The organism is Streptomyces sp. NPDC046931 (genome assembly GCF_040644655.1).
GTDB lineage: Bacteria > Actinomycetota > Actinomycetes > Streptomycetales > Streptomycetaceae > Streptomyces.
In genome coordinates this window covers 113,781-169,087 of sequence record NZ_JBEYWX010000014.1, presented here as the reverse complement: position 1 = coordinate 169,087, position 55,307 = coordinate 113,781, and the positions used below count along the sequence as shown (strand labels likewise).

Here is a 55,307-nt window from a genome sequence, read left to right as displayed (position 1 = left end):
GAAGAGGTGGAGCATCGCCAGGTCGGTCTCCCGGTGACCGCCGTGAGCCGCCGGGTCGATGAGCCATACCCGCCCGTCGGCGCCCCACAGGACATTGCCGTTCCACAGGTCGCCGTGCAGCCGGGCGGGCGGCTCGGCGGGACCGGCCAGTTCGGGCAGCCGCTCGCAGACCTCTTCGAACACCCTCGCCTCGGCGGGCCGCAGGGTGCCGTTGTCGACGGCACCCCTCAGGTAGGGCAGCACCCGGTGCTCCACGTACCAGTCCGGCCAGTCGGTGCCGGGGACGTTGCGCAGGGGCGCCAGACCGATGAACGCGTCCTCGGGGCCGCCGGGCGGCGGCGCGCCGAATGCGGGCGCCCCGGCGGCGTGCAGTGCCGCGAGGCCGCGGCCGAATCGGAGGGCCACATGGGCGTTCGGCCGGCCGGGCGGAACACGGTCGGTCACCAGACGGTGCGTGTCGTGGCCGTGCACGGAGGGGACAGGGACCGCACCGGCTTCCGCGAGCCAGCGCAGCCCCGCCGCCTCGGCCAGCAGCGCGTCCGGGTCGTCGCCGCGCTTGACCATCACCACCAGGTCCCCGCTCAGAGTGACCTCGGTGAGCGACCCGGACACCGGGCGTTCACCGGTCACCGGGAGTCCGGTGAAGCGGGTCGCGGCGGCACCCTCCGTGGTCAGCACGCCTCGCCTCCTTCAGGATCTGCCGGACACAATCCCGGACCGCCGCCCTACGGCACCGGGCGGCCGTGGTGCAGCCCCGGAGGGCCGTGGGGCAACGCCCGGACGCTACCGTACGCCCCGGTCCCCGCCCCGACCTCGACCCGGAGACCAAAAGGGGAGTGGGCTCGGGCGGGCGGGGAACTCGTCAGCGTTGTGTGCGCGAGGGTTCTGCTGACCGGGTGGTTCAGCTTCCTGGACGGTGAGGCCACCGCGGGGGACGTATTGGCCCTGCGGCGGGTCGAGGAGGTGCTGCGTCGCGAGGGCATCGACTACGACGTGGCATGGAGCGCGGGTTTCCGGCCCTCGGCGCTGCACCTGGACGAGGTGCGGCCGCCCGCGTACACCCACTTGGTCTTCGTCTGCGGCCCGTTGCACGGCCCCCGGGTGGAGGAGCTGCACCGGCAGTTCGCGCACTGTGTGCGTATCGCTGTCGGGACCTCCGTCCTCGACCCCCAGGATCCCGCGGTCAGCGGGTTCCACCGGGTGCTGGCGAGGGACGCTCCGGCCGCCGAGCCGGAGCCGGACCTCGCCGCCCACGCCCCCGCCGAACCGGCGACGCCCGTCGTCGGGGTGATCCTCACGTCCGGGCGGCACGAGTACGGGGAGAGGCGACGGCACGGCGAGGCCGCAGAGGAACTCACGGGGTGGCTGATGGAGAAGGACTGCGCCTGCCTCGAGTTGGAGACCCGGCTCGACAGCCGTGACTGGCGGCTGTGCGCCACCCCCGGCCAGGTGCAGTCCGTGCTGGCGCGGATGGACCTGGTGGTCACCGATCGGCTGCACGGGTTGGTGCTGGCGCTGCGCGGCGGGGTGCCCGCGCTGGCCGTGGACCCTGTGGAAGGCGGTGCGAAACTCACCGCCCAGGCCGAGGCCTGCGGCTGGCCCGCGCTGGTGCCGGTCGACCGTCTCAGCACCCGGCGGTTGGACCACTGGTGGAACTGGTGCCTGACCTCCGGCCGGGTGGCTGCCCGGCAGGTACGCCGCGAATTCCTGGAGGACCCGGAGTCGGACAGCGCCGCCGGGCTGGTCGCGGCCCTGTCCGAGCGGCCGGAGACGGCCGTGGCCCGTGGTGGGCCGGGGGGCGGGGGACGGCGCCTTCGCCGGGAGGCGGCCGCTGAGGGCGGGTCCGCGAGGCCCGACGCACGGTGAGTGGGGGCGTGGTCGGGTGGACGCCCCTGTGGCGCAGGCGCAGCCCTCGTCGGAGCATGAAAGGGACCCACCGGGGCGCTCGGCGTCTTTCCCGGGGCCCGGCCGAGCGCGGGCGCACAGGAGCCGGCGCCGTGTGCAGGCAATCCTCATCGGCGGAAGGAAGAGCGCGCTCATGACGCCGACCACGTTCTCCGCACCGTCCGGGGCGCGGCCGGACCGGGGCCGTGCCCCGGCGACGCTCGAACCCCGGGCCGGCGGTGGTGCCGGGCCGGCCGGTGGTCCCGTATGACGCGCTGCTCCCTCCCGGAGGAGCCCATGCCCGGGCCCGCCGGCTGCGCTCCTCCCGCACCCGAGGGGAACCCCTGCCGGGTCACCGTCGCGATGATCACCCGCGATCGCCTCCGGAGCGTGCTGCGCACCTTGGACCGGCTTGCCGCGCTGCCCGAGCGGCCCCCGGTCATCGTCGTGGACAACGGCTCCGCCGAGGCGACCGTGGCCGCGGTGCGCGCCCATCCGCTGGGCGCGCGGGTCCTGACCCCCGGGGGGAACCTGGGCGCGGTCGGCCGCAACCTCGCGGTGCGGCACGCCACCACCCCGTACGTCGCGTTCAGCGACGACGACTCCTGGTGGGCCCCGGGTGCCCTGGAGACCGCCGCGGACCTGTTCGACGCGCACCCGAGGCTGGGTCTGCTGGCGGCGCGCACCCTGGTCGGCCCGGACGGTGCCGAGGATCCGCTGAACTCCGTACTCGCGAACTCGCCGCTGCCGACCGCCGCCGACCTGCCCGGCCGCTCCGTGCTGGGCTTCCTCGCCTGCGCGTCGGTGGTCCGCCGCCGGGCGTTCCTCGACGCCGGCGGCTATCACCGCGTGCTGTTCTTCGGGGGCGAGGAGACGCTGCTCGCCTACGACTTGGCGGCCCGCGGCTGGGGGGTCGTCCATGTGCCCTCGGTGACGGCCCATCACCATCCCGAGCCCGGCGGCCGGCCCGGCCGCTCGGCGGTCCAGCGGCGCAACGCGGTGCTCACCGCGTGGCTGCGGCGGCCCGTCACGGTGGCCCTGCGCCACACCGCCGGCCTGATCGCGGCGGCGGCCCGCGGCGAGCGCGGCGCCGGTGCGGCCCTGCGCGGCACCGTCGCCCGGCTCCCCGCCGCCCTCAAGGACCGGGAACCGCTGCCCGAACGCATCGAGCACGCGGCCCGCCTCCTGGACCGGGCGGCCCCGTGACCACCGGCGACAACGACCACGACGGCAACCGACGAGCAAGGACCGGCGGAGGGCACATGAACCCCGTCGCCCCGCAGCGACGCGCCTCGCCCGCCCGCGAGGACGGTGTACGCCCCGGGCGGGCACGGGAAACCCGGGCCGGTCACGGCGACGCGCGCGCGGACCCCCGTACGACCGTCGTGGTGATCACCCGTGACCGCACACCGTGCCCCGCGACCGGGCGTCGCTGCGGGCGTTCGGACGGGCGCTGGCGGGACTTCCCTGGGTGCTCCGGCAGCGCGATCCCGTACCGGCCGAGCTCGAGGCCCGGTTGACGGCCCTGGAACGGGCGCGGCGCCACTCCCCGGCTCGCAGGTACGTCGGCTGAGAGAGCGTCAGCGTCTGCGCCCCCGCCCGCACGGCGGCCGGGGGCGGAACCGTGCTTCAGCAGTGCGGCGGCCGGGGAACCAATCCCCGGCCGCCGCTTCTTCCCGCTCCTCGGGTCACTCGTTCTCGAAGACGGCCTTGCTCACCTCGGCCGGATTCTGGAACTTCTTCTTGCCCAGGTGGGAGATGCGCTCCGTGATCTCCTTGGGCGCTGGTTCTTCTGGGCGACCTTCTCGAGTTGCCGCGTGTCGGCCGGGTACTCCGCGCCGGACAGCGCTTTCTGCAGATCAGTGGGGCTGACACCCGCCATGGCTCCTCCAGGGCGGTAGACGGTTCGTGTTCCGGTTGAGCCGGCGCCGACAGCAGCGCCGGCAGGGCGAGTGCCCGTGCCCCGGCGGGACGATGCGGAGCGACTCAATCCTGCTTTCCCCGGCCCGTGAGAGCGTCGCGGACCCGGTCTACGAGCCCGGCCCCGGGGGCGAGCAGCTTGTTGGCCGGCGGGGTGTCGGGCGCGGACGGGTGCGGTCGGGTCGGGGCCGTCTTCTTGGCCCGCCGGATCTTATCGCCCAGATCGTCCAGCGCCTCCGCGGAAGCCGCCTGCTTGAGCTTGGGGAAGAGGTTCTCCTCCTCGTCGGCCACATGCGCGCGGATCTCGCTCATGAGCATGCTGATCAACCGGTCGAATTCGGGATCGTCGGCCTCGTGGCCCTCCAGATCCTTCATGATCCGCTCCGCCTTGGAGTGGTCCTCGATCTCCTTGTCGGCGATGGCGTCCCCGCCGGGCACGTACTTGCGCACCGCCGGGTAGAGATAGGCCTCCTCGGCCACCGAGTGGCGCACGAGCTCCATGGTGACCTGATCTGCGTAGATCTTGCGGTTCTTGTCCCCGGGCGGCAGCGCCTCGATACGGCCGAAGAGCTCCTCCACCTCCCGGTGATCCGTCACGAGCTCGTTGACGACGTTTCCTCCGTGTCCCATGTTCCGCACCTCCACTGCGATACGACGGCCCCTGCGACCGGGCCGACCCAGCACGCCGGGTGCCCCGGTCGGCGGCCGACTAACGGGTCACCCCGGTCAAGGCCCTCGTACGGCCGATGCCGGCGGCCGGGGACCTGCGGTGCCGCCCGCGGGTCTCAGGAGCCGCGCCGGTCCTCGGTGGGGGCCGGGCGGCGCTGGAACAGGGAGTACAGCCACAGCAGGGACGGGACGAGCAGCACCGCGCCGACCGCCAGGGCGCCGAGGCTCGTGCCGAGCACGGAGGACTCGGAGGCGCTGGCGGCGACGGTGACCGACGGGGGCAGCATGGCCGGGTACTGGGCGACTCCCCAGCTCCACAGGACGGCGGCGACGGCGGACGCCGCCGTGACCCGCACGAACGTCATCTCGGCGCGCAGCAGCAGCACCAGACTCACCGCGCCCAGCACGGCGGACACCAGGACCACGGGCAGCGCCCGGTGCGTGAGGCCGTGGAACAGCTGCGGGGCGTCCGCGTGCAGAATCGCGATGCCGGCCAGGGCCACCATCCCGGTCACCACCCCCGTGGCCAGGGCCCGGCGCCGGAAGTAGGCCGCCAGGTGCGCCTCACCGGACCGTGCGGCGTCCCCGCTGAGATACACGGCCGCCAGATAGGCGCAGGTGAGGATCGCCAGCACACCGCCGAGCGCGGACGTCGGATTGAGCCAGCCGGTGATCAGGTTCCCCTTCGCCAGACCCGGCGGGACGCGCCCGGAGGCCACCGCTCCGGCGACCGAGCCGAGGAAGTAGGGCGTGACCACCGACGAGACGGCGAAGCAGCCGCCGAACAGCCGCTGCTGCCACACCTCGGTGCTGACCTTGCGGAAGGCGAACGCGGCGCCGCGCGCGATGATCCCGAGGGCGGTCAGCGTCAGCGGGATGTACAGCGTGGACATCACGGCCGCGAACACAGGGGAGAAGCCCGTCCACAGCAGGACCACGACGAAGATCAGCCACACGTGGTTGGCCTCCCAGACCGGGCCGATGCTGTGCTCGATGAGCCGACGGGGCGCTCTGCCGCGCTCGCTCCCACCGGCGAGAAGGTCCCACAGACCCGCCCCGAAGTCGGCGCCGCCGAAGAGGGCGTAGCAGGTCAAACCGACCCACATGACGGCCAGTGTCGCGTTGGCCAGCATCAGCGTCCCCCTGTCTCGGTGGTGCCGGCGGAGCCGGTGGGGCGGATGGACCCGGTGGGGCGGATGGACCCGGTGGGGCGGGCGGATTCGGGGGAGCTGGCGGACCCGGTGGGTGAGCGGTCAGACAACGGGGTACTCCTCCACGTCGCTCTCCTGGGGCGCGACGGGGACGGGCCGGTCCCGCGTCAGCCGCCGGAGCACGTACACCGTGCCGATCGTCATCAGCACATAGACGGCGACGACCAGCCACAGGCCGATCGCCAGCCCCGGAGCGACGTTCACGGCATCGCGAACGCGCAGCAGGCCCCACACCACCCACGGCTGACGTCCCTCCTCGGTCACCGTCCAGCCGCACTCGAGGGCCACGACCGCCGCGGGACCGGTGAGGGCCCCGAGCGCGAGGAAGACCCGCAGCGGGCGGCCCATGCCCTCCAGCCAAGGGGCGCGGCGGCGCCTGTGGTGCAGCGCGAGCACGAGCAGCCATACGCCGACGGCGAGCAGGAACATGCCGCAGCCGACCATCAGGTCGAAGGCGAGGTGAACCCCCGTGACCGGGGGCCGGTCGCCGGGCGGCACCTGTTCGAGTCCCTGGATCACCGTGTCCGGGCTGAATCCGACCAGCAGCGACAGCCCGTTGGGAATCTCCAGCCCGTACCGCAGTCCGTTCTTGCCGGCGATGCCGCCCAGGGTCAGCGGGACGTGGCTTCCGGTGCGGTAGACCCCTTCCATCGCGGCGAGTTTCACCGGCTGGTACTGGGCGACGAAGCGGGCGGCCCAGTCACCGACGACCAGCTGGACGGGGGTGATGACGGCGCCCAGGGCCAGGGGAACCGTGAAGCCGATTCGGTGATAGCGGTCCCGGCGGCCACGCAGCAGCGCGACCGCGTACACGCTGCTGGTCAGGAAACACGCCACCATCAGCGCTGCGAGGATCATGTGCGTGGTCTGTGGCGGTGTCGCCGGGTTCAGCATGGCCGCCCACGGGTCCACGTGAACGACCCTGCCGCCGCGCACCGTGAAGCCCCGGGGCTGGTTCATCCAGGCGTTCGCGGAGACGACGAAGAAGGCCGACGCCACCCCGGCGACGACGATGGGCACGCCCGTGAGCAGGTGCAGGCGGTGCGCCAGCCGGTCCCACGCGTACAGGTAGATCCCGAGGAAGATCGCCTCGATGAAGAAGGCGATGCCTTCCAGGGCGAACGGCAGCCCGATCACCTGACCGTAGATGCCCATCAGGCCCGGCCACAGCAGGCCCAGCTCGAAACTGAGGATCGTGCCGGACACCGCGCCGACGGCGAAGAGCACTCCCATGGCCCGGGCCCACCGGCGGGCCAGCAGCCGGTACGAGGGGTCCTGGGTGTGCCCGCCCCACCACTCCATGATCAGGGTCAGCAGCGGCAGTCCGACACCGAGGCAGGCCAGCACGATGTGCCAGGCCAGGGAGAACCCCATCTGGGCCCGGGCGGCGTCCAGGTCGCCCGGGCCGGCGCCGGCGGCGCTCAGTGCGCGCGGCAGCACGGTGACCGGTTCCATCGGACACTTCCTCTCTCCACCCGGTGCCACCGACCGACGGCGGCCCTGACACGGTTGCCCGTCTCGCGGCCCGAAGCGGGCGCGCCGCGCGTGACCTGTCGGTTTTCCCCGCAAACGGAGCATCACCGGAGGCAGCCGGCCCGCCGGGCCGGCTGCCTCACGGGAGGCGGCGAAGGAAGGGGGCCGGGAGCGGGTGGGGCGCAGGTGGCGTGGGTACTCGACAGTCCCGTGTCCATCCGCGGACGCACCGCGGAGAAAGGGGTGAGGCGCGATGAGCGATGTACGGAGCGCCGGCGCGACCGCCGCGCGCCGGGCCCGCCGGACCCGAACCGACCTGCTGGGCATCTACCTCAACGACCACCTGGCGGGCTCCACCGTCGGGATCCGCCGTTCCGCGTACCTGGCCAGGTCGTTGCGCGGCTCTCCGCTCGGCGCGCCGCTCGCGCCGATCGCGGCCGAGATCGCGGAGGACCGCGAGGCCCTGCTCGAGACCATGAGAAGGCTCGGGGTTCCGGCGCGCCGCTACAAGGTCTGGACGGCAGCCGCGCTGGAGCTGGCGGGGCGCCTGAAGCCCAACGGCCGTCTCGTCGGCCGCTCCCCGCTCACCTCACTGGTCGAACTGGAGCTGCTCCGGCTCGGAGTGGAGGGGAAGGCAGCCGGATGGCGGACGCTGCGCCGGGTCGCGGAGAGTGACGGACGCCTCGACCCGGCGCGGCTCGACGACCTCATCGCACGGGCCGAAAGGCAGCTGAGCACGCTGGAGGACCTGCGTATGCAGCAGTCGCAGGAGACGTTCCTGGCGACGTGAGACGCCCCGGAGGAGCCGGAGGAGACACGGATGAGCGAGAGCACGCCTTCGCAGGCGGAGGGCGAGCGGTTCCCGGACGAGATGGGCGACGCCGACCAGCCGCCGCGCACCACACCCTCGCAGGCGGAGGGCGAGGGCGACGAGGCCGAGGAGGAGGGCCTCGGCCCCGAGACGGACGACGCCGGGGAGTGAGGTTGACAACCGGTACCCGGGAACCGGAGGCCTGAGCCACGGCGGCCGGCCCTTGTGAGCAAGTGCACAGGCAGCGGCAAGTCCCCGATATCGTCGGGGACTTACCGCTGTCCGGGCGCCCCGGCCGAGAGCACTCGGTGGACGACTCGGCGGTCCGTTCCCCACGATGAAGAGGCCGTATTCGCCGGGGTTCCGTGAGGGACTCCGGGCAGAGCACGGCCACCGCAAGATCTGGTGGAGCGACCGCGCAGCGTAGCCCGGTTCACCGAGCTCCCGCCGATTCCTCTCTGTGAGTCCTCCGGGACCGTATCCGAGTCATCACTGTGCCTTCTTTCCCTGCCGTTTCCGTACCCCGCCCTGCCTCCGCCCCCGTCCCGCCGCCGACCGAGTCCACCTCCCCGTGGCGTTCCCTGCGCTACCGCAGCATGCGCTGGTGGTCCCTGGCGAACTTCGTGTCGAACGCCGGCACCTGGATGCAGCTCACCGTGCAGAACCTGCTGGTGCTGCAGATCACCGGGTCCGCCGCCGCCACGGGACTGTCGATCTCCGTGCAGGCCGCTCCCGCCCTGCTGGTGAGCCTTCTGGGCGGTGCCGCCGTCGACCGCTGGCCCCGGAAGGTCACCGCCACGGTCAGCCAGGTGCTCCTCGGCACCGTCGCCTTCGTGACGGCCGTCCTGGTCGCCTTCGGCCGGCTCGACCTGCCGGCGCTGCTGGCGCTGGCCGCCGTCACTGGTCTCGTCGCCACCGTCGACGCTCCCGCGTGTGCCCTGCTGGGCAATGACCTGGTCCGACCGGAGGATGTGCCCTCCGCCATCGGGGTGGGCTCCCTGGTGCACAGCGCGGGCCGGCTGACCGGTACGGCGCTCGCCGGTGTGGCGGTCGCGTTCTTCGGAACGGCCGCCGCCTATGGCGCCAACGGGCTGTCCTTCCTGTTCGTGGCGTCGGTCATCCCGTTCCTGCGTCCGGTCCCCGGCGCCGGCCGGTCCGCCGAGCGCCGCCCACGCGCGATCCCCGCGCAGCGCGGCAGCCAGGCGCCGGCCAAGGAGATGACCGTGCGCGAGGGACTGGGCTTCTTCATGCGCCGCCCCCGGCTCGTCGCCCTCGCCGGTATCACCGGCCTCAGCGCGGTGTTCGGGCGGAACTACGGCCTGACCCTCGCCGTGCTCGTGACCGGGCCGCTCGCCGGCGGTGCCGGAGCGTTCGGCACGGTGTCCACGGTCCTCGCCGTGGGAGGCATCATCGGTGCGTTCCTCGGCGCCCGGCTGCGCCGGCCGTCCGTTCGACTCGTGTGCACCCTGGCGGCCGCCGGCGGTCTGCTGCAGGTCGTGGCCGGGCTGTCGCCGTCGCTGGCCGTCCTGCTGGTGCTGGTGCTGCCCATGGCCGTGGTGGAGACCGTCTCCGACACCGCGGGGACGACCGTGCTGCAGACCGACCCGCCTCCCCATCTGCGCGGACGTGTCCTCGGCGTGTGGGGCACCATCAGCACGGCCTGGGGCCTCGGCGGCCCGCCCGCGCTCGGCCTGCTGATGCAGGTGGCCGGTGCGCGGGGCGCCCTGGTGGCCGGCGGGTTGATCATCGCCGGTGCCGTCACCGCGGGCTTCGCCCTGCGCCGCCGCCGCACCGTATCGCCGGTGCTCGTGCGCACCGAGGCGCGCGAGGCCGTCCCGGCGCAGCCGGAGCTGAGCCAGGCCGCCTGATCTCGCCTTGTTCAGCGGCGCGGGGGCGCGCGCTTCCGCGTCCCCGCCGCGGGGCGGGGGCGCGGAAGCGGCCGGTGCGGGATGCCCCGGCCCCGCGCCGTGTGTCATCAGCCGGGGGTGCGTAGGCCCCGTGTGAGGGCAGCGGCTTCCGTGTCGGTTTCGGGGTGCGCGCACTGGGTGCCCGCGATCGTGGCTTGCGGGCGTTTGAGCAGCTCGCCGATCGCGGAGACGACCTCGCCGACGGTGATCGTGAGCAGCCGTTCGTCCGGCACCCGCCCGTGCGCGTCCCCCGGGTGGGCCGAGCCGTCGCCCGCCGGATGCCACAGCACCCGATGACGGGCGTCGACGGGCGGCCCCCACAGCCGAGGGGCGACCGGGCCGAACAGCACCACCGACGCGGTGCCCAGCGCCGTGGCCAGATGGGCGAGCCCCGTGTCCCCGACCACGACACAGCGGGCACCCGCGACCAGGGCGGCCAGCCGGTCGAACGGCACGTCCTGCGCGCCTCCCAGCACCGCCGCCGGCGGCAGTCCGGCCTCCGCCGCCACGAACCGTGCGAGCGAACCCTCCCCGGCGCCCGCGGTCACGACGACCTCGTGACCCCGGCGGCGCACCTCCCCCGCCACGGCCGCGAACCGCTCCTTCGGCCAGCACCGGGCGGCGGCGTCGGCACCCGGGTGCACGATGACGGCGCCCGGCGCGGGAGAGGGGACCGAAGGCGCCGGGATCTGCACCTCCGCCGGATCGGCCGCGATGCCGTACCAGTCCAGCAGCCGGCACCACCGCTCCCGTTCGTGTTCGTCCTCCCGCCACCGGGGGCCGGGGATGCCGGGCGTCCCCGGATGGGCGTAGGCGAGGATCCGCCCGGGCCGCAGCCGCTGGAGGAGCAGATGGCTCGGTGGCCCGTTGCCGTGCAGGTCCACGGCGAGATCGGGAGGCGGTCCGGTCCACGCCAGGTCCGTGGGCACCGCCCGGCCCGCCGCCGACGCCGGCAGCAGCCGGTCCACGAGGCCCGTCGCGGCGGCCGCCTCGGTGAGCCGCTCGGGCGCGGCGAGCACTATCTCGTGCCGGGGCAGATGCCGGCGCAGCGCCCTGAGGGCGGGCACCACGGTCAGCAGATCCCCCAGCCCGAGCGCCCGCAGCACCAGCGCCCGAGGCCGGCCCGGCCCCGGCGGTGTCCTGTGCCGAGCCGGGGCGTTCACGGAGGTGAGCCCGGGGGTACGGCGGCCTGCGCCGCCCGCAGCGCCAGGCGGGTGGTGGAGCGGCCGTCGAGGTAGGGCAGGACGACCGCCTGCCCGCCCCACGCCCGCAGCGCCTCGGCCTCGGGCAGCTCCTGTACGGAGTAGTCGCCGCCCTTGACCCACACATCGGGCCGCAGCCGCCCCAGCAGTGTCTCCGGCGTGTCCTCCTCGAAGACGGCGACGGCGTCCACGCTGCCGAGCGCCTCCAGCACCCGGACCCGGTCCGCCACGGGGTTGATCGGGCGCCCCGGGCCCTTGAGGCGGGCGAGGGAGGCGTCGGAGTTGAGACAGACGATGAGGCAGTCGCCGATGCGCCGTGCGCTCTCCAGCAGGCCGACGTGCCCGGCGTGCAGCAGATCGAAGCAGCCGCCGGTGGCCACCACCGTGCCTCCTCGCGCCCGCACGCGCTCCGCGAGGGTGAAGGCGTCGGTCCGTGGCGTGTCCATGTGCGGCGCGGGCGCCGTCCGCCACAGCGCCGGGTTTCCGGCACCGCCCGCCGCCACGAACGCGGCGGCCTCGGCGACGGCCCGCTGCACCGCCTCCTCCGGCAGCGCCCCGTCGGCAAGCGCCGCCGCCGCCGTCGCGGCGAAGCAGTCGCCGGCGCCGCATGGATCCCCCTGGGCCCGGTAGGGCGCCGGGACCAGCATCGGTGTACCGGTGCCCGGCCTGGCCAGCAGCGCGCCGCGCTCGCCCAGAGTCACGGCCACGCCGGCCGTCTGCCAGCGCTCGGCGAGTTCCGCCCCCCGCTCGGCGTACGCACGCAGCGATTCCCCCTCGCCCGGGCACAGGGCGCGGGCCTCGGCGGCGTTCGGGGTGACCAGCCGGGCCCGCGGCACGGGCGCGTCGCCCCGGGGGTGGGGGTCCCACACCAGGGGTGTGCGGGCGGCGACGGCCGCGAGATGCCCCCGCACCGCGCTCGCCGTGCGTCGGCCGTAGTCGGCGACGAGCACTGCATGGGCCTGGGCCAGCGCGTCCCGCACCGCGCCGTCCGGTTCGCCGGGTGTGCCGCCGCCCCGGTCGATCCGCACCAGGGGCCGGCCGCTCGCCAGCACCCGGGTCTTCACCGGCAGGCTCCCCTTCAGGGGTATCTCCACCAGCCGGACCCGGCCGCGCAGCGCACGGCGTACGGCCTCGCTCGCGGAGTCGTCGCCGAGCGCGCTGACCAGGATCACATCCCGGCCGTCCCGGGCGGCCAGCGCGGCGGCCAGCCCCGCTCCGCCGGGATGGCGCCGGTCCTCGGTGACATCGACCACGGGCGCGGGGGCGTCCGGGGACAGACGGCTGGCGACGCCCTCGATGTCCTCGTCGAGCAGCACGTCCCCCACCACCACGAGCGGCCCCGGCCCCTTCACGACGCCCTCCGGTGGGCTCCCACCGTACGGTGCGCCGCCTGGTGCCCCGCGCCCCCCGCGGGCCCGGCGAGTGCCGCGTCGAAGCCCTCGCACAGCAGGTGCACGGCGACGAGGTGGGCCTCCTGGACGGTCGCCGTGGTGTCGGCGGCGATGCACAGCGCATCGTCCGCCGCCTCCGCCAGCGGATTCGGGCCCGGCCCGGTCAGCGCCCAGACGCGCAGCCCGCCCGCCCGGCCCGCCATGGCGGCGGTGATCAGATTGGCGCTGCGGCCGGAGGTGGACAGCAGCACGAGCACGTCCCCGGGCCGGCCGTGGGCCGTCACCTGCCGTGAGTACACGTGGTCGAATCCGTAGTCGTTGCCGATGGCGGTCACGCTGGAGGTCTCCGCGTGCAGGGAGATGGCCGAGAAGGCCGGCCGCTCCCTGCGGTACCGGCCCACGAGCTCGGCGGTCAGATGCTGGGCCTGGGCGGCGCTGCCGCCGTTGCCCGCCGCCAGCAGCCGGCCGCCGGCGGGGAGGACGGCCGCGAGCCGGACGCCCCAGTCCGCGATCCGGTGCAGTTCGTCCCGGCGCAACCGGACGAGCGCCCGCTCCAGTGACCGGCAGTGCAGCTGTGCGGCATCGAGTGCAGGGGTTTCCGTTGGTTCCGTCATGCTGATCGGGCGTACCGCGTCGCAGTCGACGGCGGCCGGACCCGCACCTCCTTCGGACGTCGGTGCTGCGCGGTCGGTCGGGAAGGCTGTTCGTGGGCCGGGCGCTCGGCCCGGGCGGGCAGGGGCCGTGTCAGACCACCCCCGTGACCGCGGGCTGGGCGTCCAGGACGGCGCAGTACGCCGTCTCGGTGGCCGCGGCGACCCGGCCCCAGCCGTACCGGCGCAGCACGCGACGCCGGCCCGCCGCACCGCACGCCTGACGGGCCCCGGGGTCGGCGAGCAGCTCGCCGACGGCCCGGGCGAGTGCGTCCGGGTCGCGGGGCGGCACCAGCCGCCCGGTGCTCGGGTCCGCGACCGTGTCCAGCTGGCCGCCCACCGCGCTGGCGACGACCGGCCTGCCGCACGCCATCGCCTCCAGCGGCACGATCCCGAACGGCTCGTAGTCCGCGGGGCACACCACCACGTCCGCCCCCCGCAGCAGCGCCGGAACCTCGTGGGTTGGCACCCCGCCGATGAAGCGGACCCGGCCGGCGACACCGGCGTCCGCGGCGACACGGCGCAGCCGGCGCACCTCCGGATCGTCGTCGAGCCGGTCCGCCGGAGGACCCCCGACGACGACGAGCTCGGTGCCGGGGAGCAGGGTCAGCGCTTCGATGGAGACCGCCGCGCCCTTGCGCGGAACCAGGCGGCCCAGCTGGAGCAGCCGATGCCGGGCGGTACCGGGTGCGGCGCCCGGCCCGCGCGGGGTGAACAGTTCGGTGTCGACCCCGCACGGCACGACGGTGATCCTGCCGCCGGGGATGCCCATGCGGCCCAGTTCGACGACCTCGTCCCTGCAGGTCGCGATGACGCGGTCGCAGCCCAGGCCGACCTCCGTCTCGTAGGCGATGCGCTCCGGGGGGCTGGTGTCCGCCAGCTGCTGATGCCGTCGCTTCACGGTTCCGAGCGCGTGGTAGGTGTGCAGCAGGGGCAACCCCAGCTCGCGCACGGCCCGCAGGGAGGCGATCCCGGACATCCAGAAGTGCGAGTGCACCACATCGGGGGGACTCACCCGCCAGGTCCTGGCGAGGTGGCGTCCGAACTCGCCCATGTGGGGCAGGAGTTCGTCCTTGGGTATGGGCTCGGGCGGCCCCGCCGGGACATGGCGCACCTCGACCCCGTCGCGCAGCGCCACCCGGTCCGGCAGGTCGGGGTCGTCGCGGCGGGTGTAGACGGTCACCCGGTGGCCCCGGTCGGCGAGTGCGCCGGCGAGATGGGCGACGTGGACGTTCTGCCCGCCGGCGTCGACCCCACCGAGGGTGGCCAGCGGGCTCGCGTGTTCCGAGACGAGTGCGACCGAGAGGGAGCCGGGCCCCTCCGGGTGGAAGGTGGCGGCGGCGAGGGGGCGGAGGGACGAGGTCATGAGCGGGCCTCCGTCATCACGCGTTCCCAGTCGGCGAGGAAACGCTTGAGCCCGTACCGTCCGAGGGCCGCCTGCCGGGCGCGTTTGCCGTCGGCGGCCGCGGCTTCCGGTTCGTGCAGATAGTGCCGGGCGGTTCGGGCCAGGACGTCGGGGCGGGTCGACAGGGTGCCGGCGCCGGGCGGCACTGCCTCGACCACCTCCGTGGTGGCCAGCGCCACCACGGGCATCCCCAGGTGCATGGCCTCGAGCAGTGACAAGCCGAGGGACGTCCAGCGCACCGGATGCAGATAGAACCGGCGCTCCGCCATGGCCCGGTGCAGCTCCGCCTGCGGCAGATCGGCGCTGCGGCACCGCTCCCCGGGCAGGCCGAGACGGGTGGCCAGGCCCTCGGTGCCCATGCCGAACACGTCCAGCGGGACGGCCTCGGCGAGGGCGGGCAGCAGGTCCGTACCGGTGTGACGGCCGCGCCGCACCGGCTCGTTGACGACGACGGCGGCGCGGGCCAGCCGGCCGGTGTACTGGTGACCGGGGTCCACGACGCCGTGTTCGATCACCTCGGTGCGGGTGCCGCCGGAGTCCCAGAACAGCCGGTTGAAGTGGGTGACATGAATCAGCGTCAGGTCCGACCGGTCGGCGAACGGATGCCGGGTGAGGGGGACGTCCCCGTCCGGGGCATTGTGTTCGAGGTAGACGGCGGGCACGTCACGACCGGGACGGCGTCCGCCGAGCCAGCGCTCGGCCAGCTCCGGCTCGTGGGGCCGCTGCAACAGGACCAAGTCGACTTCGGCGTCCCGTAGTTCCTCCGGCCTCACCTCCCGCACCGAGGCGGGCCAGGAGAACGTACGGGCCCGCCCGAGCCCGTCCGGGTCGCGGCCTGGCGTCACGGGAACGAGGTAGGTGTGGGGGCCCTGGACGAACGCGGTCGTCCAGGAGCCGTGCACATGCCACAACAGGATGTTCATACGGTCGCTCCTCGTTCCGTTTCGGACCCGTCGCCCGGGCCGGGCACATCCCCCGGCCCCGACGGCACATCCACATCGGGATTCGCCCGGTTCGTCTTTCGGGTGCGGTCCGAGTGGGGGGTTCCGGCCGGCCGGTTCCCCTGGAGTGCGGCCACGGCGGCGAGTACCTCTGCGTCGCTCACCCCGTCGAGACACGGATGACCCGGCACACCGCACCGGCGTGCCCTGCTGCCCGCGCACTCCGCCTCCTGGTCCCCGAGCAGCACATGGGGTACGCCGTACGGACCCCACCGCTCGGCGGGTACGACCGGCGCGAACACCGAGACCACCGGTGTCCCGACCGCGGCGGCCAGATGCGCGGGGCCGGTGTTGCCCACCACCGCCACCCGCGCACCGGCCAGGACACCCGCGAGGTGGCGCAGGTCGGTGGCACCGCCGAGGTCCAGCCCGTGCTCTCCCGCCACCTTGGCCGTCAGGTCCCGCTCCCCGGGCCCTCCCGTCACCACGACCCGGTGGCCCCCGGCGGCGAGGGCGGCCGCGGCCCGCGCCGCGCGTCCGGGGCTCCACGCCCGGGCCGGGACCGCCGCACCGGGGTGCACCACGACATACGGCCCGGACCCCGTCAGATGCGTGGTGTCCGGCGGAGTGCTCACACGCAACGCCCCGTCGTCGCCCGGCGGCAGTGCGAATCCGGCCTCCCGTGCCAGGTCCAGCGCCGCAAGAGCCTCGTGCCGGTGCGGCAGCCGACGGTGACGCAGATCCAGCAGGGCGCCCGGGTAGTCCTCGCTGTCGGCCGCCGTCCAGCCGACCCCGGCGAGCTTGAGCAGCAGCGCGATCGGCAGCGGGCTCTGGTGGTAGGAGACCAGCACCAGAGCCCGGTCGAAGCGGCCGGCGGTCAGTGCCTCCAGCACACGCCGTGTCGCCGTACGGGAGACCGGCGGCGGCTCGAGCCCGACCCAGGGGGCGTCGTACTCGAGCACCTCGGCCACGCCCGGCAGCAGCTTCCCCGCCTGGACCCCCCGCGGGCCGCACAGCAGGGCGGTGTACGAGGAACCGGCCACCACGGCACGCACGGCGGGCCCGGCCAGCAGCACGTCCCCGGCGCTGTCCAGGCGGACGACCAGGGTGCGGGGGAGCCCACGGGAGCCGGTCATCGTGTCCCACCCCCGCTCGGACCGAGACCGCCGGCGTCTTCCCCGGTCTCGCTCCTCCGGCTGGCCGCCTGCGCGCCCTCGGCCCCGTACGGCACGTACGGCACGGCACCCGCGGCGGCCACCGCAGATCCCGCCCCCGGGACGGGCCCCGGATCGGGATCCAGCACAAGGCGCACAGCGGCGAGCAGGTCGCGGGCCGTGACACCGGCGGCCTCGATCTCCGCGGGCAGGGTGACCGGCGTCGGAACCAGTACCCCACGGGCGCCCGCCGCGCGTGCGGCCGCCACGTCGGCTCCGATGTCACCGATGACGACGGTCCCCTCCACCGGGACACCGAGCCGTGCGCACACGGCCGTGACCAGGCCGGGAGCGGGCTTGCGGCACCCGCAGCCGTCGTCCGGCCCGTGCGGACAGACCGCCCAGACGTCGAACGGGCCGAGGAGTTGTTCCACCCGCAGCCGCACCGCCTCCACCTGGTGGCGCGTCAGCAGCCCCCGGGCCACGCCCGACTGGTTGCTCACGACCCCGACCGGGACGCCCCGGGCCCGCACGGCGTCCACGGCCTCGCGCGCCCTCGGCATCGGCTCGACCAGCGCCGGGTCACCGTTGTACGGCACATCGCGGACGAGCGTGCCGTCGCGGTCGAAGAGCACCGCGGCCGGGCGGGCTCCCGGGAGCACCGGAGCCTGCCGTGGCTCGCCGAACAGCCAGGGCCGGGTCACCGGACGCGCGAGGGGGGTCCGGTGCCGGGGCAGCGACGAAGATCCGGTCATCGGCGGACCCTCTCCCTCACCAGCCGGTGCCGCGCCCGCGGCGGCGCACTCGCCTCGTAGGTGACGAGCGCCGGCGTACGCCGGTGCGCGACCTGCCCGCGCAGCCAGTGCCAGACGGCGGCAGGCGGGATCGCCACGCTGGTCAGTGCCATGGTGGCGAGCTCGTCCCGGGTCCGGGGTCCCGGTGCGATCCGCGCGAGGGCGAACTCGGCGGTCCCGGCCAGCCAGGCCGCCGCACACACGGCGGCGGCCCGCGGCCGGCGCAGGACGGCGCAGGAGAGCGCCGCCGCGGCCGTCGCCGTCACCGCGAGGTGCCCGGGCAGGCGCCCGCGCGGCGCCCCGGCCCGGCTCCACCAGCCGGGGCCGTGCAGCCGCGTCATCAGCACGTCGTCCGCGTTGCCCGCCTGAAGGCGTACGGAGACCCAGCGGTCGGCGGGGCGCACCGGGTGCGTCGTGGTGCGGGCGCCGGCGCTCACCGTCCAGCCGGCGCCGATCACCCGCAGGGCCAGGTCCGCGTCCTCCCGAAAGGCACGCCGGAACCGTTCGTCGAAGCCGCCGACGGCTTCCAGGGCAGCGCGCCGGTACACCATGTCGGCTGTGATCCAGCGGGCGGTGGCGAGTCCGGCGGTGTTGCGCTCCCAGTCGGTGGGCCGCCGGTCCGGCGGGAGCGGCACGTCGATACGGGCGGTGATCGCGGCCGTGTCGTCCGTCGCCTCGGCCAGATCGAGGGCGAGGTCGTCGCCCCAGGTGGGGCCCGGCACCACATCGTCGTCGAGGAAGACGATCCAGGGCACGTCACCGGCCGCCCGCCATCCGTCGTTGCGGGCCGCCGCCGGTCCCCGGGCACGGCCCCGCACGACGCTGGTGACCCCGCGCAGGGGTGCCGGCACGTCGACCGTGAGCGGTGCGCCGCCGGTCCGGTGACGGTCGTCGACGAGAACCACCCGGACCGGCCGCGGGCCGCCGGCCTCGGCCAGCGCCCGCAGACAGGCGCTCAGGCTGGGGCGGCCGAGCGTCGGTGTCACGACGGCGTACGCGTCGTCGGCGTGGCCGGGGCCCAGCGCTCGCTGCCCGCGGCCGCCCATCACGCCTCCCTCTCGTCCGCGCCGCGGAAGAGAACGCCGCGCCGGACCGCGTACGGGCCGATGGCAAGGAGGTCGACGGGGGAGGAGCCGAAGCACTCCAGTGCGTCGCGGGGATCGTCCACCATCGGCCGGCCCGCGGTGTTGAGGCTGGTGTTGACCACCACCGGCAGCCCCGTGAGCCGCTCGAACTCGCCGAGCACCCGGGCCAGCAGCGGCTCCGTCGCCGGGTCCACGGTCTGGATGCGGGCCGTTCCGTCGACATGCACCACGGCCGGGATGCGGTCCCGCCACGCCTCGGCCACGTCATGGACGAACAGCATGTAGGGGCTGGGCAGCGGGCCGTCGAAGATCTCGGCGGCGCGGGCGGCCGCCACCATGGGTGCCACCGGCCGGAACTGCTCCCGGCCCTTGACGTCGTTGAGCCGTTCGAGATTGCCCGCGTGGCCGGGATGGGCCAGCAGCGAGCGGTGTCCGAGAGCCCGCGGCCCGTATTCGGAGCGGCCCTGGAACCAGGCGACGATCCCGTTGTCCGCGAGCGCCCGGGCCACGGTGGCGGCGATGTCCGGCGGCCGTTCGAACGGCACGGCCGCTGTCTTCAGCCACGCCCCGAGCTCCGCGTCCGACCAGTCCCGGCCCAGGTCGGTGCCGGTCATGGGCTCCGGGCCGTCGCCCTGGCCGGCCGCCAGCAGCAGCGCGCCGCCCAGTGCCGTCCCCGCGTCACCGGCCGCGGGCTGCACCCACACCCGGGCGAAGGGCCCCTCACGGGCGATACGGGAGTTGGCGACACAGTTGAGGGCGACGCCTCCGGCGAGCGTGAGCACCCGGTGGCGCGTCTTCCCGTGCAGCCAGCGCACGAGGTCCAGCAGTGTCTCCTCCAGCACCGCCTGGGCGCTGGCGGCCACGTCCGCGTGATCCTGGGTCCACGGCTCCTCGGCCCCGCGCCGCGGGCACAGTTCGGGCCAGGGAACCGCGGTGGCCCGGAACCCGCCGTCGCCCGTGGGATACACATGCCGGCGCAGCTCCTCCAGCATGCGCGGCCTGCCGTGGGAGGCGAGGGCCATCACCTTGAACTCGTCGGAGGACCGCAGGAACCCCAGATGGTCGGTGAGTTCCTCGTAGACGAGCCCGAGCGAATGGGGCAGTTCCTGCGCGTACAGGGGTTCGAGCCGGTCTCCGGAGCGGCGAGCGGCGAGGTGGGAGGCGCGCTCCCCGCGGCCGTCCAGGACCAGTACGGACGAGTCCTCGGCGCCCGGCGCGGCGAAGGCGCCGGAGGCGGCATGGGCCATGTGGTGGGGTACGAAGCGGACGATGCCGGGATCCAGGGCCGGCAGCGCGGCCTGGAGAAAACGGGGCGCCTCGCGGGCGTAGGTCTGCCGGAGGTGGTCCCAGGGGTCGTCGAGTCCCATCGCCTCGGCCGGCCGGGCCAGCTGGGGATCGTAGGAGTAGGCGACGGCGTCGAGGTCCTGGGGGCGCAGGCCGGCCCGGCGCAGACACCAGGCGGCGGCCTTCTCGGGGAGCTCCCAGGCGGAGAACGGCAGCGGCCGCTTCCCGTGCTTGCGCCGCGAGAACCGCTCCTCCTCGGCGGCGGCGACGGTCCGGCCGTCGATCACCAGGGCGGCGGCGGGGTCGTGGAAGAGAGCGTTGATTCCGAGGATGCGCATAGGGGGACCCCAGGTCTTTCGACGATGCCGTTGAAGCGGTGCGGAAATCGGGTGTGGGCGGGGTCGCAGGGGTGGGCGGATTCGGTACCGGGCCGGGGCGGGGAGCGCCGGCCCGGGCCCGGGCCGGGTGACGGGTCCGGGCTGGTCCCGGTGCGGCCGGAGCCGGGCGGCAGCCGCCCGGCACCCGGAGGGCGCCGGTGCCGGCCGGCGACCGGACGCTTGCGCCGGGTCAGCGACCGGTGGCGGCACGGAACCAGTCGATCGTGCGGCGCAGGCCCTCCTCGGCGTTCACCTGCGGTTCCCAGCCGAGCTTGTCGCGGGCCAGCGTGATGTCCGGGCAGCGCACGGCCGGGTCGTCCGTCGGCCGTTCCACGAAGCGGATCTCCGACCGGGACCCGGTGAGCTCGATGACGAGGCGGGCGAGGTCGAGCATGGTGATCTCGGCGGGGTTGCCGATGTTGACAGGGCCGCGCATACCGTGCGCCGCCGCAGCGAGGATGCCCCGGACGGTGTCGTCGACGTAGCACAGTGACCGGGTCTGGCGTCCGTCGCCGGTGACCGTGAGGGGATCCCCGTCCAGGGCCTGGCGGATGAAGGTCGGAACGGCCCGGCCGTCGTGGCCGCGCATCCGCGGACCGTAGGTGTTGAACAGCCGCACGATGCCGGTGTCGGTGCCCTTGGCCTCTGCGTGAGCGGTGGTGAGGGCCTCACCGAACCGCTTGGCCTCGTCGTAGACGCTCCGCGGGCCGACCGGGTTCACATGGCCCCAGTACCGCTCGTCCTGGGGGTTCTGCTGGGGATCGCCGTAGACCTCGGAGGTCGAGGCGAGGAGGAACCGGGCTCCGCTGCGCCGGGCCAGCTCCAGCGCGTGCCGCGTGCCGAGGCTTCCGGTCTCCATGGTGTGCAGGGGCAGCCGCAGGTAGTCGGCGGGGGACGCAGGCGAGGCGAAGTGGAGTACGAGATCGGGCGGCCGCCCGACGTCGAGCCCCTCCGCCACATTGGCCTGCATCAGGGTGAATCCCGGGTGGTCGAGCAAGGGGGAGACATTCTCGCGCCGCCCGGTGCTGAGGTCGTCCACACAGGTGACCGCGGCGCCCGAATCCAGCAGCGCTGCGCACAGATGCGAGCCGAGGAAGCCCGCGCCGCCGGTGACGACGGCGTGTGCCCACTTCCGTGAGAGAGCGTTGGCCATTGCTGTCTCCTCCCTGTGGGGCGACCGCGCATCGGTCCCCTGCTGCCGACGCCGGCTCACTGGTGTCGTGGAAGGCTGTCCGGTACCACGATCAGCGTCCGTCGGCCGGGCGCCGGTGGCTCGGTGGTGTACGGCATCCGGGTGATTCACGCAGAGTGAGGAGTCTTCTCGGGAGGCGACGTCAGCCCTCGGCCTTCTGCGCCGTCAGGCTCCAGGCGTACTGGAGCATGTCCGCCATGGTGATCGCGCTCAGGCCCGCACATGCCAGCCGCGTGGCCCGTGGCGCGGAGGCGTAGCAGCAGACCAGGGTCCCGGCCACCCAGGCGGAGGTGCAGAACGGACAGGACACCAGCTCGCCCACGGCCCGGCGCACGCCGCTGCCACGCGGCTGGTCCAGCACCTCGTCGGCCGTGCCCTCGGACTCCCGGCGGGTGAACGGCGCCCGCACGAAACTGGTGACCTTGTCCTTGGTGAGCAGGCGGGACGCCCTGAACGTCGCCGTTCCCAGGAGGGCAACGTCCCAGGGCGGTACCTGCGCGGGCAGTCGCACCCCGCGGCGCCGTGACGCCAGGGCGAACAACGCGACTCCCGATGCGAAGACCGTGGCGAGCAGCGCGTAACCCCCGAGTGGCACATCACCCGTGTCGTCGTAGCGCGACTCCTCCACGCTCATGCGACTACCTCCTGCGCCCCCGAGTCCCCGGGCGCCCCACGTGCAAACACGCGGCCTCGGCGCCCGCGCAGGACAGGCCCGGCCGGCGGCAGCCCCAGGACCGGGCGTGCGGGCCGCCCGATCACCAGGGGACGGGCGGTGTGCGGCGCAGCCTGTCCCCGGTGTCCGGCGCCTCGTCCCGGATGCTCTGCACCACGTGGCTCAACCGCACCACACCCCATACGACGAGCCCGACCCCGATGGCCTCCGGCAGGAACCACCAGCCGGTGCGGATACGCTCGTCGAACAGCGTGATGCCGAGCAAAAGACTCACGGTGGCGTCCCCGATGGTGAGCGCCGGCTGGGACGCGGCGAGCGAGCCTGCCTGAAGCGCGTTCTCCAGCAGCAGGACGGCGCAGACGCCGGTCAGCGCGAAACCGTAGGTCTGCCAGGAGGTGAGGAACGCGGGCAGACCGCCCGCCGCGAACCTGCCCGTCGCGGACTTCAGCAACGCGGCGGTCAGAGCGTTGCCGATGGCCGAGGCCGTGGCCAGCACGGCCGCCCGGAACAGCGGCGGGCGCCCGGGCCGGCCCAGGGCGACCGCTGCCGCCATGCAACCCAGGCAGAGCACCAGAGCCGGGAACCAGCGGTCCATGGGCGCCTGGTCCCGGACGCCGGAAGGGGCGGCGGACCCGAGGACCAGCGCGAGGCCGCTCACCACACAGGTGATCGCCCACCAGCCCGTGTTCGGCAGGCGCCGGTCCATCAGGGGAGCGGCGATCAGCAGGGCGAAGGGCAGTTCCAGGACGAACAGGGGTTGCACCAGCGCGATCGGCCCGTTCACCAGGGCCAGCGCCTGGAACAGTGCCGCGCCGACGACCCCGCCGACGCCGAGCAGCCAGGCGGGCCGGTGGGCGAGCTCCAGTATCAGCCGCAGGCCGCCGCCGCGTGCCACCGTGGACGCCGCCTTGCGCTGGAACGCGGTGCCCATCGCGTTACTGGCGGCCCCGAGGACCGCGAACAGCACGGCGAGAACGATCACCTCTCCAGGATGCCCCGGTACCGTGGCCTCCGGCCTCCGGGCTGCGGCATCGGGGCACGGAGAACCGGCCCCCGCCGAAGCCGAGTGAGGACGTCAGACCGGGATACCCGGCGAGACATGACACGGCTGCCGAAACGGGGACCCAAGGATCACGAGAGGCTTCACGGCCGCGAGTCGGCCGGGCCGGACCCGGCGCGCGACGCCGGCCCGGCGCACGACCCGGCGCACGACTCGGAGCCGGCGCCCGAGTCCGGCCCGGACCCCACGGCCGCGCCGCCCGGACCCGGCCCGGAGGTCGAACGCAGGGCCCCGGACGCGCCCACCGAGCTGACCGGACGGTCGTGGTGGGCGGTGCTCAGGGGCACCCTGCGCGAGTTCCGCAACGACGAGTTGGCCGACCGGGCCGCGGCCCTCACGTACTACGGGGTGCTGTCGCTCTTCCCGGCGCTGCTGGTGCTGGTGTCCCTGCTGGGTATCGCCGGCAGGTCGACGACCCACGTACTGCTGGACAACCTCAAACGGTTCGCGCCCGGCTCGGCTCGGGACATCGTCACAAGGGCCGTGGAGCAGCTCCAGGGTCACAGCGGCACCGGGTCCGTGATGGCGGTGGCGGGCCTGGTCCTGGCGGTGTGGTCGGCTTCCGGCTACATCGCCGCCTTCATCCGCACCGCCAACGCCGTCTACGACATACCCGAGGGCCGGCCGATCTGGAAAGTGCTCCCCATCCGCGTCGCCGTCACCGTGGTGCTCATGGTGCTGGCCGTGGTCAGCGCGCTGATGGTGGTCTTCACCGGCGGGCTCGCCCGCCAGGCAGGCAGCGCGCTGGGCATCGGGCACACGGCGCTCACGGTGTGGTCGATCGCCAAGTGGCCCGTCCTCGCCGTACTGGTGACGCTCATGATCGCGATCCTCTACTGGGCCGCGCCGAACGCCAAGGTCCCCGGCTTCCGCTGGATCACCCTTGGCAGCCTCCTGGCCCTCGTGATCTGGCTGGCCGCTTCCGGCGGATTCGCGGTATACGTCACCCACTTCGCCGCCTACAACAAGACCTACGGCACCATGGCGGGCGTCATCGTCTTCCTGGTCTGGTTGTGGATCAGCAATCTGGCGATCCTGCTGGGCCTGGAGTTCGACGCCGAGACCGCGCGGCAGCGGGCGATCGCCGGCGGCCTTCCCCCCGACCGGGAGCCGTACACCGAGCCGCGCGACACCCGCGCGTGGGACGAGGAGGAGCGACGCCGCCTGGAGTGACTCCGCCCGGAGTGAGAGAACCCGGTGACCCGGCGGACGGGTCGCCGGACGCCGGGGCCGGCCGCGAAGCCGTCCCCGTCACAGGCTCTCCGCGTGGTCGGGCACGTAGGTCTGGAGATCGCGCGGTGGGCGCCGGTAGCCGGTCGAGGGCGGCCGTTCCGGCAGCTCGAGCACCGGCGGCAGCACATCGCGGTACGGCACCGAGGCCAGCAGATGGGCGATCATGTTCAGCCGTGCCCTGCGTTTGTCGTCGCTCTCGACGACGTACCACGGGGCCTCCGGGATGTCCGTGTGCGCCATCATCTCGTCCTTGGCCCTGGAGTACGCCTCCCAGTGGGTGATCGACTCCAGGTCCATCGGCGAGAGCTTCCAGCGCCGTACGGGATCCTCCAGGCGGCGATGGAAACGCTCCTGCTGGACGGCGTCGCTCACCGAGAACCAGTACTTGCGCAGCAGGATCCCGTCTTCCACCAGCATCCGCTCGAAGATGGGGCACTGGCGCAGGAAGAGCTGATGCTCCTCCTTCGTGCAGAAGCCCATGACGTGCTCGACGCCGGCCCGGTTGTACCAGCTGCGGTCGAAGAGCACGATCTCCCCGGCCGCCGGCAGATGCTCGACATAGCGCTGGAAGTACCACTGGGTGCGTTCACGCTCGGTCGGCTTGGGAAGTGCGGCGATCCGCGCCACTCGGGGGTTGAGGTGTTCCGTGACCCGCTTGATGGTGCCGCCCTTGCCTGCCGCGTCGCGCCCCTCGAAGATCACGACCAGCCGGGTGCCCTCCGTCCGCACCCATTCCTGGAGCTTCACCAACTCCGTCTGCAACCGCAGCAGTTCCTGTTCGTATGTCTTGCGCGGCAGCTTTGCGGTCTGCTCGCCGGCCATGCCGCCTCCCGAGGTCGGTGATGTGCATCCCCGCCCGGCCGATGGCCGAGCCTGGCGTGGCGCACATCAGGACGCCACCGTACTGACCGGCCCCGTACCCCGCACGCGTACGGTGCACGCCCTTCCCCGCCGTGCCCGGGCGGCCGGCCCCGGCGGGTCATGCGGCGGGTTGCCCGAGAAGGTGTCCCCGCCGTCGCCCGCCGGCACCGTGGCACAGTGGCCGTATGTGTGGCCGTTACGTCTCCAGCCGCGCCCCCGAGGATCTGGTCCGGCTCTTCCACGTCACCGACTGGCGCCCCGAGGAGGCCCTGGCGCCGAGCTGGAACGTCGCCCCGACCGACGATGTGTGGGCCGTCCTCGAGCGTGCCCCGCGCACCGCGGGCGCCGAGGAGCCGGTGCGGCGGCAGCTTCGGCCGCTGCGGTGGGGTCTGGTGCCGTCCTGGGCCAGGGACGTGAAGACCGGCGCGCGGATGATCAACGCACGGATGGAGACCGTGCACGAGAGGCCGGCCTTCCGCCGCGCCTTCGTCAGGCACCGCTGCCTGCTGCCGGCCGACGGTTTCTACGAGTGGCAGCAGACGCGGGCCCGGGACACGGGCAGGATCCGCAAGCAGCCGTACTTCGTCCATCCCGAGGACGGCCGGGTCATGGCGCTCGCCGGGCTCTACGCGTACTGGCGCGACCCGGCCGTCCCGCACGACGACGACCCCGCCGCCTGGCTGACGACCTGCACCATCATCACCACCGAGGCCACCGACGTGGCTGGCCGGATCCACCCGCGCATGCCGCTGGCCATCGCCCCGGACCACTACGACGCCTGGCTCGACCCCCGCCACCAGGACCCCGACGGTCTCCGTGCCCTGCTCACCCCGCCCGCGGACGGCCGGCTCGACGCCCGTCCGGTCTCCACGGCGGTCAACGACGTGCGCAGCAACGGCCCCGGGCTCCTGGACGAAACCGCCCCCTGAGGCCCTTTGAGCACCCGCTAGAGCACCCGTGCTACGACGTCTTGGAGCGGACGATGACGACAGGACACGGCGCGTGATGCGAGACCTGCTGACTGACCGAGCCCAGCAGGGCGCGGGTGAAGCCGCTGTGCCCCTTGCTGCCCACCACCAGCGCCTCCGCTCCTTCGGCGGCCTCGATGAGTACGTCGGTGGGGTTGCCTCGCGCCAGGTGGGCCCGCACCGAGGCGGCCCTCTCGTCCCCGAGCACCTCCCGCAGCTCCTGGGCCTGTCTGTCCCGGGCGCTCTCCACATCCAGGTCGGTGTCCATGGACGGGGCGAACCAGCCGTAGGGCACCTCCCACGCGGTCACCGCCTCCACCGAACCACCGATCAGCGCCGCGTACCTGACCGCCCAGCGCAGTGCCTCGAAGGAGGAGGACGATCCGTCGACACCCACGACGACGCGCGGAGCGGCCGGGTTCTGCTCCATGACGTTCCGCCTCTCGTCCGCGTACTGCCGCGACCGACTTCCCACTCGTTGTCCACTCGCTTTCCACCTCACGCTGCGGGATCGACCGGTCGTCCGCCAGGAGAGTGCGCCCGGGCGCGTGACCCGGCCGCCGACGCGGCGGGCCGCTCCGCAGCGGCCCCTCCTCGGGCCCGGGCCATGGCCACCCGGGATCACCAGTGCTAGAAAGGTCCCATGGCGGACCGATTCGCCCGGTTTCGACGCGTGTCGCTGCGGTCACTGATAGGCAAGAGCCCGCGAAGCGTCGCCGGGCAGGTCTTCGTGCTGCAGGTGGCGCTGGTCGTCCTGCTCGTGGCCTGTGCCGTGTTCGCCCTTGTGCTCCAGTCGGAGCGGGACACCAGCTCCGAGGCCAAGCGCCGTTCCGTGGCCGTGGCACAGACCTTCGCCCATTCCCCGGGGCTCCTCGCGGCGCTCCGGACACCCGACCCGTCGAAAGTGCTCCAGCCCATGACCGAGACGGCGCGCAAGACAGCCGGCGTCGACTTCATCGTGGTCATGAACACCAAGGGCATCCGCTACACCCACCCTCTGCCGAGCAAGATCGGAAAGCGGTTCGTGGGCACGATCGAGCCCTCGCTGGAGGGCAAGGTGTACATCGAGAGCGTGCACGGCCCGCTCGGGCACGAGGTCCAGGCCACGGTCCCCGTCAACGACCCCGCCGGAAAGGTGGTGGCCCTGGTTTCCGCGGGCCTCAAGGTCAAGAACGTGGTCAGCGAGGTGGACCGCCAGCTGCCGATCATCTTCGGGGCCGGAGCCGGGGCGCTCGCCGTGGCCACCGGCGGGACGGCGTTGATGAGCAGACGGCTGCAACGGCAGACCCACAGCCTCGCCCCGGACGAGATGACCCGGATGTACGAGCACCACGACGCGGTGCTGCACTCCGTACGCGAAGGTGTCCTCATCCTCGGTGAGGACGGGCGGCTGCTGCTGGCCAACGACGAGGCCCGACGGCTGCTGGAACTGCCCCCGGACGCCGAGGGCAGCAATGTGTCGGACCTGTCGGGCCTCGACCCGGAGACGGTCGCGCTGCTCGCCTCCGGACGGGAGGCCACGGACGAGGTGCACTTCGCCGGCGAGCGGCTGCTCGCGGTCAACCAGCGGCCCACGGACCGCGGGGGAGGCCCCAAGGGGACCGTGGTCACGCTGCGCGACACGACCGAGCTTCAGGCGCTGTCGGGCAGGGCGGAGGTCGCACGTGAGCGGCTGAAGCTTCTGTACGACGCCGGGCTGTGCGTGGGCACCACCCTCGACGTGGTCCGCACCGCCGACGAGCTGGCCCGGGTCGCCGTCCCCCGCTTCGCCGACTTCGTCAGCGTGGACCTCGCCGACGCCGTGCTGCACGGGGAGGAACCGGGCGGCGCGGCCACGGCCATGCGGCGCGTCGCCGTGCACGGCGCGCGCGACGACCATCCGCTGTACGAGAAGGGCCGGCTGATCGACTTCCTGCCCTCCACACCCCAGGCCCGTGGCTTCGGCAGCGGCCGCTCGGTGCTGGTGACGGATCTGTCGACCGCCACGGGCTGGCACGCGCAGGACCCCGCACGGACCAAGGAGATCCTGGACTACGGCATCCACTCCCTCATCGCCGCGCCGATCCAGGCCCGGGGGGTCGTGCTCGGCATGGCCAACTTCTGGCGCTCCAAGCAGCACGACGCGTTCGACGACGAGGAGCTGTCGCTGGCCGAGGAGCTGGTCGCCCGTGCCGCGGTCAGCATCGACAACGCCCGCCGGTACACCCGTGAGCACGCCCTCGCGGTCACGCTCCAGCGCAGCCTGCTGCCTAGGGCCCTGCCCGAGCAGACCGCCCTCGAGGTCGGCTACCGCTACCTTCCCGCCCAGTCCGGTGTGAGCGGTGACTGGTTCGACGTGATCCCCCTGTCGGGGAGCCGGGTCGCGCTGGCCGTCGGGGACGTGGTCGGCCATGGCCTGCACGCCGCCGCCACGATGGGCCGGCTGCGTACGGCGGTGCACAACTTCTCCACCCTGGACCTGCCGCCGGACGAACTGCTGGGCCATCTGGACGATCTGGTCGGGCGCATCGACCAGGACGAAGCGGGCACGGAGAGCGCCGCGGGCGTGGTGGGTGCCACCTGCCTCTACGCGATCTACGATCCCGTCACGCGCCGCTGTGCCATGGCGCGCGCGGGTCACCTGGCGCCCGCGCTGGTCCACCCCGACGGGAGCGTCACCTTCGCGGACCTGCCCGCCGGGCCGCCGCTCGGCCTGGGCGGCATGCCGTTCCAGACGGCCGAGGTGGACGTTGCGGCGGGGACCCAGCTCGTCCTGTACACCGACGGCCTCATCGAGGACCGGACCCGCGACCTGGACGTGGGCATGGAACTGCTGCGCGACGCGCTGGCGGGCCACCCCGCACGGCCGCCTGAGGACAGCTGCCAGGCGGTCCTGGAGCAGCTGCTGCCGGACCGGCCCAAGGACGACGTCGCGCTGCTCATCGCCCGTACCCAGCCGCTGTCGCCCGACCGGGTCGCCGACTGGGACGTGCCGCTCGACCCGGCCGCCGTCGCGCGGATGCGGGAGGCCGTGACCGAAAAGCTCGACGAGTGGGGCCTGTCAGAGCTCGGCTTCGTCATGGAACTCGTCCTGAGCGAGCTGATCACGAATGCGATCCGTTACGGCTCCGAGCCGATCCATGTACGGCTGATCCGTGACCGCACGCTGATCTGCGAGGTGGCCGACGGCAGCAGCACCTCTCCGCATCTGCGGTACGCCGCGACGACCGACGAGGGTGGCCGGGGCCTGTTCCTGGTCTCGCAGATGACCGAGCGCTGGGGCACCCGGTACACGCCGCAGGGCAAGGTGATCTGGGCCGAGCAGGCGCTGCCGCGCACCGTCGGGGAGCCCGGAGCACACCACGGCGTCGGGGCCCTCCCCGACGGGGACGCCTCTCGGGCGCCGGACTCCCGGGACGAGGCGTAGGCACCGCTCGGGTCAGGCGTCCGTGGTGGCGCAGGCTCCTCTCCCGGCTCGGAGTGCAGCGTCTGCTCGGTCCGGATGGTCTTGCCCCGGTCGGTGTGGCGGGTGCCCCAGCGGTGCGTGAGCTGGGCGACGAGCAGGAGTCCACGGCCCCCCTCGCCGGTGGCGCGCGCGTGGCGCAGGTGCGGGGCCGCGCTGCTGCCGTCGGTTACCTCGCAGATCAGGGAGCTGTCCCGGATCAGCCGCACCTGGATCGTGCCCCGTGCGTACCGGATGGCGTTGGTGACCAGCTCACTGATCACCACTTCGGTCGTGAACGACAGAGCGGACAGCCCCCAGGAGGCGGGCTGGCGGTCGACCAGGGTGCGGGCGGTGGCCACGATCGCGGGGTCCCTGGGGAAGGTCCGTGACGCTATCTGGTCCGCGCTCAGGACGTATGTGCGGGCCAGCACCAGCACGCCGTCCCCGGCGGGCCGGCCCGCCGGCTCGGAGTAGATCACCGCGTCGCACGCCTCCTGCACGCTGGAGTGCGACTGGCTGAGCATGCACTGAAGCCGTGCGACGCCGTCGGGCGTGCACTCGCCGACGAGTCCGTTGCTGTTGAGGGCGATGAGGATCCCTTCGGCAGCTCCGACTCCCAGGTGTCGAACGGGGGACCGCCGTTGCCCAGGAGAGGACCGAGGGGTGCCTCCACCGGCTCCGCATGTCCGTCGGGATGGATGAGAATCGGTGGCGAATGCCCGGCGCAGGCCACGTCGACCCGGCGGCTCGCCGGGTCGTAGATGACGTAGGCGCAGCCGGCGGTGGAGGGCTGACCCTCCCCGGGATCGCCGACCGCGTCCGGCCCGCCCTCGTCGACCAGGCGCACCATCAGATCGTCCAGGCGGGCCAGCATCTCATCGGGCGTCAGGTCCAGGGCCGCAAGGCTGTGGGTGGCGGCGCGCAGCCGGCCCATGGTGGCGACGGCGCGCAGGCCCCGGCCCGCCACGTCCCCGACCGTCAGCGCACCTCCTGGCTCCACTCGGTGATCACGCCATCGGTGTCCAGGAAGACCCTCGCCCGCGGTGTCACGCCACCGCCGCCCGGCACCTCGTCCGGAGTGGTCATCGCACCTCTCCATTCGCCCGGTGGTCGGGGCCGTCTGCCGGTGCTCCCGTCGCCGGGAATGCCGGACGACCGGTATGTCCTTCAGCCTGCCGGGCACCTGCGCCGCCCGCTCGGCGGCACACGTTCGGGGCCCGGTGAGGCCCGGCCGGTGACGCGTCTCACCCATATAGTTCATTGTTCAACTACATGGTTGGTGCCTAGCCTGAACCGTGCCGGAACAACCGGCAGGCGTCGGCGTCCACCGTGCTGGAACGCCCGGCGGTGCAAGGAGGAAAGACCATGAACAAGCTCGTGCGGCGCATCATCACCGCGAGTGCTTCCGCGGTGTTCGCCGGCGGCGCTCTCTTCGCCACCGGCGGCCCCGCCACGGCGGCCACCCCCCACTCGGCCGGGCACACCCCCGCCCCGGCCGTCGTGGTCCAGGACGGCCGCGGCGACGCCGCCGGGAATGCGACGGTGAACGGTCGCGTCGACCCGTGGATCACGGACCAGCTGGCGACGTTCGAGCACTGGGCCGGGCACCGGCCGGGGACGTACGACGCCTGGATCATGGACCAGCTGGCCCTGCTCGCCGCTCCTGGTGCCGCCGGCCAGCCCACTCTGCGCTGATCTCGGGCCCCGACGCCGTACCGATCCGGAGGTGGTGGGGCCCAGCGGTGGTGAGAGCAGGGCGTGCCCCTAGGACGGCTGCTGGATCTGCGGGATCCGCGATCCGGCCCGGCGTTCCTGCTCGTCCCTTCGGCACCGGTCGCCGCCGTGTGCGCCGTCCATGTGCCGGCTCCGCCGGAGATCCGTCTGGGCCCGCTCCCGGCCGTGGCACCCCGCCGTCACCACGGCGTTCGCCGGGCCGCGGCCGACGACCGCGATCGGCCTCCCGGCCGTAGGGGACCCAGAGGCTTCTGCGCTGTGGCGCGGGGCGGCCCCCTTCCCGCCACTTCCTGCGAGCTCGGGCGCCCTGGAGATCGCCTCCCTCTGTTTCGCCGCCCAGGACGAGGCCGCCCTGGGCGGCGATCTCTGCGCGGCCGCCCACACTTTCACCACCCTCTGCTGATCACCGACATGCGGAGCAAGGGACTCCCCGCGATCAGCCAGGCCGCGCTGATGCTCGGGGCCTTTCGCGCCGCCTCCCCTCGCCGGCCGGCGCGAGCGGGCTCGCCGTCCACCCCGACGGCGCCATGCGTCCGCCCGTCGGTGCCTGACCGCTTCGCCTCGCGCCTGCGTCCGCTACCTCGGTGCCCGTCGTTTCCTGCCGTGTCGATGAGGGTGGACCGGGTACTCAGAGGAGCACCGAAGCGGTCCGGGACCGGACAGCACCGGGCAGGGGGCTGCCCGGTGCGGCATATGGAGTGGTCATGACGCAGAACGGGGACGATGTGAAGCCTGCCCGGCAATCCGAGACACCGGAACTCCGTCTGGCGCCGGCACCGGCAAAGCGGCAGCCGGCGTGTCACCCGCAGCCGCCGCAGGGGACCCTGCCCCCCGATCACAGCCAGGCGATCCTCGAGGCGGCCAAGCGTGTGGGTGCCCTGCTGAAGCGGGAGGGGCACATGTTCGCACTGGCCGGAAGCGTGGCCGTCTACGCCCACGGCGGCAGCGAGAACCTTCAGCACGACGCGGACTTCTGTGTGCGGCCCGAGGATGCCGAAGCGGTGGCCGCCACGCTGCACGACGCCGGTCTGACGGTCTACAAGCCGCCGGAGGACTGGCTTGTGAAGGCCAAGTGCTTCGACCAGGACATCGACGTCATCTTCGAGCTGGCGCACCGGCCGGTCACCACGGACATGCTCGGCCGGGCGCAGGAACTCTCCGTCGCCTCGGTGCGGATGCCGGTGCTGTCGCCGACCGATCTGCTGTGGAGTCTGATCGCCGCCTTCTCCGAGCACCACTGCGACTTCGGAGCGGTTCTCCCCGTCGCCCGTGCGCTGCGCGAGAAGGTCGACTGGGAGCGGGTGCGGCGGCACTGCGGCGACGAGCCCATGCCCGCCGCCTTCTTCTTTCTTCTCGAACGCCTGAACGTCATCGCTCCGCAGAAGGAGGTGCCATGAGCAACCACGGCGCAGGGCAGGCGCACTCCGGTGGTCCGGCGGCCGGGAGCACCGCAAACGCCTCGAACACGGAGTACCGCGTCGCCCATCTGATCGAGCACCTTGCCGCCGGGCACCCCGGGGAGCTGGGCGTCCGGGTCGAGGTCCGCGGTGAGGCGGTGCAGCTGACCGGCACGGTCGCCTCCGCACAGTGCCGCGAGGAGATCCTGGGCATGGTGCGCGAGGAACTGTCCGGAGTGCCGGTCCACAGCGACATCGTGGTGGCGGAGAATTCCGCGCCCGGCCATGCGGAGGAGCTCGCATGATCCGGGTGGCGGCGGTCGGAGACATCCACATGGGGCCGGAGAGCAAGGGCGTGCTCCGTCCGGCCTTCGAGTCCCTTCCCGAGTGCGCCGATGTGCTGCTGCTGGCCGGGGACCTCACCCGCCACGGCACCACGGAGGAGGCCCGGGTGGTGGCACAGGAGGTCCAGGATCTGGGGGTCCCGGTGGTGGCCGTACTGGGCAACCACGATCACCACGACGAGCGGCCGGACGAGGTCGCGGCGGTCCTGGAGGACTCGGGCACCCGGGTCCTGGAGGGACGTGGAACCGTCCTGAGCATCGGGGACATCCGGGCCGGCGTCGCCGGTACCAAGGGATTCGGCGGCGGCTTCGTCGGCCGCAGCGCGGGCGAATTCGGTGAGCTGCTGATGAAGGAGTTCGTGCGCTGCTCACGGCGGTGCGCCGACGCCCTGCGGGGGGCCCTGGAGGAGCTGGACGAGCAGGACTGTGACGTACGGATCGCCCTCACCCACTATTCGCCCGTGCCGGAGACGCTGTCGGGTGAGCCGCTGGAGATCTACCCGTTCCTGGGCAGCTATCTGCTGGCCGAGGCGATCGACACGGCCGGGGCGGACCTCGCGGTGCACGGGCACGCCCATGCCGGGACGGAACACGGCATGACCAGTGGTGGCGTCAAGGTGCGCAACGTGGCCCAGCCGGTCATCGGGCAGGCTTTCCGCGTCTACCACCTGCCGGTGCGCGAGCCGTTGACCGCCGGCGTGTCCGGCCCGGCACCGGACTGAGCGGACCGCCCGCCGGACAGGGCCGCGCCAGGTCCGTGCGCGCACAGCCCCCCGCCGGTCCGCTCATGGGCCGGGCCGGATGCCGGAGCCGAAATGCCCCCGGCCGGAAGGCCGATGGCGGTCCGGTGCCGTCAGGGCGCGGTCCTGGCTCCGGACTGGGTTCGGCCGCCCTGCTGGGGGATCTTCGGCCGCACCGGAGCGGTGCGCGCGGCGTCGGCCTCCTCCCGACGGGCCGTGGGCCGGCTCTTCGCCCAGGCCAGCAGCTCGGGGTCGTCCAGCGTGTCCACCCACAGATCGGCCAGGGCGAGGGCCTCCGGGCCGGGATTCCGGCCGACCCCGATCACCCGCAGACCCGCGCCGACGGCCGCCTTCAGGCCGTTGAGCGAGTCCTCGACCGCCAGGGCGTCGCGGCACTCGACACCCAGGCGCCGTACGGCCTCGACGTAGGTGTCGGGGGACGGCTTGGGGTGAACTCCCGGGCCCGGTACCACGATGTGCCGGAAGCGCTGTCTCAGGCCCACCGACTGGAGGCTGAACTCCACCACGTCGGCGGGGCAGTTGCTGGCGACGGCCAGGGGCGCGGACCGGCTCAGGCTTGTCACCAGGCCCGGTGCTCCGCGTACGGCCACGGGGCACTGTGCCACGAGTGCCCGGAACGTGGCGAGGAGGTGCCGGGTCATCTCCTCGCCGGCGTCCGGTCTGCCGGCGAGGCGCGCCATGAGGGCGCCGCACTCGGCGTAGTGCAGGCCCTTGCTGCGTTCCGTGAACGCCGGGTCGGGCGCTGCGCCGTTCTCGCGTAGAACGATGTCGCGTGCCTGTTGCCAGTGGCGTTCCGAGTCCACCAGGGTGCCGTCGCAGTCGAAGACGACGGCTTGGGGTGTCCAGTCGAAGATGCGATGGGTCGTCATGTGCTTGCTTGCCGTTCTGATGCAGGACGGAACCGCCGAAAGGCGGCGCGATCCGCCAAGGGATGGTTACGGAAAACGCCTGTCGGACTTCGATTCACTGCGAAACGGAGCGAAGTGCGGTGCCGCGGTGGCCCGTTCGCCGATGCGGTGGTCGCGCACCGCATACTGCCGTGGTCCGAGCGTATCCGGAACCAGAAACATAATGAACGCTACGCTCTGTTTGACAGGTTGGGGAGATTTGCCGACGCAATACGCACGTGTGGGTGACATCTCATCTCAGCGATAGCGCAGCATTCCCCGGGCTGTCCGCTCGGCGCCCTGGCGGCAGTGGAAGAGGACGGAACGGCCGTATGCGGCACAGTGAATGACGGCGGGCGGAGCGTGTTCCGTGAAACGCAGGGCCGTCATACGGCAGGAGAGCGGCCGGAGCAGCCGCCCTCCGCTGCGCAGGGCGACGGCCTGCCGTGCCGCCTCCAGCACGGCCATCCCGGGCACATGGTCCGTGCCGTGGTCGAAGAGGAAGGGGTGGCGGGGGTCGGCGGGATCGAGGAGGACGTCGTCGCCCTCCAGCGAGACGACGATGTCCGACGCCGACTCGAGCCCCAGCAGGGCCGGTTCGGGCCGGGGCCGCCGGCCCGCCGCCAGGGCCGTGACGGCTCCGGACCGCAGTTCCGCGTAGCGCGCGGCGTCGAGGAACCGCGCACCGCCCGCGGCCTGTGCGAACGCCCGGTCCTCGGCGAGGAATACGACCCGCATCCGCAGGCCGGTCACCGTCGTCCCGCTCCGGTCGGTGCGCACCTCGCCGACCGATGCCAGACAGGTGATATCGCTGGCACCGTGGGGTGCTCTGGGCTCCGCCGCCGGGTCGAGTTCGTAGGCCACGTCGTCGATCAGAAAGCGGGCCGTGGGCGGCACGTCGAAGTGGCGCAGCGGAATGCAGATGCCGAGTTGGCGCAGCGTCTCGACGACCATCCACGGGCTGTGCCGGTCGTCGCGCCCCCGGGGGAAAGTGGGATGCGAGCGTGTCCAGGCGGCCGCCGCGCAGAAGCTGAGCGGCCCGCAGCGGCGGACGTCCGTCAGCAGGACCTCGGCCACCGAGATCCGGTGCACCCAGTCGCGGTCCACGGTCCTGGCCCAACTCAGCGGGGGACAGCAGATTCCGGAAGTGTGCCGGGCACACTCCTTGACCCATTCCTGCATGCCTCGAATCCGCTGCGGAGAGTCCATGTAATACAGCTAATAAGACAATTGTTGGTTCCGCATGCGCGACCTCGTGCCCAGGCGATGGGAGGGCTACATTCCTCTCGCGCCCCACCGACAGACAAGGGAACACACGTGCAGGATCGGGCAGAAGAAACCCGCCGAGCCGTATTGCAGGCGGCGGCTCACCTGTTCTTCGAACGGGGATACGCGGCGACCAGCATCAGTGACATCAGCGAACGGTCCGGCCGCACCAGCGGGGCCATCTATTTCCACTACACCAACAAAGAACAGCTCGCCCTGGCCGTGGTGGAAGCACACTTCGCCACCTGGCCCGCACTGGTGGCGCACCACGCGGCCGCCGCCGAACCCACTCTTCGGAAGCTGGTGCGTCTCAGCTTCGCGGTCGCCCGCGCCTTCCGTGACGACGTCCTCGTCCGCGCGGGCGCCCGGCTCTGGGCCGAACGCAGATCCATCGCCGTCGAGATGCCTCCGCCCTTCGTGGACTGGATCGCCACGGTCGAGGGCATGCTGGCCCAGGCGCGTGCCGAAGGGGATCTGGCCCCCCGTGCGGAGCCCGGCCGCGACGCCCCCACCCTGGTGGCCGCGTTCTTCGGACTGCACACCCTCTCCGATGCCCTCGACGAGCGAGTGCTGATCGAGGACCGGCTGACCGATCTCTGGCTGCTGCTTCTTCCCGGCCTCCAGGCCGACCCCGCCCCCCAGGCGCTGCTCGCCGAGGTGAGCGGCCGTGCCGGGAGCCGGGAGGACGGACATCACGCCGACCGCATCCACCGGGCGGCCGGGCCACACCGCCCCGCGCACCGCCCCGGAGTGATCAGCGGTTGAGAAAGGCCCCCCGCGGGAGCAGCCTGGACAGTGCCGCGGATGGGTCCACCGATGACTCCAGGTGGTGCCCCGACGGCAGAACGAGGGCGGCGACATGGCGAAGGGCTCCGCGATACCGGACAGGCACCGCTCCACCTGGCGGGAGCCCGCGCCAGGCGCTGGGGTGATGCTGGATCCCCGGGGCATGGTGATCGCGCTGAGCCCGGGCTTCGGCCGTCTCCTCGGCTACGAGCCGCGGGAACTGGTCGGCCGGGCCGCGACGGAGCTGCTCGCCGGGCCCGCGCCGGCGGCCGTCCAGCGCAGCCATGCCCGGCGCGAGTACTGGAGCGGCCGGGTCACCCTCCGGCACCGGGACGGCCACCCGGTGTCCTGGACGCTGCGTGCCCACCCTTTGCGGGACGCGGCCGGGGACGCGTACTGGTTCCTCACGACCGAGAGCGTCGAGCCGTCCGAACAGCCTCCCGGGGACGGCGGCGCGGCGGACACCGCGCTCCTCAAGCAGTGGGCGCTTGACCAGCTTCCCCTGCCCATGGCGCTGTACGACCGCAGGGGCGTGCGGGTGGAGGTCAACGCCGCCATGAGGCGTGTGTCGGGCAAGGAGGATCACGAACTCCTCGGCTGGCCCATAGGGGAATCCCGTTCCGGGAACACACTGCTGAGCCTCGAGGGCATCGGCGAGGCCATGAGGGAGGTCCTGCACACCGGGAAGACGGTGACATGCGAGGCTCATTCGCCCGGCAGCGGCGCCACCGGCCGGCGTGTCTGGCTGCTGTCGCTGTATCCCGTGCGCGACCCCGACGGCCAGGTCTGCGGCATCTCGGCGGCGGCCGTGAACACCACCCAGCAGTTCCGTGCCCGTCGGCGACTGGCCGTCCTCAACGACGCGACGCTGCGCATCGGCACCACCCTCGATCTCAGCCGCACCGCCGACGAACTGGCGGAGGTCGGCACCGACCACTTCGCCGACTGTGTGCTCGTGGACCTGCTCGACAGCGTCCTCAGAGGCGACGAGGCGGTCCCGGCGGAGCACAACGTCCTTGTCTTCCGCAGAACCGCCCAGCGCTCCGTCCTGCCGGGGTGCCCGGAGTCGGTGGTCCCGATCGGGGGCACCTACACCTACCCGGAGGACTCGCCCCCAGGACGCGCCCTCGCCGCGGGCCGGGGCGCCCTGCACCGCGCCGAGGACCTGCAGTGGTGGGTGGAGAGCACACCCGACGGAGCCGACATCATCCGCGACTACGGCATGCACTGCCTCATGGCCGTACCGTTGCGGGCCCGCGGGGTCACGCTGGGGCTGGCGCTGTTCTTCCGCCACCGCACCGAGGCCCCCTTCGAGGTGGACGACCTGCGTCTCGCCGAAGAGCTGACCGCCCGTGCCGCGGTCCACGTCGACAACGCCCGCCGCTACGGCCAGGAGCGCTCGACCGCACTCACCCTGCAACAGAGCATCCTTCCGCACCCCGCGCTGCACCACCCCGCCGTGGAGATCGCCTCCCGGTATGTGCCCGCCCGCTCCGGCCCCGGTATCGGCGGCGACTGGTTCGACGTCATCCCCCTGTCCGGTGCCAGGGTGGCCCTCGTCGTGGGGGACGTGGTCGGCTACGGCGTCACGGCCTCGGCGACCATGGGCCGACTGTGCACGGCGGTACGCACCCTCGCCGATGTGGACCTGGCTCCCGACGAACTGCTCACCCATCTGGACGACCTCGTGCTGCTCATGGACCGCACCGACACCGCCGACCCCGCGGACCGCTCGGCCCCCGGCTCGGGCGAGGTCGGCGCCTCCTGCCTGTACGCGGTGTACGACCCCGTGTCCCGGCGCTGCTGCATGGCCCGGGCCGGTCACCCGCTTCCCGTCCTTGCGACCCCGGACGGCTCCGTGCGTTTCCTGGACCTGCCGGCCGGGCCGCTCCTCGGCCTCGGCGGCCTGCCGTTCGAAGCCACGGAGTTCGCGGTCCCGGAAGGCAGCGTCCTCGCCTTCTACACCGACGGGCTGATCGCATCCCCGGCACGCGACGTGGACGAGGCCTGCGACCTGCTGTGCGCGGCCCTCGCCGACCCCGGCCGTCCGCTGGAGGAGACGTGCGACAGCGCGCTGGGCAGTCTGCTCTCCGAGATCCGCACCGACGACGTCGTACTCCTGCTGACCCGGACCCGGGCCCTGCGCGCCGACCGCGTCGCCACCTGGGAACTGCCGTCCGAGCCCTCCGTCGTCGCCCTGGCCCGCGAACTCGCCTGCGAGCGGCTGGCCGCCTGGCAGATCGAGGAGGCGGCCTTCGTCGCCGAACTCGTGGTGAGCGAGCTGGTCACCAACGCGATTCGCTACGGCTCCCCACCGGTGCATCTGCGGCTCATCCGCGACACGGCCCTGATCTGCGAGGTCGGTGACGCCAGCAGCACCGCGCCCCATCTTCGTCGCGCCCGCCTCTCCGACGAGGGCGGCCGCGGTCTGCTCATCGTCGCCCAGCTCTCCCGGCGCTGGGGCAGCCGCCACACCCGCTTCGGGAAGACCATCTGGGCCGAACTCCCGCTCCCGCCGCCCCTGCCGGCCAGGTGAACGGCTCCGGCACGGCCGCGGCGGCGTCCGGGCGTCCGGGACGTTGGCCCCATCGGGTTTCGGTGCACAAGGATGCCGGCATGACGCGAGGGCAGGCGGTGACGGTCGGCATCGACCTGGCCGCGAGCGCACGGCGTACCGCCGTGTGCCGGATGGACTGGCAGGAAGAGGGCGGCCCGGCGGCGGAGTTCCTCGTGCCGCACGATGACAAGGACCTGCTGGACATCGTCCGGACGGCCGGCAAGACCGGCCTGGACTGTCCCCTGGGCTGGCCGTCGCACTTCGTGGACACCGTGGTGGCCCACCAACGTGGAGAGCGGCTGCCCGCTCCCGTCAGGTTCGGGCCGCTTACCGACGGCAGACCCGGTCTGGACTCGCTGCGCTTCCGGCTGACGGACGACCTGACCTGGAAGACGACCGCGATGAGGCCCCCGCTGTCGGTGTCCACCGACCTTCTCGGTGTTGTGGCGCTGCGCGCGGCCCACCTGCTGGATGCTCTCGCGGCGGACGGTGTCGCCGTACCCCGGGACGGGTCCGGACCGATCGCCGAGGTGTATCCCGCCGCGGCGCTGAGACGGTGGGGGATCCGCCCGGCCCGCAGCTACAAGAGCGGTACGGCCGAGGCACGTTCCGCCCGGGAGCACATCGTCCGCTCGCTCGAGTCGGGCCTGAGATCACCCCTGCCCGAGCCGGTGCGCGCGAGATGCGCCGACAGCCACGACCATCTCGACGCACTGATCTGCGCCCTGGTCGCCCGCGCCGTGGCCACCGGGGACACCCGGTGGCCACGCTCCGCGGACGAGCGCGAGGCCGCCCGGCGGGAGGGCTGGATCCACCTGCCCGGCACGGATCTCGCCGCCCTTTGCCCCCGACCCGCCCACCTCGCCCGTTCTCCGCGGAGCAGCCGACCCGACGGAGGGCCCTAACGGGCCCGGACCGCCAGCAGGGCCACGTCGTCGTGGTCGTCGGGGTGACGAAGCCCGTGCAGCAGAAGGTCGCAGGTCTCCTCCAGAGGCCGGTCCGGTGTGTCGAGGAGGGCCAGAAGCACGTTGAGACGGTCGTCGATGTCGTGGTGGCGGGTTTCGACGAGACCGTCCGTGTAGAGGATCATCAGGTCGCCCGGGAGCAGGTCCACGGTGGTGGTCTCGAACCGGACGCCGCCCACGCCGAGCGGCGCACCGGAGGGCAGGTCCAGCAGCATGGGCTCCTTCCCCTGGCGGGCCAGCACAGGCGGCATATGGCCCGCATTGGCCAGATGGCACTGCCCGCGACGGGGGTCGTACGTCGCGTAGACGCAGGTGACGATGTAGTGCTCCAGACCGCAGGTGACATGGTCGAGGTGCTCGAGCACGGTGCCGGGAACCAGATCGAGGTCCGCGTAGGCGCAGGTGGCGGTGCGCAGCCGGCCCATGGTGGCGGCGGCGTCGATGCCGTTTCCCATCACGTCGCCGACGACGAGCGCCGTCTTGTCGTCGGCGAGGGGGATCACGTCGTACCAGTCGCCGCCGACCTCACTGGTGGCCTGGGCGGGCTGGTAGCGGTAGGCGATTTCCAGGCCGGGGTGATACGGCGGGTGGTCGGGCAGCAGGCTGCGCTGGAGGGTGAGGGCGGTGTTGCGGACGCTCTGGTACCAGCGGGCGTTGTCCATGGCCACGGCGGCGCGACCGGCCAGCTCACAGGCGAGGACGACGTCGTCCTGGTCGAAGGGGAGCGGATTGCACGTGCGCTTGAGGTCGAGAGCGCCGAGCACTTCGCCGCGGGCGATCAACGGCACCGCCAGATAGGAGTGGACGCCGGCGTGGGCCAGCAGCGAGCCGGCCTCGGGATCGCGGGCGATGCGCCGTAGGTCGTGCTCGGCGACATGACGCACCAGCACGGGCCGACCGGTGTGCACGCACAGGGTGACCAGTCGGTCCCCGTCGTAGGCCGCGAGGTCACCGGGCGCTTCGGCCGCGCGGAGGGCGACGGTGGGTTGGGTCGCCTTGAGCGCCAGGGCACGGAAGAGTTCCGGGCCGCTTTCCGGTCGGCCCGTGCGGCGGAAGGCCAGGGCGGAGTCCAGGACGTCGACGGCGACCACGTCGGCGAGTTCGGGGATCGCGGCCTCGGCCAGTTCGCGCGCGGTCTGCTCCACCTCCAGGGTAGTGCCCACGCGGGCGGAGGCGTCCGCGATCAGGGCCAGGCGGCGCCGGGCGCGGTCGGCCTCGGCGGCCGCGCGGTGACGCTCGGTGACGTCGACGACCGAGGCGGCCGCGCCGAGGACCCGGCCGCCGGGGTCCTCCAGCCGGTAGAAGGAGAGCGACCAGGCGTGGTCGTTGTCGGGGTCGGCCGGTGTGCGGCCCACCGCGTACTGGTCGAGGAGCGGGGCGCCGGTGGCCAGCACCTGGTGCAGGGCGGACTCGACGGTGTCCACGTCGGGAAACGGCAGGGTATCCCGCAGATGGCGGCCGATGTGCTCCGCGGCGGGTATGCCGTCGATGCGCTCCAGTGCCGGGTTGACCAGGAGATAACGCAGGTCGGGGCCCAGCAGGGCCAGCCCGATGGGGGACTGGTGGATCAGCCGCTCGCACAGTGCCACGTCCGTCTCGACGCGATGCAGCCTCTCGTGGTCGGCCGCGATGCCCAGCGCGTAGACGTCACCGGCGTGGTCGAGGAGCCGCATGTTGCGGAACTCCATCAGGCGGGTGCTGCCGTCCTTGTGCCGGATGGGAAAGGCACCGGCCCAGCTGCGGCCCGACTCCATCACCTCGGCGAACAGGCCGAGGACGGTCTGCAGATGTTCCGGGTGGACCAGCAGCCGCCCCGCGAACTCGCCGAGGGCCTCCTGCGCCGAGTAGCCGAAGAGGTCCTCGGCCTGGGGGCTCCAGAACACGATGTGCCCGCTGGTGTCCAGCACCACCGCGGCGACGCTGAGGACGTCCAGCAGGCTGGCGGGCCGGGGCTCTCCGGGGCCGGACCAGCCGCCGTCGGCCCGGAAGGATTCGGCTGTCATCCCACGCTCCCTCCGCCTGCCGGCACGACCGCCGTCCGCTCACCGGTGCCGTTCCATGCCCGGGTCCCGGCTTCCGGTACTTCCATGCTGCCCCGGGCGGAGGAGGCTGCCCAGACGGGTACACGGGGGGTGTGCGGGCTCCTACGGTGGGTGGCGGTGGCCGGACCGGCTCGACGGCCGCCGATCAGCTGCCGAACGGGTCCCGGCAGACGTCGGCCACGGTCTGGCCCAGGCCGATGCCCTCGGCCAGACCGCAGAGGGCGAACGGACCGGCGTCCGGGTGCGACGGGATCGGGAACCCTTGTGCGGTGGCCGGCCGGGTGGCCGCCCCGTAGCCCGGTGCGCTCCGGGGGAAGGGACGCGGCGTCCGTGCCGTGCCGGTCCGCCGCCCGTGACGCCCCTGCGGCGGTCGCCGGCCCGGTGCGAAGCCGAGGCGGCGGGGCGTGGGCGCGGACCCGCGCTGTGCCGGCACGGGCCGGCTCGTCTGCGAGGCGGCGTGGAGCCCGGCGGGAGAAGGGCGCACCGGCCACTGGCGGGGCGCGGGGCCGGTGTGTACGAGCCACGCCACCCCGCGCGGAGGCCGCGGCCCCGGGGCGCGCGGAGCTGCTGCTGCGGGCGAGCGGGCATCGGCGGCCGCGGCGTGCCCGGCGGGACGGCCGCCGGAATCGGGCCGGACGGTCACGCACCCGGCGGCGAGCAGCGCGACGACGACGGTAAGGAGCGTGCGGCGCATCCGCCCACGGTCGCGCACCGGGCAGCCGGGCGAGCAGCGGCGCGCGGGCGATGCACCGGGACGGGTGAGCGGCGCCGCCGAGCCGGCACACGGGAGCCCGCCGTGGGCCCCTTCCCGGGGCAGGGCGATGCGCCGCGCGGGCTCCAGGCGGGCCGGGCGCGGCTCCAGGCGGGCCGGGGCCGATGCGACGGCACATGGTGCTCGACCCGGCCACGTACCACCAACCCGAGCCGGTCCCGGTGCTCGCCGAGCCGGACTCGGTGCTCGCCCGTCCTGCGGGCGTGCCGACGCCCCGCGGGGCCGTGCCGGTGTGGCTGCTGCCTACGCCCCTACTCGGTCCGCTCCGCACCCGCGGTGTCCTCGGCGGGCACGGCCTTCTCCTCGGGCGCGTCCGGGGCGGAGTAGTAGACGGATGTGCCCTGCTTGCTGCGCTGGGCCTGGTTCCGGGCCACGAGGCCTTCGAGTGTGGTGCGGACGACGGTGGTCTTGATGCCCCGTTCGGGATGGACCTGACCGAGCGCCGTGGCGACCTCCGCGGCGGAGCGTGGTTCGCTCTGTTCGGCGAGGTGACGGCGGACGAGTTCGACCAGCGTGGGCTCGGCCGACTTCGCCGCGGCTGCCTTGTCCGTGGACTTCCTGGCGGACTTTTTCGCGGCCGGCTTTCCGGCGGTGGCACGGCCGCGGGCAGGTGCGCTCCCCTTCGGCTTCGCCTGCTTGTCCGTGCCGGACTCGACGGCGGGCCTCTTGCGCGGAGCGGGCACGGTGGCGTGGTCGGTCGTGGCCGGGGGACCCGCGGGAGGCGGTGCCATGCCGAGTGCCTGCTGCATGTTCACCAGCACGACGTGGTCGTGCTGGAGGGCGGCCAGTTGCTGCTGGAGCGCGGCGATCTCCGCGCCGACGCGGTCCTGCTCCTTGACGTTGCGTTCGAGGTCGTCGGCCACCTGGGCGGCGTACTGCGATGTCAGATCGGTGGCGGCGGTGGTGCTCTCGGACATGGGGGTCGACCTTTCTCCGGATGGGTGGTGCGGGCGCATTGAGCCAACCGCACATGTTCTCGGGCTGGCGTCCGTGTGACGGTGGCGGTAACTGCGCGAATACCCCGGCGTAGTGATGGTACGGATGAGTGGAGCCTCTTGGTCCTCTTGAGTCATGTCTTTTCCTCCGGCCGAGCGTGAGGGCGCAGGCCGTGCGTCGCCTGTCAGCGCCTCCGCCGAGGCTGAAACGGAGCGCCGGGGCCGTGCGTTGGCCGTCAGTCCTCCGTGGGCGTCAGCGCGGCCAGCAGCACGGTCCGGTCGTCCGTGCCGCCGGTGACCGAGGTGTGGTGCAGGAGCCGCTCGCACCACCGGTGCAGGGTGTCCGGGGCGGTGATGTCCGCACATGAGTCCGTGTGGTGGGCCAAAAGGGTGGCGAGGCGGGTGATGCCCTGGTCGATGTCGCAGTGGCGTGACTCGACCATGCCGTCGCTGTAGAGCAGGAGCAGCGCCGGTTCGGGCAGGTGCAGCACGGTGGGTTCGTAGGTGCCGGTGCCGAGCCCCAGCGGCAGGCCCGCGCTGGTGAGCGTGACCGGCGCGGCCCGTCCGTCCGCGCTCCGCATCAGCGGCGGAGGGTGACCTGCCCCGATGAGGGTGCAGGTGCGGCGTCGCGCGTCCCACTCCGCGTACACGCAGGTCGCGAAGGAGGCACCGGGGGTGTCACAGGCCAGCGAGTCGAGCCGGCGCACCAGCTCGGCCGGGGCGATGTCGATGCCTGCCAGGGTGCGTGCGGCCGTGCGCAGCTGAATCATCGCGACGGCCGATTCCGGGCCGTGCCCCATGGCGTCGCCGACGACCAGACCGATACGGCCGCCCGCCCGCGGCAGCACGTCGAACCAGTCGCCCCCGATGACGGTGTCGTGCCCGGCCGGTACATAGCCGTGGGCGATACGGCAGCCGTCGAACGTGTGGGCGGTGGCGGGCAGCAGGCTCCGCCGGATGGCCAGCGCGGTCCGGCGCTCGCGTTCGTACCGGCGCGCGTTGTCCAGGGCCACGCAGGCCCGCGCGGCCAGTGACTCCACCGCCGCGGCGTCGCCCGGCTGGAAACGGGCGCGCTCCGGTCCCCGTCCGCAGACGACGAAACCGACGGCGGCGCCCCGCAGATGCAGAGGCACGACAAGGAAGGACGCTCGCTGGAGCAGACGGCCGATACGGGCGTCGTCGCCGCCGGAGGCGCGCAGCCGCTCGGACGTGTGGGCGTCGACTGCGTCCGGGAGCTGTGGACGCCTGGTGGCCAAGGAGCGCGCGTAGGGCGTCTCGCGCGGGAAGACGATCACCTCACCGACCGGCAGCAGGCCCTCCCACCGAACCGAGGCCTCCGTCCCCACGCGCAGTGCGAGTCGGCGGGCCTCGATGTGGGGCGGATCGCCGGCCGGACAGGCGTTCTCCTCGACGAGCCAGCGCTCCAGCAGATAGACCGAGGCCGCGTCGCAGAAGCCCGGTGTCAGCGCCTGGACGACATGACGGCCGGTCAGGTGCAGATCGAGCTCGGACCCGATGAGGTCGGCCGCGGGAGAGAAGGCCGACCGGCGGCGCAAGTGTGCGGCGGCCGGTGGCACGTCGAGCTGGCTGCGCGCTTTGTTCCGCAGGGTCGTGCCTTTCCGGGTGGGGCCGGTGGTGACCGCGCACGGCGTCGGCGGCGCCTCGCCGCGGGTCGGACCGCAACTATATGATGAAACATCAAGATCATTGCTGGCCGGGAGAGTTGCCGGTGCCCGGTGACGAGTTCCCCCCGAAGGGAGTCGGCCCCGGCAAGGCAAGTGTCACCCGGACGAATGACTCCATGCTGGGCGGGGAGCACCACGTCCCCATCGACAGGGAGGCAGTCGCGGTCTCCGTGGCGCACAGCGCCTCCCTGCGCCGGCAACCCGGACGCGGACATCGTCGGCGCCGACATCCGCCGGCCGGCCGACGTCCTGTCCGCCCCGCAGGGTGCGCAGGCTCATCGACTTCGACCGGCCCGTCGCCGTACTGATGGTCACCATCCTGCACTTCGTCACGGCCGGGGAGAGTCCGGCCGGCATCCGGGACGCCTTCCGGGACGCCTTTCCCGACGGCGGCCGCCCGGCGCTGACGCACGCCACGAACCAGGACCGCCCGGACGCCGCCGCCATGCGGCTCTGCCGCTCCAGGGCCACATCGCCCGTCACCGCGCGTTCGCATGCCGGGATCCTCGCCCTCTTCGAGGGCTTCGACCTGGTGAAGCCCGGCCCGGTCCATGTGCTCCTGGGGGCCGCCCCGGCCCCCAGGAGCCGATCCCGGACAACCCGTCGGAGTGCTGGGTCTGCACGGGAGTCGGCCGCAACCGTCCGCGAGGCGGCCGGGCATGCGCCGGCAGACCGGCGAGCGCATCCTTGACTTCGAGCGCACTTCACGTCATAGCGTCCGCGGCATGGCCCCACCGGGCTCCGAGCCGCCGGGATGCCCGTGCGCGGGATCCGCAGCTCGAGCGAGCCGGGGGAGGGCGGTGAGGCCGGGAAGATCCACCATCGTGAGGAAAGGCTGGCAAGGACTATGAAGCAGCGCAGGCTCAGGGACCTGGAGGTGTCCGCCATCGGACTCGGCTGCATGGGGATGTCCGCCTTCTACGGCTCCGCCGATGAGGAAGAGGGCATCAAGACCATCCACCGCGCCCTCGAGCTCGGGATCACCTTCCTCGACACCGCGCAGATGTACGGCCCGCTCACCAACGAGTCGCTGATCGGCCGTGCGATCAAGGGGCGCCGTGACGCATATGTGATCGCTACGAAATTCAATTACCGCATGGACAACGCCGTGCCGGGCGACATCGGCACGGTCGGGCCGCAGGACGGTTCGGCGGAGCACGTACGCAGCTCGATTCACGGTTCGCTCAAGCGGCTCGGGACCGACTACATCGACCTCTACTACCAGCACCGGGTCGACCCGAAGGTGCCGATCGAGGAGACCGTGGGCGCGATGGCGGATCTGGTCGCCGAGGGGAAGGTGCGCCACATCGGCCTCAGTGAGGCGGCCGCGGAGACGATCCGCCGCGCGAACGCCGTCCATCCGGTCACGGCCGTACAGACCGAGTACTCCCTGTGGACGCGCGACCCCGAGGCGGCGGTGCTGCCCACCTGCCGTGAGCTGGGGATCGGTTTCGTGCCCTACTCGCCGCTGGGACGCGGCTTCCTCGCCGGCCGGTTCACCTCTCCCGACGAACTCGACGAGGGCGACTGGCGGCGCGGCGGGCCGCGCTTCACCGGGGACAACCTCAAGGCGAACCAGAGGCTCGCCGAGAAGGTGAAGGAGATCGCCGCGGAGAAGGGCGTCACCCCCGCGCAGCTCGCGATCGCCTGGGTGCTGGCCCAGGGCGAGGACCTGGTCCCGATCCCGGGCACCAAGCGCCGCACCTACCTCGAGCAGAACGCGGCCGCGGTGGACGTCGAGCTGACGAAGGACGATCTCGCACGCATCGACGCCGAACTCCCCAAGGCCGCGGGGGAGCGCTACGACGAGGCCGGGATGGCGGCCGTGGACCGCTAGACGGTGGGGCGGCCCCGAGTCGTGCCCTTTGAGGTTGACGCCGGTTCCGGCGCACGTTGCGGCGCAGACCGGTCCGGGCACGCGGGGCGGCCCCGCGAGGAACTTCCCGCCCATAGCCGGGCTGGGCTCAGCGTATGCAGACCGGAACCACACTGTCGTACCGGATCGCGCGAATGGTCGACAGCCGGCCGTCTCCACGATGCACCGGGCCGACGCAGTCGCCCGGTCGGAGTCAACGGGGCGTCACGGTGGGACACGAGGGCCCTCTGGCGGTCGGCGATGCCGCAATCCGCACCGAGCCCAGAGGGTCCTCGTCTCTTCAGGCACCCAGGACGCCGGTCACCGACGTCCCGTGACAGCAGCCCTAGTGCACCGGACGCACGACGCCGGGCCGGAGTGAGTCCGTTCCCGGTTCGGCGCAGGCACCCGCGGCGCATGCGGTGAGCCAGGCGTCGAAGTCGGCGTCGTAGCGGGTGCCGATGCCGGTGCTGTAGACGGCGTAGCCGCCCGGGTAGTCACCGACCCGGAAGCGGGCGAGCATGCGCTGGATGTCCTCCGGGTGCTTCTCGACCATGTAGCGCACCGCCAGGTAGCCCCACGGGTAGGTGCGGGTCAGGTCGCTGTTGGCGTAGGTGCTGTGGAACAGCGTGCTCAGCGTGTAGGTGTGCTTGCCCGCCTCGGCGACCGCCTGGGCGTCGGTGATGCCCCGGTAGCTGTAGGAGACGTACTCGGCCACACCCTCGATCCACCAGATGTCGGGGACCGCGGTCTGCTGCGTGAAATCGCCCTTCATATCGTCGCGTGCGTCGAGGTAGTGCGTGTACTCGTGGTTGAGGTTCCAGATCCGGGCCGTGAAACCGTCGTCGTACGGCTTCTGGTACATGATCGAAACCGGTTGGTTGTGGGAGTCGGACGGGTCTCCCACGAGGGTGATGCCGCCGTTGTCCGTACTGACGCCGAAGATCGCCCCGGCGTAGGTCTGGTAGTCGGCTCTGCCGGCGAACACCACGAGGTGGACGGTCGACTCGTACTGGCCGGGTATCGGTCCCTCGTCCTTGACGAGGTTGTGCATGTAGGGGCCCTGGCCCAGCAGGCTGGCGCACGTCGCGTCGAGATCGGCGGCGGTCAGCGACTGGGCCCGTACGGTGTGCGTGGCGTCGCAGTCGTGGGTGACCGGCAGCGCCGCCCTGGTCAAACGGTCCGTCAGGTCGCAGACGTCGTAGTACGAGCAGCCGGTCCTGTCGTAGGCGTCCACCTGCGTCGCGACCGCCACCCACAGCTGGGCGGTCGGCCCGGTGATCCGCGAGGTGTCCAACAGGTCCTTGACCGGCGGCCGGGCCAGGGCCGTCAGTGCGGGGTGCTCGATGTGACGGGCGAGGATCATTCCGGCGTTGGAGTCCAGGTAGGCGCGGTCGGTGCCCAGCAGGTTCATGTGGTGGAGGGCGAACGTGTGGAGGGTGCCGATGATGCGTGGGTCGGCCGCGACGGCGTTGACGTAGGCGGTGTTCCAGTTTCCGCGCCACAGAGGCGTATAGACGTCGTTGACGGCCGCCACCATGCTCGCGACGGCGTCGTAGGAGTCGTTGTATCCGTTCAGCAGCCGCCGGTAGGCGGTGAGACAGCGGCCCTGGAGGTCGGCGCTGTCGGTGAGGATGACGACGTCGCCCAGTACGTCGCCGTTCGCTGAGGTGACGTCCCAGGCGTGCCGGCGGGCGAGGAAGGCGTCCAGTCCACGGCCCGTGGCCGCGGTCAGGCGCGCGCCGTACGGGCCGGTGTCCGTCGGGTTGTTGAACTGCACGTAGTAGCCGGCCCGCAGAAACAGCACCAGCTGCCAGATGCCGGCCGAGTTGTCGCCGCCGTATCGCCGGGCCGCGCCGGTAAAGGCCTCCGCCACGGTGACCATCTGGGACTCCCGGAAGACCCTGCCCGCGTCGGCACCGCTGACGGAGAACAGGCTGTCGACGCATTCCACGGTCGAGGCTCTGACCAACGTGACGAGTGCGGAGCCGGTCCTGCCGCCGAAGTCGGCCGGAGAGCAGCCGGCCTTGGGCGTGGTGACCGGGCCGGCCAGGGCGTCCGGATCGTGCGGGGACAGGGCGGGGCGCAGCGGAGGGAGCTGGGAGGGAGCCATCGGCCGCTCCTGTACGGCGCGGCCGGAGGCGGAGCGGGTGGAGCCGGTAGGAGCGGGTGCCGCGGAGGTGTGGACCGCGGCGGCGGTGATGGTGCCGGTGGGCGACCCGGGGGCGGCGAGCCCCGGTGGCGCCAGCAGGCCGACGAGCGTGACCCCGGCGGCGAGCGCGCCGGCCACGCGTCCGGGCAGGGCGAAGTAGCGCATCCGGACTCCTTCATGGATAGATGCGTCTCGGAATCGGTGATGAGGCGTGAGAGGACTGTCGCAGTACCACAGCCCATCAACAATGGCGTGTGACATAGCACATTGCACTGGTGTCCCATAACACCTGTGGCGGCCACCGCCGTTGTCCGCTCTACCCTCCGGTCACGCTCCAGGTCCGTGCGGCCCAGGCCCTCAAGTGCGGTGACTGGCCGACGAGATCCCGGTACGCGGCCGTGGCGGAGGAGAACAGCGTCTCCGCCATCTCGTCGGGAACCGTGCCGCGCCGCCAGGCCAGCACATAGCGGCACCACAGCGGCGTGCCGCTCAGCGGTCTGATCAGCACGCCCGGGACCGGCCGGAGCGTGGCCTGCACCAGGGACACCCCGAGGCCGTCGGCGATCATGTTCAGCAACTGCTGCCGGTCACCGAGGAATGTGTGCACCGCCACCGGTGAGAAGCCGGCCGCCTCGCATGCCGCGTAGAAGACGCCGGGCCAGCCGGCCCCGTCGTCGGGGGTCACGAACCAGGCGTCCTCGGCGAGGTCGGCGAGCGCGATCTGAGCGCGGTGTCTGAGCCGATGACGGGCCGGCAGGGCCACGAACGCCGGCTCGGTGACGATCCCGCGGTGCGCCAGCGAGGCGGAGTGGCGCAGCTCCCTGCCGGGGTAGTCCGCGGCGACGGCCGCGTCCACATCGCCCTTCTCCAGGAGTTCGACGATCTCCGAGGACGCGTACACGCTGCTCACCGTGAGCGACACCTCCGGCAGCCTGCCGCGGACCCGGGCCACCATGCCGGACAGGATCGGCGAGTTGGTCGCGACCAGGCGCAGCGTGCGGTGCGCTTCGGTGGCGTCCGCCGCCCGACGCTGCCCGATCGCTGCCGCACGTGCCAGGACATCCCGTGCCTCGGCCACGACCTCGAGGCCGTACGGTGTCAGCGTCGCGCCCGACACCCCGCGCTCGAACAGCGGCTTGCCGAAGAAGCACTCAATTCGCCGGAGCTGGGTGCTCAGGGCCGGCTGGGAGTACCCCAGGTCCGACGCGGCCCGGCCCACGCTCCCCGCGTCGGCGATCGCGCACAGCACGCGCAGATGCCGAAGCTCCAGCTCCATCCGCCCGCTCCCCCTCCTCGCCCTCCTCATGGCCCGGTCGGTCCGGCCCGGCGTCCGGCGCCGCACCGGCGGAGGGGAAGCGTTCCACCGTGCCGTCGCGCTCACAAGACGGGGATCCGCCTACCTCCACCGGGCGCCGGTTCAGTGTGGCGGGGCGGGGGAGGGGGACGGCTCGGAATCCGGTTCATCGCGCTCATGGCGCGCCAGCCACTGGGCGAGGGTGCGGGCGATGGGCTGGCCCGTGTCCATCTCCACGAACCCGAACTGTCCCGACTGGTTGCACTCCAGAAACCACCAGATCCCGTCGGAGTCCTCCACGAAGTCGAAGGCGCCATAGGCCAGTTCGGCCCGCGTAAGAAAGTCGTGCACGGACCGCGCGATGCGCGGCGGGACGTCGACGGGCTGCCAGGGGCCGGGGGAGGGGGCGAACCGGACGTCCACCTCGTCGGCGTCCGCGGCGGCCGGCTTGCGCGCGGCCAGCAGCCGGTCGCCGACGGCGGTGAGGCGGATGTCGGCGCGCTTGGCGATCCGCCGCTGGAGCAGCGTGGGGCCGAAGGCCACGGCGGCGAAGTCGGCGTCCGGGGCGATGCGGCTGGTGGGCACCGCCCGGGGAGGGTCCTGCGGGTGGGTTCCGGAGACGGGTTTGACCACCAGATCGGGGAAACGCCCGGCGAAGTCGCGGGCGGCCTGCGGAAAGGTCGTGATCAACGTTGCCGGTACGGGGAGCCCGGTGCGCTGGGCGAGATGGAGCTGCCAGGGCTTGTGACGGGCCCGGAGGGCCGCGTCGGGGCGGTTCATCCAGCGTGCGCCGGTGCCGTACAGCATCCCGTAGAGGGCCTGTGAGGCCTCCTCGGTCAGCCAGGCCGACGGCTCGGCGGCCCGCTCGGCCGGAACTCCGGGTCTGCGCACCCAGATGGACCGCAGCCCGCTCGTGCTCACCAGACGGCCGCCGGCGGAGAGGTGCCCCTGGAAGGCACCGTGCACATACTCCCCTGCGACGGCGACGGCGCCCGGGAGGTCCGCGGGGTCGAGCCGGACCACCGGCACACCGGCTCCGTGCAACTCGGCCACCACCATGTCCGCCGTCACGTCCTGTTCACAGGTGAGGATCAGCACGGTCATCGTCGACGTCCCGCGTTCAGTCGTCGAAGTGTGTCTTCGAGCCGGCCGTCGAGGTCGTGGCGCCCCATTCCCGCAACACGGCGTAGTCGTGGGCGGCGATCCGTCCGTCGGGGAGAACGTTCAACTGCAATGCGGAGTCGTAGCTGTACGGAGTGCTGACCTCCCACTCCTCGGCCGGGCGAGCGTAGTCCAGCGCGAACGGTCGCATCATCTCTCCTTGTTCGTTGCTTCCTCGGCAGCGGACGGTGACGCTCGGGCGTGACCGCCGTCTGCTGGGCCGCTGTGCCTCCACCCACTTATACGAATCGAACGGGTGATTGGTTGCGTCACGTTGCGTTACGGAGGGGCGGCCGGCCCCGGAGCGTTCGGTTCCCCCACGAGGGCACCGCCGGCTCGCCGGAATCCCGCGGGCTCCGACGGGACTCGCGGGTCTGGACGGGCTCCGCGGGCTCCGCGAGGCCTCCGGGGGACTCGAGGGCGTGCCCGGCCCCCTCCGCTCGTCCGAGCGCGCCCGCTGACCTGCGGGATACAGATGTCACAGGCGTCGCCCGGACCGCACGGGCACACGGATGTTCCCCTGCGCACCTGGGTACCCGTGCGGAGCGCCGGTGATCGCGCCGAAGCCGGTGGCCGCAGACGGGCCGGAACGGACGAGGCGAGGGCGAGCGAGAGGAGGACCAGGCGCATGACTGCCACCGACGAGCTTCCCGTCCTGCGGACCCTCGGCGAACTGGGGGCCCTGGTGGAACGGCATTCCGACCTCTACGTGCGCTGGTCTCACGGCCCACGCGCCGACCTCGCCGCCGCCGGGAGCAGAGACGACCTCACCGGCGTCCGCATGCCGGGCCTGTCGGCGAACCCTCTCGGCGTGGAGCCCTGGTGGGGAGACCGGCCCGTCGAACTCTGGGTGGCCCGGCGACTGCACGACTACTCGCACCTGCCCCGCGAGAAGGGCGAGGGGGTGCGCCCCTGGGTGCTGCGGGGCCGGGTCGAGGGGCGCGGGCCCGACAACGAGCCGCTGGTGGCGGACGTGGTGCCCGTCGGCTGGGTGGACGACACGGTGATCAGAGAGGCGCAGACGCAGGTCGACCGCCAGGCCGGGTCCTGGGGGCCGCTGCGCCGCGACGACGACCGCTGAGCCGCCGAATGCCCGGGGTGGCCCGCCGGGCCGAGACCGGGCGCCCGGCGGGGCGGGGCGGGCGCGCCTTCACGGCCGCCCGGCCGGGGTGCTCGGCAGCGCGTGAACCACTCTCCGCCGCTGCGGCCACCACCCGCCGCAGGTCCTCGAGGAACTGAACGACTTCCTGGCCACCTGTCACGGCGGCCTGATGGCGACCGCGTGCTACGCCGCCTGCCATCGCCCCCTGCGCACCCTGCGCTACGCCCGTGTCGGCCACCCCCCGTGCCTGCTGCTCCCCCCCCGACGGCAGCGGCCGTTACCTCGACCCGGGCGCTCGCACCGCCCCTGGGTCCGATCCGGCACCTCCACTACCGTCAGCAGGAGATCACCGTGGACCCGGGGACCGCGCTCGTGCTGTACACCGACGGACTGGTCGAACGCCGCGGCGAAGCCATCGACGTCGGCCTGCCCCGCCTCCGGCGGCTCGCCGAGGACACACGGGGGCTGAACGCCGAGGAGATCTGCGGTCTGCTGCTGCACGAGCGGCCGGACACCGAGCTCCCGGACGCCGCGCCCTGCCGGTCGCGCGCTTCCCCGGCGGCCCGCAGGCTTCCTGAGCCATGGCCCGGCTATGGCCGGGAGCCCGTCGGAAACGGCGTCAGCGGCCGAGGTAGAAGCGGATGGTGGTGCCCGGATCGCCGGTGTGCATACGGACGAGATCGGCGAGGTGATTGACCAGCAGCAGCCCCCGCCCGCCGGGCCGGCTGGGCGCCTGGGGGCGTCGGCCGGCCAGGGGGTCGATCAGCCGGCCGGCGTCGTGCACCTCGCAGACGACGTGCTCACCCTCCAGCCAGATCCGGAGCGTTCCCCTGCCTGCACCGTGGATGACGCTGTTGGTGGTCAACTCCGCCACCGCGAGTGCCAGATCCTCCAGCCTCGGGCGGGACAGGCCCATCCGCCCGCCGTGCCCCACGGCGAACTCGCGGGCCTCGGACAGCTGCCCGCTGCCCTGGAAGGCGAACGTCTCGGCGCCCGGCGGCGCCGCAAGCGTCTCGTTGTAGCGGGCGACGGCCCCCTCCGGGTCGTAGAGGGCGGACGCCGTCTCGCCGTCCTCGTCGATCACCAGCGGATGGGTGGCCCACGCGTCGTCGAGCACATTGCCCTTCAGGCCGACGGCGTCGTAAGGGCACAGGATCGTCACCTCGCGTCCGATGAACGCCGCGTTGATCAGCGCCTCGTGCTGAACACATGCCGGATACTCCACCGTGGTACGGCCGGGCCAGATCGGTTCACCGATGATCCGCACCCGCCCGTCGCCGTGGGCGTCGGCGAATCCGCGCAACACTCCCGGAATGATCCGTCCCGGGTTGCGGCCCGCCTCCGTCATGTCCACGAAGTGCACCTCGTCGGCGCGCGCGCCCAGGCCGTCCTTGATCAGCTGAAGGCGGTCCGGCGGAGCGGCCACGGCCACCGGCTCGCCCGCGGCGAGACCGGCCAGAACGAAAGGCACCGTACCGGCCGTGTACTGCTCGGCGCCGCGATAGAACAGAGCCGGGTGGGCGAACGCTTCCCGGGTGGTGACCGCGTCGGTCACGGTGCCACCTCGATCCTTCCCAGTCCCGGCCAGAAGATGTCGAGAACACGCGCCATCTGCGGCGGCGGCCGGTGGACCACGAGACACTGTCCCTCGGGCAGTGACTGCGCGGCCTTCACCAGGTCCGTGACCCCTGCCACGTCGATGAACGCCACCTCGGAAAGCTCCACATGGAGGGGCGGCGTTCCACCGTGCTGCGCCAGCAGGCCGAGCGCCTCCTGCCAGGCGCGTCGTGTGTCGAGGGTGACTTCTCCGACCACTCGCACACCGGGACGTTCCGGCAGCGGATGCGCCTCGAGCCGGGCACCGTGGCGCGGTGGCGCGGCGGAGAGCCCCTCGAGTGAGACGTCCACGCTCCCACCTCTCAGCTCTCGTGCCGGTCCGCTCACGAGCACCATAGCCCTCCCGGACCGCCGACAGGGTTTTTCGGACGGTGGCATGGCGCCGTCCGCCGTTCTGCTCGGCAGCGACGGACCCGGCTCGGCGCA

50 protein-coding genes and 3 pseudogenes (1 of these 53 only partly in view) are annotated in these 55,307 nt (G+C 73.0%); 21 read left to right on the top strand and 32 right to left on the bottom strand.

Going from position 1 to position 55,307, the window contains the following annotated elements; translation table 11 throughout:
- Nucleotides 1–675 carry the 5' portion of a fructosamine kinase family protein gene (locus tag ABZ876_RS23960; RefSeq protein ID WP_361784824.1) on the bottom strand. Its footprint begins 180 nt before the window's first position, so 675 of the gene's 855 nt are visible here — the first part of the coding sequence; it begins with the start codon at nt 673–675; the stop codon falls past the left edge of the window.
- Between the two features lie 195 nt (nt 676–870).
- Between ABZ876_RS23960 and ABZ876_RS23955 the strand changes: the two genes are divergently transcribed.
- From ABZ876_RS23955 to ABZ876_RS23945, 3 genes and pseudogenes are all read left to right on the top strand, one after another.
- Nucleotides 871–1,866 carry a polysaccharide pyruvyl transferase family protein gene (locus ABZ876_RS23955; protein WP_361784676.1) on the top strand — a complete coding sequence of 332 codons (996 nt, stop codon included), beginning with the start codon at nt 871–873 and terminating at the stop codon, nt 1,864–1,866.
- 315 nt (nt 1,867–2,181) lie between these two features.
- Nucleotides 2,182–3,090: a glycosyltransferase gene (locus ABZ876_RS23950; RefSeq protein WP_361784673.1), complete on the top strand. Its 909-nt coding sequence runs from the start codon at nt 2,182–2,184 to the stop codon at nt 3,088–3,090.
- A 202-nt stretch (nt 3,091–3,292) separates the two neighbouring features.
- Nucleotides 3,293–3,457, top strand: a pseudogene (locus tag ABZ876_RS23945) (glycosyltransferase family 2 protein); the annotation flags it as partial.
- A 413-nt stretch (nt 3,458–3,870) separates the two neighbouring features.
- On the opposite strand, the gene ABZ876_RS23940 reads toward ABZ876_RS23945, so the two are convergent.
- The 3 genes from ABZ876_RS23940 to ABZ876_RS23930 form a co-directional block, all read right to left on the bottom strand.
- Nucleotides 3,871–4,434: a hemerythrin domain-containing protein gene (locus ABZ876_RS23940; RefSeq protein WP_361784670.1), complete on the bottom strand. Its 564-nt coding sequence runs from the start codon at nt 4,432–4,434 to the stop codon at nt 3,871–3,873.
- Nucleotides 4,435–4,589: 155 nt separating this feature from the next.
- The gene (locus ABZ876_RS23935) at nt 4,590–5,606 is read right to left on the bottom strand and encodes a cytochrome d ubiquinol oxidase subunit II (RefSeq protein ID WP_361784667.1); all 1,017 of its coding nucleotides are present in this window, start codon (nt 5,604–5,606) and stop codon (nt 4,590–4,592) included.
- A 120-nt stretch (nt 5,607–5,726) separates the two neighbouring features.
- Nucleotides 5,727–7,139: a cytochrome ubiquinol oxidase subunit I gene (locus tag ABZ876_RS23930; RefSeq protein WP_361784664.1), complete on the bottom strand. Its 1,413-nt coding sequence runs from the start codon at nt 7,137–7,139 to the stop codon at nt 5,727–5,729.
- A gap of 271 nt (nt 7,140–7,410) precedes the next feature.
- On the opposite strand from ABZ876_RS23930, the gene ABZ876_RS23925 reads away from it, so the two are divergent.
- From ABZ876_RS23925 to ABZ876_RS23915, 3 genes are all read left to right on the top strand, one after another.
- Entirely contained in the window at nt 7,411–7,947 is a 537-nt protein-coding gene (locus tag ABZ876_RS23925) for a hypothetical protein (RefSeq protein ID WP_361784662.1), read from the top strand.
- Between the two features lie 30 nt (nt 7,948–7,977).
- Nucleotides 7,978–8,139: a hypothetical protein gene (locus tag ABZ876_RS23920; RefSeq protein WP_361784659.1), complete on the top strand. Its 162-nt coding sequence runs from the start codon at nt 7,978–7,980 to the stop codon at nt 8,137–8,139.
- 323 nt (nt 8,140–8,462) lie between these two features.
- On the top strand, nt 8,463–9,836 hold the full coding sequence (locus tag ABZ876_RS23915; protein ID WP_361784657.1) for an MFS transporter: 1,374 nt from the start codon (nt 8,463–8,465) through the stop codon (nt 9,834–9,836).
- 107 nt (nt 9,837–9,943) lie between these two features.
- Here ABZ876_RS23915 and ABZ876_RS23910 read toward each other — a convergent pair whose 3' ends face one another.
- The 12 genes from ABZ876_RS23910 to ABZ876_RS23855 form a co-directional block, all read right to left on the bottom strand.
- Nucleotides 9,944–11,038 carry a glycosyltransferase family 9 protein gene (locus ABZ876_RS23910; protein WP_361784654.1) on the bottom strand — a complete coding sequence of 365 codons (1,095 nt, stop codon included), beginning with the start codon at nt 11,036–11,038 and terminating at the stop codon, nt 9,944–9,946.
- Nucleotides 11,035–12,429: a D-glycero-beta-D-manno-heptose 1-phosphate adenylyltransferase gene (rfaE2, locus tag ABZ876_RS23905; protein ID WP_361784651.1), complete on the bottom strand. Its 1,395-nt coding sequence runs from the start codon at nt 12,427–12,429 to the stop codon at nt 11,035–11,037. The genes ABZ876_RS23910 and rfaE2 overlap by 4 nt, the downstream gene beginning before the upstream one ends.
- Entirely contained in the window at nt 12,426–13,082 is a 657-nt protein-coding gene (locus ABZ876_RS23900) for an SIS domain-containing protein (protein WP_361784648.1), read from the bottom strand. Before ABZ876_RS23900 ends, rfaE2 begins: the two co-directional genes overlap by 4 nt.
- A gap of 130 nt (nt 13,083–13,212) precedes the next feature.
- Nucleotides 13,213–14,484, bottom strand: a complete 1,272-nt coding sequence (locus tag ABZ876_RS23895) for a glycosyltransferase (protein ID WP_361784645.1) — start codon at nt 14,482–14,484, stop codon at nt 13,213–13,215.
- Entirely contained in the window at nt 14,481–15,446 is a 966-nt protein-coding gene (locus tag ABZ876_RS23890) for a glycosyltransferase (RefSeq protein ID WP_361784642.1), read from the bottom strand. The genes ABZ876_RS23895 and ABZ876_RS23890 overlap by 4 nt, the downstream gene beginning before the upstream one ends.
- Entirely contained in the window at nt 15,443–16,600 is a 1,158-nt protein-coding gene (locus ABZ876_RS23885) for a glycosyltransferase family 9 protein (RefSeq protein WP_361784639.1), read from the bottom strand. The genes ABZ876_RS23890 and ABZ876_RS23885 overlap by 4 nt, the downstream gene beginning before the upstream one ends.
- On the bottom strand, nt 16,597–17,373 hold the full coding sequence (locus tag ABZ876_RS23880; protein ID WP_361784637.1) for an HAD-IIIA family hydrolase: 777 nt from the start codon (nt 17,371–17,373) through the stop codon (nt 16,597–16,599). Before ABZ876_RS23880 ends, ABZ876_RS23885 begins: the two co-directional genes overlap by 4 nt.
- Complete coding sequence (locus tag ABZ876_RS23875; RefSeq protein ID WP_361784635.1) at nt 17,370–18,458, bottom strand: glycosyltransferase; 1,089 nt, start codon at nt 18,456–18,458, stop codon at nt 17,370–17,372. The genes ABZ876_RS23880 and ABZ876_RS23875 overlap by 4 nt, the downstream gene beginning before the upstream one ends.
- Entirely contained in the window at nt 18,458–20,119 is a 1,662-nt protein-coding gene (locus tag ABZ876_RS23870) for a carbamoyltransferase C-terminal domain-containing protein (protein ID WP_361784633.1), read from the bottom strand. Before ABZ876_RS23870 ends, ABZ876_RS23875 begins: the two co-directional genes overlap by 1 nt.
- Before the next feature lie 229 nt (nt 20,120–20,348).
- A complete protein-coding gene (locus ABZ876_RS23865) occupies nt 20,349–21,311 on the bottom strand; it encodes an NAD-dependent epimerase/dehydratase family protein (protein WP_361784630.1) in 963 nt (320 codons plus the stop codon).
- Nucleotides 21,312–21,492: 181 nt separating this feature from the next.
- On the bottom strand, nt 21,493–21,984 hold the full coding sequence (locus tag ABZ876_RS23860) for a DUF1360 domain-containing protein (RefSeq protein WP_361784627.1): 492 nt from the start codon (nt 21,982–21,984) through the stop codon (nt 21,493–21,495).
- Nucleotides 21,985–22,105: 121 nt separating this feature from the next.
- Nucleotides 22,106–23,005, bottom strand: a complete 900-nt coding sequence (locus ABZ876_RS23855) for a DMT family transporter (protein WP_361784624.1) — start codon at nt 23,003–23,005, stop codon at nt 22,106–22,108.
- 117 nt (nt 23,006–23,122) lie between these two features.
- Here ABZ876_RS23855 and ABZ876_RS23850 point away from each other — a divergent pair, with 117 nt between their 5' ends.
- On the top strand, nt 23,123–24,256 hold the full coding sequence (locus ABZ876_RS23850) for a YihY/virulence factor BrkB family protein (protein ID WP_361784621.1): 1,134 nt from the start codon (nt 23,123–23,125) through the stop codon (nt 24,254–24,256).
- Between the two features lie 78 nt (nt 24,257–24,334).
- On the opposite strand, the gene ppk2 is transcribed toward ABZ876_RS23850, so the two are convergent.
- The gene (gene ppk2 / locus ABZ876_RS23845) at nt 24,335–25,138 is read right to left on the bottom strand and encodes a polyphosphate kinase 2 (protein WP_361784618.1); all 804 of its coding nucleotides are present in this window, start codon (nt 25,136–25,138) and stop codon (nt 24,335–24,337) included.
- A 224-nt stretch (nt 25,139–25,362) separates the two neighbouring features.
- Here ppk2 and ABZ876_RS23840 point away from each other — a divergent pair, with 224 nt between their 5' ends.
- A complete protein-coding gene (locus tag ABZ876_RS23840) occupies nt 25,363–26,106 on the top strand; it encodes an SOS response-associated peptidase (protein WP_361784615.1) in 744 nt (247 codons plus the stop codon).
- Between the two features lie 31 nt (nt 26,107–26,137).
- Here the strand turns inward: ABZ876_RS23840 and ABZ876_RS23835 are convergent, their stop codons facing one another.
- Nucleotides 26,138–26,575 carry a universal stress protein gene (locus ABZ876_RS23835; RefSeq protein ID WP_361784612.1) on the bottom strand — a complete coding sequence of 146 codons (438 nt, stop codon included), beginning with the start codon at nt 26,573–26,575 and terminating at the stop codon, nt 26,138–26,140.
- Between the two features lie 213 nt (nt 26,576–26,788).
- Here ABZ876_RS23835 and ABZ876_RS23830 point away from each other — a divergent pair, with 213 nt between their 5' ends.
- Nucleotides 26,789–29,551 carry a SpoIIE family protein phosphatase gene (locus ABZ876_RS23830; RefSeq protein ID WP_361784609.1) on the top strand — a complete coding sequence of 921 codons (2,763 nt, stop codon included), beginning with the start codon at nt 26,789–26,791 and terminating at the stop codon, nt 29,549–29,551.
- Nucleotides 29,552–29,682: 131 nt separating this feature from the next.
- On the opposite strand, the pseudogene ABZ876_RS23825 reads toward ABZ876_RS23830, so the two are convergent.
- Together ABZ876_RS23825 and ABZ876_RS23820 are read right to left on the bottom strand one after the other, a co-directional pair.
- Nucleotides 29,683–30,093 (bottom strand): annotated as a pseudogene (locus ABZ876_RS23825) (ATP-binding protein); the annotation flags it as partial.
- Nucleotides 30,045–30,569: a PP2C family protein-serine/threonine phosphatase gene (locus ABZ876_RS23820; RefSeq protein ID WP_361784607.1), complete on the bottom strand. Its 525-nt coding sequence runs from the start codon at nt 30,567–30,569 to the stop codon at nt 30,045–30,047. The gene ABZ876_RS23820 and the pseudogene ABZ876_RS23825, both read right to left, overlap by 49 nt.
- A gap of 365 nt (nt 30,570–30,934) precedes the next feature.
- Here ABZ876_RS23820 and ABZ876_RS23815 point away from each other — a divergent pair, with 365 nt between their 5' ends.
- The 4 genes from ABZ876_RS23815 (at nt 30,935) to ABZ876_RS23800 (ending at nt 33,766) form a co-directional block, all read left to right on the top strand.
- On the top strand, nt 30,935–31,264 hold the full coding sequence (locus ABZ876_RS23815) for a hypothetical protein (RefSeq protein ID WP_361784604.1): 330 nt from the start codon (nt 30,935–30,937) through the stop codon (nt 31,262–31,264).
- A 743-nt stretch (nt 31,265–32,007) separates the two neighbouring features.
- The gene (locus tag ABZ876_RS23810; RefSeq protein WP_361784601.1) at nt 32,008–32,700 is read left to right on the top strand and encodes a nucleotidyltransferase family protein; all 693 of its coding nucleotides are present in this window, start codon (nt 32,008–32,010) and stop codon (nt 32,698–32,700) included.
- Complete coding sequence (locus tag ABZ876_RS23805) at nt 32,697–33,005, top strand: BON domain-containing protein (RefSeq protein ID WP_361784598.1); 309 nt, start codon at nt 32,697–32,699, stop codon at nt 33,003–33,005. The genes ABZ876_RS23810 and ABZ876_RS23805 overlap by 4 nt, the downstream gene beginning before the upstream one ends.
- The gene (locus tag ABZ876_RS23800; RefSeq protein WP_361784595.1) at nt 33,002–33,766 is read left to right on the top strand and encodes a metallophosphoesterase; all 765 of its coding nucleotides are present in this window, start codon (nt 33,002–33,004) and stop codon (nt 33,764–33,766) included. Before ABZ876_RS23805 ends, ABZ876_RS23800 begins: the two co-directional genes overlap by 4 nt.
- Nucleotides 33,767–33,897: 131 nt before the next feature.
- On the opposite strand, the gene ABZ876_RS23795 is transcribed toward ABZ876_RS23800, so the two are convergent.
- The gene (locus ABZ876_RS23795; protein ID WP_361784592.1) at nt 33,898–34,674 is read right to left on the bottom strand and encodes an HAD family phosphatase; all 777 of its coding nucleotides are present in this window, start codon (nt 34,672–34,674) and stop codon (nt 33,898–33,900) included.
- Nucleotides 34,675–34,950: 276 nt separating this feature from the next.
- Nucleotides 34,951–35,901, bottom strand: a complete 951-nt coding sequence (locus tag ABZ876_RS23790) for a ScbA/BarX family gamma-butyrolactone biosynthesis protein (protein WP_361784589.1) — start codon at nt 35,899–35,901, stop codon at nt 34,951–34,953.
- A gap of 108 nt (nt 35,902–36,009) precedes the next feature.
- On the opposite strand from ABZ876_RS23790, the gene ABZ876_RS23785 reads away from it, so the two are divergent.
- The 3 genes from ABZ876_RS23785 to ABZ876_RS23775 all read left to right on the top strand — a co-directional run bounded on the left by ABZ876_RS23785 (nt 36,010) and on the right by ABZ876_RS23775 (nt 40,206).
- Nucleotides 36,010–36,723, top strand: coding sequence for a ScbR family autoregulator-binding transcription factor (locus tag ABZ876_RS23785; protein ID WP_361784586.1), 714 nt, complete (start codon nt 36,010–36,012; stop codon nt 36,721–36,723).
- Between the two features lie 64 nt (nt 36,724–36,787).
- A complete protein-coding gene (locus ABZ876_RS23780) occupies nt 36,788–39,280 on the top strand; it encodes a SpoIIE family protein phosphatase (RefSeq protein WP_361784583.1) in 2,493 nt (830 codons plus the stop codon).
- 80 nt (nt 39,281–39,360) lie between these two features.
- Nucleotides 39,361–40,206 carry a DUF429 domain-containing protein gene (locus tag ABZ876_RS23775; RefSeq protein ID WP_361784580.1) on the top strand — a complete coding sequence of 282 codons (846 nt, stop codon included), beginning with the start codon at nt 39,361–39,363 and terminating at the stop codon, nt 40,204–40,206.
- Here ABZ876_RS23775 and ABZ876_RS23770 read toward each other — a convergent pair.
- The 4 genes from ABZ876_RS23770 to ABZ876_RS23755 all read right to left on the bottom strand — a co-directional run bounded on the left by ABZ876_RS23770 (nt 40,203) and on the right by ABZ876_RS23755 (nt 45,592).
- The gene (locus ABZ876_RS23770) at nt 40,203–42,269 is read right to left on the bottom strand and encodes a SpoIIE family protein phosphatase (protein WP_361784577.1); all 2,067 of its coding nucleotides are present in this window, start codon (nt 42,267–42,269) and stop codon (nt 40,203–40,205) included. The genes ABZ876_RS23775 and ABZ876_RS23770 overlap by 4 nt on opposite strands.
- Nucleotides 42,270–42,453: 184 nt before the next feature.
- On the bottom strand, nt 42,454–43,002 hold the full coding sequence (locus ABZ876_RS23765) for a hypothetical protein (protein ID WP_361784574.1): 549 nt from the start codon (nt 43,000–43,002) through the stop codon (nt 42,454–42,456).
- A gap of 329 nt (nt 43,003–43,331) precedes the next feature.
- Entirely contained in the window at nt 43,332–43,997 is a 666-nt protein-coding gene (locus ABZ876_RS23760) for a hypothetical protein (protein WP_361784571.1), read from the bottom strand.
- A gap of 254 nt (nt 43,998–44,251) precedes the next feature.
- On the bottom strand, nt 44,252–45,592 hold the full coding sequence (locus ABZ876_RS23755; protein ID WP_361784568.1) for a GAF domain-containing SpoIIE family protein phosphatase: 1,341 nt from the start codon (nt 45,590–45,592) through the stop codon (nt 44,252–44,254).
- A 373-nt stretch (nt 45,593–45,965) separates the two neighbouring features.
- On the opposite strand from ABZ876_RS23755, the gene ABZ876_RS23750 reads away from it, so the two are divergent.
- Entirely contained in the window at nt 45,966–46,391 is a 426-nt protein-coding gene (locus ABZ876_RS23750; protein WP_361784565.1) for an SAM-dependent methyltransferase, read from the top strand.
- 156 nt (nt 46,392–46,547) lie between these two features.
- Nucleotides 46,548–47,537 (top strand): aldo/keto reductase, encoded by a 990-nt coding sequence (locus tag ABZ876_RS23745; protein ID WP_361784562.1) that lies wholly within the window; start codon nt 46,548–46,550, stop codon nt 47,535–47,537.
- 364 nt (nt 47,538–47,901) lie between these two features.
- Here the strand turns inward: ABZ876_RS23745 and ABZ876_RS23740 are convergent, their stop codons facing one another.
- From ABZ876_RS23740 to tgmA, 4 genes are all read right to left on the bottom strand, one after another.
- Nucleotides 47,902–49,872: a collagenase gene (locus ABZ876_RS23740; protein ID WP_361784559.1), complete on the bottom strand. Its 1,971-nt coding sequence runs from the start codon at nt 49,870–49,872 to the stop codon at nt 47,902–47,904.
- A 151-nt stretch (nt 49,873–50,023) separates the two neighbouring features.
- Nucleotides 50,024–50,983 (bottom strand): LysR family transcriptional regulator, encoded by a 960-nt coding sequence (locus ABZ876_RS23735; protein WP_361784556.1) that lies wholly within the window; start codon nt 50,981–50,983, stop codon nt 50,024–50,026.
- Nucleotides 50,984–51,124: 141 nt separating this feature from the next.
- The gene (gene tgmB / locus ABZ876_RS23730) at nt 51,125–52,105 is read right to left on the bottom strand and encodes an ATP-grasp ribosomal peptide maturase (RefSeq protein WP_361784553.1); all 981 of its coding nucleotides are present in this window, start codon (nt 52,103–52,105) and stop codon (nt 51,125–51,127) included.
- 16 nt (nt 52,106–52,121) lie between these two features.
- Nucleotides 52,122–52,313: a putative ATP-grasp-modified RiPP gene (tgmA, locus tag ABZ876_RS23725; protein WP_234517072.1), complete on the bottom strand. Its 192-nt coding sequence runs from the start codon at nt 52,311–52,313 to the stop codon at nt 52,122–52,124.
- A 477-nt stretch (nt 52,314–52,790) separates the two neighbouring features.
- Here tgmA and ABZ876_RS23720 point away from each other — a divergent pair, with 477 nt between their 5' ends.
- The 3 genes and pseudogenes from ABZ876_RS23720 to ABZ876_RS23710 all read left to right on the top strand — a co-directional run bounded on the left by ABZ876_RS23720 (nt 52,791) and on the right by ABZ876_RS23710 (nt 53,960).
- Nucleotides 52,791–53,243, top strand: coding sequence for a DUF6098 family protein (locus ABZ876_RS23720; RefSeq protein ID WP_361784550.1), 453 nt, complete (start codon nt 52,791–52,793; stop codon nt 53,241–53,243).
- 124 nt (nt 53,244–53,367) lie between these two features.
- Nucleotides 53,368–53,526: pseudogene (locus tag ABZ876_RS23715) on the top strand (SpoIIE family protein phosphatase); the annotation flags it as partial.
- A complete protein-coding gene (locus ABZ876_RS23710) occupies nt 53,508–53,960 on the top strand; it encodes a SpoIIE family protein phosphatase (protein ID WP_361784547.1) in 453 nt (150 codons plus the stop codon). The pseudogene ABZ876_RS23715 and the gene ABZ876_RS23710, both read left to right, overlap by 19 nt.
- On the opposite strand, the gene ABZ876_RS23705 is transcribed toward ABZ876_RS23710, so the two are convergent.
- Both ABZ876_RS23705 and ABZ876_RS23700 read right to left on the bottom strand, forming a co-directional pair.
- Nucleotides 53,884–54,819: an anti-sigma factor RsbA family regulatory protein gene (locus tag ABZ876_RS23705; RefSeq protein WP_361784544.1), complete on the bottom strand. Its 936-nt coding sequence runs from the start codon at nt 54,817–54,819 to the stop codon at nt 53,884–53,886. The two genes, ABZ876_RS23710 and ABZ876_RS23705, sit on opposite strands and share 77 nt — an antisense overlap.
- Entirely contained in the window at nt 54,816–55,172 is a 357-nt protein-coding gene (locus ABZ876_RS23700) for an STAS domain-containing protein (protein WP_361784541.1), read from the bottom strand. The genes ABZ876_RS23705 and ABZ876_RS23700 overlap by 4 nt, the downstream gene beginning before the upstream one ends.
- Between the last annotated feature and the right edge of the window lie 135 nt (nt 55,173–55,307).

Excerpts from the sequence above, each read along its gene's own strand:
- ABZ876_RS23950 (WP_361784673.1), top strand. The coding sequence starts at position 2,182 with ATGCCCGGGCCCGCCGGCTGCGCTCCTCCCGCACCCGAGGGGAACCCC.
- ABZ876_RS23940 (WP_361784670.1), bottom strand. The coding sequence starts at position 4,434 with ATGGGACACGGAGGAAACGTCGTCAACGAGCTCGTGACGGATCACCGG.
- ABZ876_RS23935 (WP_361784667.1), bottom strand. The coding sequence starts at position 5,606 with ATGCTGGCCAACGCGACACTGGCCGTCATGTGGGTCGGTTTGACCTGC.
- ABZ876_RS23930 (WP_361784664.1), bottom strand. The coding sequence starts at position 7,139 with ATGGAACCGGTCACCGTGCTGCCGCGCGCACTGAGCGCCGCCGGCGCC.
- ABZ876_RS23925 (WP_361784662.1), top strand. The coding sequence starts at position 7,411 with ATGAGCGATGTACGGAGCGCCGGCGCGACCGCCGCGCGCCGGGCCCGC.
- ABZ876_RS23920 (WP_361784659.1), top strand. The coding sequence starts at position 7,978 with ATGAGCGAGAGCACGCCTTCGCAGGCGGAGGGCGAGCGGTTCCCGGAC.
- ABZ876_RS23900 (WP_361784648.1), bottom strand. The coding sequence starts at position 13,082 with ATGACGGAACCAACGGAAACCCCTGCACTCGATGCCGCACAGCTGCAC.
- ABZ876_RS23895 (WP_361784645.1), bottom strand. The coding sequence starts at position 14,484 with ATGACCTCGTCCCTCCGCCCCCTCGCCGCCGCCACCTTCCACCCGGAG.
- ABZ876_RS23890 (WP_361784642.1), bottom strand. The coding sequence starts at position 15,446 with ATGAACATCCTGTTGTGGCATGTGCACGGCTCCTGGACGACCGCGTTC.
- ABZ876_RS23885 (WP_361784639.1), bottom strand. The coding sequence starts at position 16,600 with ATGACCGGCTCCCGTGGGCTCCCCCGCACCCTGGTCGTCCGCCTGGAC.
- ABZ876_RS23880 (WP_361784637.1), bottom strand. The coding sequence starts at position 17,373 with ATGACCGGATCTTCGTCGCTGCCCCGGCACCGGACCCCCCTCGCGCGT.
- ABZ876_RS23875 (WP_361784635.1), bottom strand. The coding sequence starts at position 18,458 with ATGGGCGGCCGCGGGCAGCGAGCGCTGGGCCCCGGCCACGCCGACGAC.
- ABZ876_RS23870 (WP_361784633.1), bottom strand. The coding sequence starts at position 20,119 with ATGCGCATCCTCGGAATCAACGCTCTCTTCCACGACCCCGCCGCCGCC.
- ABZ876_RS23865 (WP_361784630.1), bottom strand. The coding sequence starts at position 21,311 with ATGGCCAACGCTCTCTCACGGAAGTGGGCACACGCCGTCGTCACCGGC.
- ABZ876_RS23860 (WP_361784627.1), bottom strand. The coding sequence starts at position 21,984 with ATGAGCGTGGAGGAGTCGCGCTACGACGACACGGGTGATGTGCCACTC.
- ABZ876_RS23850 (WP_361784621.1), top strand. The coding sequence starts at position 23,123 with ATGACACGGCTGCCGAAACGGGGACCCAAGGATCACGAGAGGCTTCAC.
- ppk2 (WP_361784618.1), bottom strand. The coding sequence starts at position 25,138 with ATGGCCGGCGAGCAGACCGCAAAGCTGCCGCGCAAGACATACGAACAG.
- ABZ876_RS23840 (WP_361784615.1), top strand. The coding sequence starts at position 25,363 with ATGTGTGGCCGTTACGTCTCCAGCCGCGCCCCCGAGGATCTGGTCCGG.
- ABZ876_RS23835 (WP_361784612.1), bottom strand. The coding sequence starts at position 26,575 with ATGGAGCAGAACCCGGCCGCTCCGCGCGTCGTCGTGGGTGTCGACGGA.
- ABZ876_RS23830 (WP_361784609.1), top strand. The coding sequence starts at position 26,789 with ATGGCGGACCGATTCGCCCGGTTTCGACGCGTGTCGCTGCGGTCACTG.
- ABZ876_RS23815 (WP_361784604.1), top strand. The coding sequence starts at position 30,935 with ATGAACAAGCTCGTGCGGCGCATCATCACCGCGAGTGCTTCCGCGGTG.
- ABZ876_RS23810 (WP_361784601.1), top strand. The coding sequence starts at position 32,008 with ATGACGCAGAACGGGGACGATGTGAAGCCTGCCCGGCAATCCGAGACA.
- ABZ876_RS23805 (WP_361784598.1), top strand. The coding sequence starts at position 32,697 with ATGAGCAACCACGGCGCAGGGCAGGCGCACTCCGGTGGTCCGGCGGCC.
- ABZ876_RS23800 (WP_361784595.1), top strand. The coding sequence starts at position 33,002 with ATGATCCGGGTGGCGGCGGTCGGAGACATCCACATGGGGCCGGAGAGC.
- ABZ876_RS23795 (WP_361784592.1), bottom strand. The coding sequence starts at position 34,674 with ATGACGACCCATCGCATCTTCGACTGGACACCCCAAGCCGTCGTCTTC.
- ABZ876_RS23790 (WP_361784589.1), bottom strand. The coding sequence starts at position 35,901 with ATGGACTCTCCGCAGCGGATTCGAGGCATGCAGGAATGGGTCAAGGAG.
- ABZ876_RS23775 (WP_361784580.1), top strand. The coding sequence starts at position 39,361 with ATGACGCGAGGGCAGGCGGTGACGGTCGGCATCGACCTGGCCGCGAGC.
- ABZ876_RS23770 (WP_361784577.1), bottom strand. The coding sequence starts at position 42,269 with ATGACAGCCGAATCCTTCCGGGCCGACGGCGGCTGGTCCGGCCCCGGA.
- ABZ876_RS23765 (WP_361784574.1), bottom strand. The coding sequence starts at position 43,002 with ATGCGCCGCACGCTCCTTACCGTCGTCGTCGCGCTGCTCGCCGCCGGG.
- ABZ876_RS23760 (WP_361784571.1), bottom strand. The coding sequence starts at position 43,997 with ATGTCCGAGAGCACCACCGCCGCCACCGATCTGACATCGCAGTACGCC.
- ABZ876_RS23745 (WP_361784562.1), top strand. The coding sequence starts at position 46,548 with ATGAAGCAGCGCAGGCTCAGGGACCTGGAGGTGTCCGCCATCGGACTC.
- ABZ876_RS23740 (WP_361784559.1), bottom strand. The coding sequence starts at position 49,872 with ATGCGCTACTTCGCCCTGCCCGGACGCGTGGCCGGCGCGCTCGCCGCC.
- ABZ876_RS23735 (WP_361784556.1), bottom strand. The coding sequence starts at position 50,983 with ATGGAGCTGGAGCTTCGGCATCTGCGCGTGCTGTGCGCGATCGCCGAC.
- tgmB (WP_361784553.1), bottom strand. The coding sequence starts at position 52,105 with ATGACCGTGCTGATCCTCACCTGTGAACAGGACGTGACGGCGGACATG.
- tgmA (WP_234517072.1), bottom strand. The coding sequence starts at position 52,313 with ATGCGACCGTTCGCGCTGGACTACGCTCGCCCGGCCGAGGAGTGGGAG.
- ABZ876_RS23720 (WP_361784550.1), top strand. The coding sequence starts at position 52,791 with ATGACTGCCACCGACGAGCTTCCCGTCCTGCGGACCCTCGGCGAACTG.